Source organism: Mycobacterium bulgaricum (genome assembly GCF_041287165.2).
GTDB lineage: Bacteria > Actinomycetota > Actinomycetes > Mycobacteriales > Mycobacteriaceae > Mycobacterium > Mycobacterium bulgaricum.
Map to the genome: position 1 here is coordinate 1,077,069 of NZ_JBGGKV020000001.1, position 56,417 is coordinate 1,133,485.

Annotated in this window: 54 protein-coding genes (2 of these 54 cut by a window edge); 25 read left to right on the top strand and 29 right to left on the bottom strand. The window is 66.9% G+C overall.

Annotated features, from left to right (window positions below; genetic code table 11):
- Positions 1 to 244: the start of an epoxide hydrolase family protein gene (locus ACAG24_RS05255; protein WP_370471591.1), read on the bottom strand. The gene continues 860 nt to the left of window position 1, outside the view; the window shows 244 of its 1,104 coding nt (coding positions 1–244); the start codon lies at positions 242 to 244; its stop codon lies beyond the left edge, outside the window.
- A gap of 33 nt (positions 245 to 277) precedes the next feature.
- On the opposite strand from ACAG24_RS05255, the gene ACAG24_RS05260 reads away from it, so the two are divergent.
- Positions 278 to 724 carry a hypothetical protein gene (locus ACAG24_RS05260; protein WP_370471592.1) on the top strand — a complete coding sequence of 149 codons (447 nt, stop codon included), beginning with the start codon at positions 278 to 280 and terminating at the stop codon, positions 722 to 724.
- Positions 725 to 784: 60 nt separating this feature from the next.
- On the opposite strand, the gene ACAG24_RS05265 is transcribed toward ACAG24_RS05260, so the two are convergent.
- Positions 785 to 2,257: a carboxyl transferase domain-containing protein gene (locus ACAG24_RS05265; protein WP_370471593.1), complete on the bottom strand. Its 1,473-nt coding sequence runs from the start codon at positions 2,255 to 2,257 to the stop codon at positions 785 to 787.
- Positions 2,258 to 2,283: 26 nt separating this feature from the next.
- Here ACAG24_RS05265 and ACAG24_RS05270 point away from each other — a divergent pair, with 26 nt between their 5' ends.
- The 8 genes from ACAG24_RS05270 (at position 2,284) to ACAG24_RS05305 (ending at position 11,931) form a co-directional block, all read left to right on the top strand.
- Entirely contained in the window at positions 2,284 to 3,018 is a 735-nt protein-coding gene (locus tag ACAG24_RS05270; protein ID WP_370471594.1) for an enoyl-CoA hydratase, read from the top strand.
- Complete coding sequence (locus ACAG24_RS05275; protein WP_370471595.1) at positions 3,018 to 4,136, top strand: MBL fold metallo-hydrolase; 1,119 nt, start codon at positions 3,018 to 3,020, stop codon at positions 4,134 to 4,136. Before ACAG24_RS05270 ends, ACAG24_RS05275 begins: the two co-directional genes overlap by 1 nt.
- A 28-nt stretch (positions 4,137 to 4,164) precedes the next feature.
- On the top strand, positions 4,165 to 5,760 hold the full coding sequence (locus tag ACAG24_RS05280) for a serine hydrolase (protein ID WP_370471596.1): 1,596 nt from the start codon (positions 4,165 to 4,167) through the stop codon (positions 5,758 to 5,760).
- Positions 5,757 to 8,156 (top strand): cation-translocating P-type ATPase, encoded by a 2,400-nt coding sequence (locus ACAG24_RS05285; RefSeq protein ID WP_370471597.1) that lies wholly within the window; start codon positions 5,757 to 5,759, stop codon positions 8,154 to 8,156. The genes ACAG24_RS05280 and ACAG24_RS05285 overlap by 4 nt, the downstream gene beginning before the upstream one ends.
- Positions 8,157 to 8,165: 9 nt before the next feature.
- On the top strand, positions 8,166 to 8,483 hold the full coding sequence (locus ACAG24_RS05290) for an antitoxin (RefSeq protein WP_370471598.1): 318 nt from the start codon (positions 8,166 to 8,168) through the stop codon (positions 8,481 to 8,483).
- A 4-nt stretch (positions 8,484 to 8,487) separates the two neighbouring features.
- Entirely contained in the window at positions 8,488 to 8,919 is a 432-nt protein-coding gene (locus ACAG24_RS05295; RefSeq protein ID WP_370471599.1) for a type II toxin-antitoxin system Rv0910 family toxin, read from the top strand.
- 188 nt (positions 8,920 to 9,107) lie between these two features.
- Positions 9,108 to 10,439, top strand: coding sequence for a PGRS repeat-containing protein (locus ACAG24_RS05300; RefSeq protein ID WP_370471600.1), 1,332 nt, complete (start codon positions 9,108 to 9,110; stop codon positions 10,437 to 10,439).
- 130 nt (positions 10,440 to 10,569) lie between these two features.
- Positions 10,570 to 11,931 carry a hypothetical protein gene (locus ACAG24_RS05305; protein WP_370471601.1) on the top strand — a complete coding sequence of 454 codons (1,362 nt, stop codon included), beginning with the start codon at positions 10,570 to 10,572 and terminating at the stop codon, positions 11,929 to 11,931.
- Between the two features lie 16 nt (positions 11,932 to 11,947).
- Here ACAG24_RS05305 and ACAG24_RS05310 read toward each other — a convergent pair whose 3' ends face one another.
- The 15 genes from ACAG24_RS05310 to ACAG24_RS05380 all read right to left on the bottom strand — a co-directional run bounded on the left by ACAG24_RS05310 (position 11,948) and on the right by ACAG24_RS05380 (position 24,471).
- On the bottom strand, positions 11,948 to 12,610 hold the full coding sequence (locus ACAG24_RS05310) for an NAD(P)H-binding protein (protein WP_370471602.1): 663 nt from the start codon (positions 12,608 to 12,610) through the stop codon (positions 11,948 to 11,950).
- Positions 12,611 to 12,615: 5 nt separating this feature from the next.
- Entirely contained in the window at positions 12,616 to 13,179 is a 564-nt protein-coding gene (locus ACAG24_RS05315; RefSeq protein WP_370471603.1) for an isomerase, read from the bottom strand.
- The gene (locus ACAG24_RS05320) at positions 13,176 to 14,405 is read right to left on the bottom strand and encodes a cytochrome P450 (protein WP_370471604.1); all 1,230 of its coding nucleotides are present in this window, start codon (positions 14,403 to 14,405) and stop codon (positions 13,176 to 13,178) included. The genes ACAG24_RS05315 and ACAG24_RS05320 overlap by 4 nt, the downstream gene beginning before the upstream one ends.
- Positions 14,402 to 15,556, bottom strand: a complete 1,155-nt coding sequence (locus tag ACAG24_RS05325) for a cytochrome P450 (RefSeq protein WP_370471605.1) — start codon at positions 15,554 to 15,556, stop codon at positions 14,402 to 14,404. Before ACAG24_RS05325 ends, ACAG24_RS05320 begins: the two co-directional genes overlap by 4 nt.
- Positions 15,553 to 15,969, bottom strand: a complete 417-nt coding sequence (locus tag ACAG24_RS05330; protein WP_370471606.1) for a VOC family protein — start codon at positions 15,967 to 15,969, stop codon at positions 15,553 to 15,555. Before ACAG24_RS05330 ends, ACAG24_RS05325 begins: the two co-directional genes overlap by 4 nt.
- Positions 15,966 to 17,024 carry an NAD(P)H-dependent amine dehydrogenase family protein gene (locus ACAG24_RS05335; RefSeq protein ID WP_370471607.1) on the bottom strand — a complete coding sequence of 353 codons (1,059 nt, stop codon included), beginning with the start codon at positions 17,022 to 17,024 and terminating at the stop codon, positions 15,966 to 15,968. The genes ACAG24_RS05330 and ACAG24_RS05335 overlap by 4 nt, the downstream gene beginning before the upstream one ends.
- 9 nt (positions 17,025 to 17,033) lie before the next feature.
- Positions 17,034 to 18,086 carry an NAD(P)H-dependent amine dehydrogenase family protein gene (locus ACAG24_RS05340; protein ID WP_370471608.1) on the bottom strand — a complete coding sequence of 351 codons (1,053 nt, stop codon included), beginning with the start codon at positions 18,084 to 18,086 and terminating at the stop codon, positions 17,034 to 17,036.
- The gene (locus ACAG24_RS05345) at positions 18,083 to 19,303 is read right to left on the bottom strand and encodes a cytochrome P450 (protein WP_370471609.1); all 1,221 of its coding nucleotides are present in this window, start codon (positions 19,301 to 19,303) and stop codon (positions 18,083 to 18,085) included. The genes ACAG24_RS05340 and ACAG24_RS05345 overlap by 4 nt, the downstream gene beginning before the upstream one ends.
- A complete protein-coding gene (locus tag ACAG24_RS05350; protein WP_370471610.1) occupies positions 19,300 to 19,713 on the bottom strand; it encodes a hypothetical protein in 414 nt (137 codons plus the stop codon). The genes ACAG24_RS05345 and ACAG24_RS05350 overlap by 4 nt, the downstream gene beginning before the upstream one ends.
- A gap of 21 nt (positions 19,714 to 19,734) precedes the next feature.
- On the bottom strand, positions 19,735 to 20,460 hold the full coding sequence (locus tag ACAG24_RS05355; protein ID WP_370471611.1) for a hypothetical protein: 726 nt from the start codon (positions 20,458 to 20,460) through the stop codon (positions 19,735 to 19,737).
- The gene (locus ACAG24_RS05360; RefSeq protein ID WP_370471612.1) at positions 20,457 to 20,588 is read right to left on the bottom strand and encodes a hypothetical protein; all 132 of its coding nucleotides are present in this window, start codon (positions 20,586 to 20,588) and stop codon (positions 20,457 to 20,459) included. Before ACAG24_RS05360 ends, ACAG24_RS05355 begins: the two co-directional genes overlap by 4 nt.
- A gap of 16 nt (positions 20,589 to 20,604) precedes the next feature.
- A complete protein-coding gene (locus tag ACAG24_RS05365; protein ID WP_370471613.1) occupies positions 20,605 to 21,411 on the bottom strand; it encodes a CbbQ/NirQ/NorQ/GpvN family protein in 807 nt (268 codons plus the stop codon).
- The gene (locus tag ACAG24_RS05370; RefSeq protein WP_370471614.1) at positions 21,408 to 22,940 is read right to left on the bottom strand and encodes a nitric oxide reductase activation protein NorD; all 1,533 of its coding nucleotides are present in this window, start codon (positions 22,938 to 22,940) and stop codon (positions 21,408 to 21,410) included. Before ACAG24_RS05370 ends, ACAG24_RS05365 begins: the two co-directional genes overlap by 4 nt.
- 149 nt (positions 22,941 to 23,089) lie before the next feature.
- Entirely contained in the window at positions 23,090 to 23,692 is a 603-nt protein-coding gene (locus ACAG24_RS05375; RefSeq protein ID WP_370471615.1) for a TetR/AcrR family transcriptional regulator, read from the bottom strand.
- 47 nt (positions 23,693 to 23,739) lie between these two features.
- Complete coding sequence (locus tag ACAG24_RS05380) at positions 23,740 to 24,471, bottom strand: hypothetical protein (protein ID WP_370471616.1); 732 nt, start codon at positions 24,469 to 24,471, stop codon at positions 23,740 to 23,742.
- Between the two features lie 200 nt (positions 24,472 to 24,671).
- On the opposite strand from ACAG24_RS05380, the gene ACAG24_RS05385 reads away from it, so the two are divergent.
- Both ACAG24_RS05385 and ACAG24_RS05390 read left to right on the top strand, forming a co-directional pair.
- Positions 24,672 to 25,460 (top strand): SDR family NAD(P)-dependent oxidoreductase, encoded by a 789-nt coding sequence (locus ACAG24_RS05385; protein ID WP_370471799.1) that lies wholly within the window; start codon positions 24,672 to 24,674, stop codon positions 25,458 to 25,460.
- A gap of 20 nt (positions 25,461 to 25,480) precedes the next feature.
- Positions 25,481 to 26,554, top strand: a complete 1,074-nt coding sequence (locus tag ACAG24_RS05390; protein WP_370471617.1) for an NAD(P)H-dependent amine dehydrogenase family protein — start codon at positions 25,481 to 25,483, stop codon at positions 26,552 to 26,554.
- Between the two features lie 40 nt (positions 26,555 to 26,594).
- Here ACAG24_RS05390 and ACAG24_RS05395 read toward each other — a convergent pair whose 3' ends face one another.
- From ACAG24_RS05395 to ACAG24_RS05410, 4 genes are all read right to left on the bottom strand, one after another.
- On the bottom strand, positions 26,595 to 27,035 hold the full coding sequence (locus ACAG24_RS05395; RefSeq protein ID WP_370471618.1) for a cupin domain-containing protein: 441 nt from the start codon (positions 27,033 to 27,035) through the stop codon (positions 26,595 to 26,597).
- Positions 27,032 to 27,844, bottom strand: coding sequence for an SDR family NAD(P)-dependent oxidoreductase (locus ACAG24_RS05400; RefSeq protein ID WP_370471619.1), 813 nt, complete (start codon positions 27,842 to 27,844; stop codon positions 27,032 to 27,034). The genes ACAG24_RS05395 and ACAG24_RS05400 overlap by 4 nt, the downstream gene beginning before the upstream one ends.
- A gap of 99 nt (positions 27,845 to 27,943) precedes the next feature.
- Positions 27,944 to 28,783 (bottom strand): mycofactocin-coupled SDR family oxidoreductase, encoded by an 840-nt coding sequence (locus ACAG24_RS05405; RefSeq protein WP_370471620.1) that lies wholly within the window; start codon positions 28,781 to 28,783, stop codon positions 27,944 to 27,946.
- A 159-nt stretch (positions 28,784 to 28,942) separates the two neighbouring features.
- Positions 28,943 to 29,302, bottom strand: a complete 360-nt coding sequence (locus tag ACAG24_RS05410) for a hypothetical protein (RefSeq protein WP_370471621.1) — start codon at positions 29,300 to 29,302, stop codon at positions 28,943 to 28,945.
- Positions 29,303 to 29,456: 154 nt separating this feature from the next.
- Here ACAG24_RS05410 and ACAG24_RS05415 point away from each other — a divergent pair, with 154 nt between their 5' ends.
- Both ACAG24_RS05415 and ACAG24_RS05420 read left to right on the top strand, forming a co-directional pair.
- The gene (locus ACAG24_RS05415; protein WP_370471622.1) at positions 29,457 to 31,664 is read left to right on the top strand and encodes a molybdopterin-containing oxidoreductase family protein; all 2,208 of its coding nucleotides are present in this window, start codon (positions 29,457 to 29,459) and stop codon (positions 31,662 to 31,664) included.
- An 87-nt stretch (positions 31,665 to 31,751) separates the two neighbouring features.
- Complete coding sequence (locus ACAG24_RS05420) at positions 31,752 to 32,900, top strand: hypothetical protein (RefSeq protein WP_370471623.1); 1,149 nt, start codon at positions 31,752 to 31,754, stop codon at positions 32,898 to 32,900.
- Positions 32,901 to 32,906: 6 nt separating this feature from the next.
- On the opposite strand, the gene ACAG24_RS05425 is transcribed toward ACAG24_RS05420, so the two are convergent.
- The 6 genes from ACAG24_RS05425 to ACAG24_RS05450 form a co-directional block, all read right to left on the bottom strand.
- Entirely contained in the window at positions 32,907 to 34,676 is a 1,770-nt protein-coding gene (locus tag ACAG24_RS05425) for a putative bifunctional diguanylate cyclase/phosphodiesterase (RefSeq protein ID WP_370471624.1), read from the bottom strand.
- A gap of 66 nt (positions 34,677 to 34,742) precedes the next feature.
- Positions 34,743 to 36,212: an acyl-CoA synthetase gene (locus ACAG24_RS05430; RefSeq protein WP_370471625.1), complete on the bottom strand. Its 1,470-nt coding sequence runs from the start codon at positions 36,210 to 36,212 to the stop codon at positions 34,743 to 34,745.
- Positions 36,209 to 36,973, bottom strand: a complete 765-nt coding sequence (locus ACAG24_RS05435; RefSeq protein ID WP_370471626.1) for an SDR family NAD(P)-dependent oxidoreductase — start codon at positions 36,971 to 36,973, stop codon at positions 36,209 to 36,211. The genes ACAG24_RS05430 and ACAG24_RS05435 overlap by 4 nt, the downstream gene beginning before the upstream one ends.
- Position 36,974: 1 nt before the next feature.
- Positions 36,975 to 38,465, bottom strand: a complete 1,491-nt coding sequence (locus ACAG24_RS05440) for an AMP-binding protein (RefSeq protein WP_370471627.1) — start codon at positions 38,463 to 38,465, stop codon at positions 36,975 to 36,977.
- A complete protein-coding gene (locus ACAG24_RS05445; RefSeq protein WP_370471628.1) occupies positions 38,462 to 39,205 on the bottom strand; it encodes a GntR family transcriptional regulator in 744 nt (247 codons plus the stop codon). Before ACAG24_RS05445 ends, ACAG24_RS05440 begins: the two co-directional genes overlap by 4 nt.
- Positions 39,202 to 40,809 carry an SMP-30/gluconolactonase/LRE family protein gene (locus tag ACAG24_RS05450; protein WP_370471629.1) on the bottom strand — a complete coding sequence of 536 codons (1,608 nt, stop codon included), beginning with the start codon at positions 40,807 to 40,809 and terminating at the stop codon, positions 39,202 to 39,204. The genes ACAG24_RS05445 and ACAG24_RS05450 overlap by 4 nt, the downstream gene beginning before the upstream one ends.
- A gap of 139 nt (positions 40,810 to 40,948) precedes the next feature.
- Between ACAG24_RS05450 and ACAG24_RS05455 the strand changes: the two genes are divergently transcribed.
- From ACAG24_RS05455 to ACAG24_RS05505, 11 genes are all read left to right on the top strand, one after another.
- Entirely contained in the window at positions 40,949 to 41,800 is an 852-nt protein-coding gene (locus tag ACAG24_RS05455) for an SDR family NAD(P)-dependent oxidoreductase (protein ID WP_370471630.1), read from the top strand.
- Entirely contained in the window at positions 41,800 to 43,212 is a 1,413-nt protein-coding gene (locus ACAG24_RS05460; protein ID WP_370471631.1) for an aromatic ring-hydroxylating oxygenase subunit alpha, read from the top strand. Before ACAG24_RS05455 ends, ACAG24_RS05460 begins: the two co-directional genes overlap by 1 nt.
- A gap of 70 nt (positions 43,213 to 43,282) precedes the next feature.
- Entirely contained in the window at positions 43,283 to 45,130 is a 1,848-nt protein-coding gene (locus tag ACAG24_RS05465) for a flavin-containing monooxygenase (protein ID WP_370471632.1), read from the top strand.
- Positions 45,127 to 46,086: an SDR family NAD(P)-dependent oxidoreductase gene (locus ACAG24_RS05470; protein ID WP_370471633.1), complete on the top strand. Its 960-nt coding sequence runs from the start codon at positions 45,127 to 45,129 to the stop codon at positions 46,084 to 46,086. The genes ACAG24_RS05465 and ACAG24_RS05470 overlap by 4 nt, the downstream gene beginning before the upstream one ends.
- The gene (locus ACAG24_RS05475; protein ID WP_370471634.1) at positions 46,079 to 47,236 is read left to right on the top strand and encodes a CaiB/BaiF CoA transferase family protein; all 1,158 of its coding nucleotides are present in this window, start codon (positions 46,079 to 46,081) and stop codon (positions 47,234 to 47,236) included. The genes ACAG24_RS05470 and ACAG24_RS05475 overlap by 8 nt, the downstream gene beginning before the upstream one ends.
- A complete protein-coding gene (locus ACAG24_RS05480) occupies positions 47,236 to 48,396 on the top strand; it encodes an acyl-CoA dehydrogenase family protein (RefSeq protein WP_370471635.1) in 1,161 nt (386 codons plus the stop codon). The genes ACAG24_RS05475 and ACAG24_RS05480 overlap by 1 nt, the downstream gene beginning before the upstream one ends.
- Complete coding sequence (locus tag ACAG24_RS05485) at positions 48,393 to 49,310, top strand: acyl-CoA dehydrogenase family protein (RefSeq protein ID WP_370471636.1); 918 nt, start codon at positions 48,393 to 48,395, stop codon at positions 49,308 to 49,310. The genes ACAG24_RS05480 and ACAG24_RS05485 overlap by 4 nt, the downstream gene beginning before the upstream one ends.
- On the top strand, positions 49,307 to 50,488 hold the full coding sequence (locus tag ACAG24_RS05490; RefSeq protein WP_370471637.1) for an acyl-CoA dehydrogenase family protein: 1,182 nt from the start codon (positions 49,307 to 49,309) through the stop codon (positions 50,486 to 50,488). The genes ACAG24_RS05485 and ACAG24_RS05490 overlap by 4 nt, the downstream gene beginning before the upstream one ends.
- Positions 50,485 to 51,450 (top strand): acyl-CoA dehydrogenase family protein, encoded by a 966-nt coding sequence (locus ACAG24_RS05495; protein ID WP_370471638.1) that lies wholly within the window; start codon positions 50,485 to 50,487, stop codon positions 51,448 to 51,450. The genes ACAG24_RS05490 and ACAG24_RS05495 overlap by 4 nt, the downstream gene beginning before the upstream one ends.
- 11 nt (positions 51,451 to 51,461) lie before the next feature.
- Positions 51,462 to 53,174, top strand: a complete 1,713-nt coding sequence (locus ACAG24_RS05500; protein WP_370471639.1) for a thiamine pyrophosphate-binding protein — start codon at positions 51,462 to 51,464, stop codon at positions 53,172 to 53,174.
- Between the two features lie 28 nt (positions 53,175 to 53,202).
- Positions 53,203 to 54,624 (top strand): aldehyde dehydrogenase family protein, encoded by a 1,422-nt coding sequence (locus ACAG24_RS05505; protein ID WP_370471640.1) that lies wholly within the window; start codon positions 53,203 to 53,205, stop codon positions 54,622 to 54,624.
- Between the two features lie 59 nt (positions 54,625 to 54,683).
- Here ACAG24_RS05505 and ACAG24_RS05510 read toward each other — a convergent pair whose 3' ends face one another.
- Positions 54,684 to 55,016: a DUF3140 domain-containing protein gene (locus ACAG24_RS05510; RefSeq protein ID WP_370471641.1), complete on the bottom strand. Its 333-nt coding sequence runs from the start codon at positions 55,014 to 55,016 to the stop codon at positions 54,684 to 54,686.
- Positions 55,013 to 55,240, bottom strand: coding sequence for a hypervirulence associated TUDOR domain-containing protein (locus tag ACAG24_RS05515; RefSeq protein ID WP_370471642.1), 228 nt, complete (start codon positions 55,238 to 55,240; stop codon positions 55,013 to 55,015). The genes ACAG24_RS05510 and ACAG24_RS05515 overlap by 4 nt, the downstream gene beginning before the upstream one ends.
- 106 nt (positions 55,241 to 55,346) lie before the next feature.
- On the opposite strand from ACAG24_RS05515, the gene ACAG24_RS05520 reads away from it, so the two are divergent.
- Positions 55,347 to 56,417 carry the 5' portion of a KasA/KasB family beta-ketoacyl-ACP synthase gene (locus ACAG24_RS05520; protein WP_370471643.1) on the top strand. The gene runs 165 nt beyond the window's last position, so only the first 1,071 of its 1,236 coding nucleotides appear in the window; its start codon is at positions 55,347 to 55,349; its stop codon lies beyond the right edge, outside the window.

Sequence of the window (56,417 nt, forward strand, 5' to 3'; positions counted from 1 at the left end):
GGATGTCGAGGCCGTCGATGTTCGTGGTGAACTGGTCGAACCGGTTCAGGGCTGACTCCCGCGCACGCCAGTCGTACTCGTCGGCCCAGTACCGGGCGAGTTCACGGGTGTAGGCCAGCGGGATGCCCTGGCTCCAGTCGTCGACGCATTCTGCCTCAGGCCACCGGGTCCGCTTCAGGCGTTCCGTGAGGTCGGTGAGGACGTCGTCGGGGACATCGATGACGAATGGCTGAATCTGGGCCATGACACATCCTGGCATTTCGATAGTCTCCAGACTGTGGGGACCCCGGCGCTCATCCTGATCGCGGCGACGACACTCGCGGCGTGCATCGCCCTCGGCGGGGCCCTCTACGAAGTCGTCGTCGTCGATCCGTTCTGGCCGAAACGCCCCGGAATCATCCAGGCGCAGAACGGCGGCGTCTCACGGGTTCGTTTCTGGCTGCCCGCCCCGGTGATCTTCGAGGTGCTGCTCCTGGTCACCCTCGTGATCACCTGGGGTGACGCCGGCGTCGGCGTCGCTCTGTTGGTCGCTCTGGTCAGCCACGCCGCCATGCGGTTGTGGGCGTTGTTCGACCTGATCCCGAAGGGCGCGGAGTTCGAGCGCAAGGACCCCGCCGCCGTCGACGAGACCGCGGCGCGGAAATGGACGAGGCGCAACATGCTGCGTGTCCCACTGCTGGCGGTGACCTCGTGCGCAATGCTCACCGCCCTCGCGCTGGCCTAGCTGTGGCGATTTCGGCGTGCTAATCGCCGCTCACCGGCGAAAAGCACGCCGAAATCGCGGTCAGGGCAGGCCGATACGGCGGTAGCGTTCGAACCGGGCGGCGAGCCGCTGCTTGTCGGGTGCCGACCGCAGCCGGTGCAACTCGCCCGCGATGGTCGCCGACAGGCGTGCGGTGAACGCCCTCGGCTCGTCGGCCGCATCGGGATACTCGGGGACCACGATGTCGACGATCCCGTTGCGCAGCAGGTCGACCGATCGGATTCCCTGTGCGGCAGCGAGTTGCGGCGCGTGGTCCACGTCGCGGAAGACGATGGCGCTGGCGCCCTCCGGAGGCAGCGGCGCCAACCACCCGTGCAGGGCGGCGAGCACCCGGTCGGCGGGCACCATCGCCAGCGCGGGGCCGCCGCTGCCCTGGCCGAGAAGCACCGAGACGGTCGGGGTGTCCAGCGTCACCAGGTCGGCCAGGCAACGGGCAATCTCACCGGCGAGCCCACCCTCCTCGGCCTCGGCGGACAGCGCAGGGCCCGCGGTGTCGATGACGAGGACCAGCGGAAGCTTCAGGCCGGCCGCCAACGCCATGCCGCGGCGGGCCTCGCGCAGCGACGCCGGACCGGTAAGGCCGCCGGCCACCCGTTGCTGCCCCAGCACCACTGCCGGCTGACCGCCGAATCGCGCCAGCGCCAGCAATGTCGTCGCTTCCTCGCCCAGCCCGGTGCCCGACAGCAGCACCCGCTCGGTCGAACCGTGCCGAAGCAGAGAACTCACCCCGGGACGGTCGGGGCGTCGCGAGATCTCGACCGAGTCCCACGCGGGGATGTCGGGCAGCGGCTCGTTCTCCGGCATCGTCGGCGGCTCGCCGGGGGGATCGGCGACGACCTTGAGCGCCCGGTCGAGGGTGGCACGCAGCATTTCGAGGGGGATCACTGCGTCGACCACGCCGTGGCGTTGCAGGTTCTCGGCGGTCTGGATGCCAGCCGGGAACGGTTCTCCGTACAGATGCTCGTAGACCCGCGGGCCAAGGAATCCGATCAGCGCCCCAGGTTCGGCGACAGTGACGTGCCCCAGCGAGCCCCACGACGCGAACACCCCGCCGGTGGTCGGATGCCGCAGATAGACCAGGTAGGGGAGGTGGGCCTTCTTGTGAAGTTCGACAGCGGCCGCAATCTTGACCATCTGCAGGAATGCGACGGTGCCCTCCTGCATGCGGGTGCCCCCGGAACTCGGGGATGCGAGCAGCGGCAGGCCCTCCGCGGTGGCCCTGCGCACGGCGGCGACGATGCGTTCGGCGGCGGCGACGCCGATCGACCCGGCGAGGAAGTCGAACTCGCAGGCCAACAGCGCGACGCGGCGGCCGAACACCTTTCCCTCGCCGGTCAGGACGGATTCGTCGAAGCCGGTGGCGGCCGCGGCGGCGTCCAACTCGCTGCGGTACTCCTCGGACATCGGGACGTTCAGCGGTGGTTCGTCCCAGCTGATGAAGGACCCTTCGTCGAGCACGGCGTCGCGCAGGGCAAGGGCTCCGATCCGGCTCACAGGGAAAAGGCTAATAGTGTGGTCCCATGATTGGAGTGACCCGCGACGGCCACGTGCTGACCCTGGAGCTGCAGCGCCCCGAACGGCGCAACGCGCTGAACGCCGAGTTGGTGGACGGCCTGCGTGATGCGATCGAGAAGGCGGCCGCCGAAGACGTCCGCGCCATCGTCCTCACCGGAGCCGGACATGTCTTCAGTTCGGGAGCGGATCTGTCGGGCGGTCAGGGCGTCGCCGACGAGCTGCCGGACAAGGCCAGAGCGCTGAACCTGGCCATCGACAGGGCGCCGGTCCCGGTGATCGGCGCGGTCAACGGACCGGCGATCGGGGCCGGGGTGATCCTGTCGATGATCTGCGACCTCCGCGTCGTGGCACCCGAGGCGTACTTTCAGTTCCCTGTCGCCAAATATGGCATCGCGCTTGACAATTGGAGTATCCGCAGGCTGACGTCGCTGGTCGGAGCGGGCCGGGCGCGGGGAATGCTGATGGCAGCCGAACGTCTCGACGCCGCGACGGCGTTCCAGACCGGTATGGCCAACCGGATCGGCACCCTGGCCGACGCGCAGGCGTGGGCGCAGGAGATCGCCGGTTTTGCGCCGCTGGCGCTTCAGCACGCCAAGCGCGTGCTCAACGACGACGGCGCCTACGAGGACCCGTGGCCCGCGCACCAGGAGCTGTTCGACCGGGCCTGGGCCAGCCAGGACATCATCGAGGCTCAGGTGGCGCGCATCGAGAAGCGCGCTCCGAGGTTCCAGGGGGCCTGATGGTGGTGCGCACCGCCCTGCGGTTCGGATTCGGGACGGCGTCATTGCTCGCCGGTGGGTGGGTGCTGCGGGCGCTGCAGGGCACTCCGGCCTCCCTCGGCGCGACCCCGGCCGAGATCGCGCCGGTCGCTCGTCGTTCGCCGCACTACAAGGAAGGCAAGTTCCTCAACCTGGAGGCCTCGTCGTCGGGCCTGCCGATGGACCGCGAACTGCAGCGCAAGCTGCTTCGCGATCTGGCCAACGCCCCCTCGGTCGGCAAGCCGCCGGGCCCGATCCCGCTGAAGGAACCCCCGAAGGTCGACCCGACGCCCGCGGATGCGGCGGCCAACTGGTACGGCCACTCAAGTGTCCTGATCGAGGTCGACGGCTACCGCGTCCTCGCCGACCCGGTGTGGAGCGAGCGGTGCTCCCCGTCACGCACGGTCGGCCCGCAGCGGCTGCACGACGTACCCCTGCTCCTCGAGGCGTTGCCGGCCGTCGACGCCGTGGTGATCAGTCACGACCACTACGACCACCTCGACATCGACACCATCATCGCGCTGGCCCGCACGCAGCGGGCGCCGTTCGTGGTGCCGCTGGGCATCGGCGTGCATCTGCGCAAGTGGGGCATACCGAAGAACCGGATCGTCGAGCTGGACTGGCACGAGTCGCACCGGATCGGCGATCTCACCCTGGTCTGCACGCCTGCCCGGCACTTCTCGGGCCGCCTGTTCTCCCGCGACTCCACGCTGTGGTCGTCCTGGGTGATCAGCGGGCCGCAGCACAAGGCATTCTTCGGCGGCGACACCGGATACACGAAGAGCTTCACCGACATCGGCGCCGAATACGGCCCGTTCGACCTGACGCTGCTCCCGATCGGCGCCTATCACCCGGCCTTCGCCGACATCCACATGAACCCCGAGGAGGCGGTGCGCGCCCACCTCGATCTGGCCGACGTGGACAACAGCCTCATGGTGCCCATCCACTGGGCGACATTCCGGCTGGCGCCGCACCCGTGGGCCGAGCCGGTCGAGCGGCTGCTCAAGGCTGCCGAACTCGACCGGGTGCGCACCGTGGTGCCGATCCCCGGGGAGCGGGTCGTGCCCGACTCGACATACGAGCCGTGGTGGCGGCTGTAGCACGCTGCGGCGCGTTACGGTGCTGGTCATGAACCCACGGCCCCGGGCGGCCGCGCTCGCCGTCGCTGTCGCGATTCTGGCCGGTTGCGGTGCGGACGGTACCGAACCGGCGGCGTCGAGCACCCCGTCGCGCACCGTGAACTCCGACGTGCCGCCGCCGCTGGTTCCGGCCATGCCGTTGCCGGAGAACGCTGTCGCCGACGCGGTGTCCGAGCTCGACGGGCTCGCCGAGGAGCTGATGTCGAAGTCGGGCATCCCCGGGATGGCGGTGGCCGTGGTGCACGGCGGGAAGACGGTCTACGCCAAGGGTTTCGGGGTCAAGAACAACACCGCTTCCGACGACGCGACCAACAGGGTCGACGCCGACACGGTGTTCCAGCTGGCGTCGCTGTCCAAACCGATCAGCGCGACCGTGGCGGCCACGCTGGTCGGTCGGAAACAGGTCAGCTGGGACACCCCGATCGTGTCGAAGCTGCCGTGGTTCGCGCTGTCGGATCCCGCTGTCACGCAGATGCTGACCGTCGGTGACCTGTTCTCGCACCGCTCCGGGCTGCCCGACCACGCGGGAGACGAGCTCGAAGACATCGGCTACGACCGCCGGCAGGTCTTGGACCGCCTCCGGCAGCTTCCGCTCGACCAGTTCCGAACCTCCTACGCCTACACCAACTTCGGGCTCACCGCCGGGGCCGAGGCGGTCGCCGAGGGCACGGGCAAGAGCTGGGAGGACCTCGCCGCCGACACGCTGTTGCGGCCGCTGGGGATGGCCGACACCAGCTATCGGTTCGGTGACTTCGAAGCCCGGCCGGACCGAGCCGTCGGCCACATCCACATCGACGGCCGCTACGAGCCGCGGTATGTGCGCAACGCCCAGGCGCAGTCGCCGGCGGGCGGGGTGAGTTCCTCGGTCAACGACCTGACGCGCTGGATGAACATGGTCCTGGCGAACGGTCAGCACGACGGAACGCCGCTGATCGATCCGCAGGCGCTGCTGCCGGCCCTCACCCCGCAGGTCGTCTCCGCACGTGGCGCCGAACCGGCGATGAGATCGGGGTTCTACGGCTACGGCTTCAACGTGAGCGCGACGTCGGGAGCGCGGATGGAATTCGGTCATTCCGGTGCTTTCGAGCTCGGGGCGGCGAGCAACGTGCTGTTCCTGCCGTCGGCCGACGTCGCGATCGTCGCGCTGACCAACGCCACCCCGGCGGGTGTGCCCGAGGCGCTGACCGCTCAGTTCGCCGACCTCGTGCAGTTCGGGCAGATCCGCGAAGACTGGTATGCGCTGTACAACAAGGCTTTTGCGGACATGGAGAAACCGGTGGGTTCGCTCGTCGGTCGGCAGCGGCCCGCGAACGCGCAGCCGCACGGACCGCTGTCCTCGTACGTCGGGGTGTACAACAACCGCTTCTGGGGGCCCGCAACGGTGACCGAACGCGACGGGCAGCTGCAGCTGGCACTCGGGCCCAAGGGTTTGTTCACGTTGCGACCCTGGGAGGGAGATGTCTTCGTCTTCCCGATGACGTCCGAAAATGCTCCTCCCGGAACGGTTTCCACGGCCAGCTTCGATGGCGGCAGTCTTACGCTGGAGTATTTCGACGAGGGTGGCCGAGGAGTGTTCGTCAAGTGAGTGCATCAGCGGTCGCCGGGCTGTCGGACGCCGAGGTCGCCGCGCGCGTCGCCGAGGGCAAGACCAACGACGTCCCGACCCGTGCGGCGCGCAGTGTGTCGGACATCGTCCGCGGCAACGTCTTCACCCGGATCAATGCCATTCTCGGCGTGCTCTTCATCATCGTGCTGTCCACCGGTTCGGTGATCAACGGCGCGTTCGGTCTGCTGATCATCGCCAACAGCGCCATCGGCATCATCCAGGAACTGCGCGCGAAGCAGACGCTGGACAAGCTGGCCATCGTGGGGCAGGCGAAGCCGTTGGTGCGCAGGCAGTCCGGCACCGGTTCTGTCTCGCTACCGCTGGCTCCCAACGAGGTCGTCCTCGATGACATCATCGAGCTCGGGCCCGGCGACCAGATTGTCGTCGATGGCGAGATTCTCGAAGAGTCCAATCTGGAAGTCGACGAATCACTGTTGACCGGTGAGGCGGATCCGATAGCCAAAGACGCGGGCGATCAGGTGATGTCGGGCAGTTTCGTCGTCGCGGGCAGCGGCGCCTACCGCGCCACGAAGGTGGGCCGCGAAGCCTACGCCGCGAAGCTGGCGGAGGAGGCCAGCAAGTTCACTCTGGTGAAATCCGAACTGCGCAACGGGATCAACAAAATCCTGCAGTTCATCACCTACCTGCTGGTGCCCGCGGGCGCGCTGATCATCTACACCCAGCTGTTCACCACCGACGCGGGGTGGCGGGAATCGGTGCTGCGCATGGTCGGGGCGCTCGTGCCGATGGTTCCCGAGGGGCTGGTGCTGATGACGTCGATCGCGTTCGCGGTCGGTGTCGTCCGACTGGGCCGCAAACAGTGCCTCGTCAACGAGCTGCCCGCAATCGAGGGCCTGGCCCGCGTCGACGTGGTGTGTGCCGACAAGACCGGCACCCTGACCGAGAACGGTATGCGGGTCAGCGATCTGAAGAGGCTCGACGAACAAGGCGTCGCCGATGTGCTGGCGCAACTGGCCTCCGACGACGCCCGCCCCAACGCCAGCATGGCCGCGATCGCCGAGGCCTACACGATGCCGCCCGGCTGGAGCGCCACCGCCACCGCCCCGTTCAAGTCGGCCACCAAGTGGAGCGGCACCTCCTACGCTGAGCACGGCAACTGGGTCATCGGCGCACCCGACGTGCTGCTGGACCCGGCATCTCCGGTGGCCGAGGAGGCTGAACAGATCGGCGCGAAGGGGCTTCGGGTGCTGCTCCTCGGTTCCTCCGATCGCGCCGTCGACGACCCCGATGCACCAGGAACCGTCACACCGGCGGCGTTGGTGGTGCTCGAGCAGCGCGTCCGCCCGGACGCCCGCGACACCCTGGATTACTTTGCCTCGCAGAAAGTTTCCATCAAGGTGATCTCCGGCGACAACGCGGTGTCGGTGGGCGCCGTCGCCGGTTCGCTCGGCCTCGAGGGTGAGACGATGGACGCGCGTAAGCTCCCGGACCAGCCGGACGAGCTCGCGAGCACCCTGGAGGAGTACACGACGTTCGGCCGGGTCCGACCCGACCAGAAGCGGGCGATGGTGCACGCGCTGCAATCCCGCGGACACACGGTGGCGATGACCGGCGACGGCGTGAACGACGTCCTCGCGCTCAAGGATGCCGACATCGGCGTCGCGATGGGCTCGGGAAGTTCGGCTTCCCGTGCGGTGGCGCAGATCGTGTTGCTGGACAACAGGTTCGCCACCCTGCCCTACGTCGTGGGGGAGGGGCGGCGTGTCATCGGCAACATCGAACGTGTCTCGAACCTGTTCCTCACCAAGACCGTGTATTCCGTCCTGTTGGCCGTCCTCGTCGGGCTGGCGGGCCTGTCGGCGAAGCTGTTCGGCTCCGACCCGTTGCTGTTCCCGTTCCAGCCGATCCACGTCACGATCGCGGCCTGGTTCACCATCGGCATCCCGGCGTTCGTCCTGTCCCTGGCCCCGAACAACGAGCGCGCGCGTCCCGGGTTCGTGCGACGGGTCATGACGTCGGCGCTGCCGTCAGGACTCGTCGTGGGCGCCGCGACCTTCACGTCGTACCTGCTGGCGTATCAGGGTCGCGCGGCGACGGAGACGGAGCAGACACAGGCGTCGACGGCGGCGCTGATCACGCTGCTGGTGGCCGCGGTGTGGGTGCTGGCGGTGGTTGCCCGGCCCTACGAGTGGTGGCGCGTCGCGCTCGTCGCGGTATCGGGGGCGGCCTACGTCGTCATCTTCAGCATTCCGTTCGCGCGCGAGCTGTTCATCCTCGACCCGTCGAACGCCGCGATCACGTCCATGGCACTCGGTGTCGGGCTGGCCGGCGCCGCCGCGGTCGAGGTGATCTGGTGGGTGCAGGGCCGTGTACTGGGCGAACAACGCAGATTGTGGCGGCTCCGCGATGGGTAAGTTGAGTCCATGGGATTTCTGGACAAGGCCAAAGATCTTCTCGCCAAGAACTCCGACAAGGTTGACACCGTGATCGACAAGGCCGGTGACCTCGTCGACAAACGGACCAAGGGCAAGTACACCTCACACGTGGACAAGGTGCAGGAGGCCGCGAAAAAGGCTGTCGCCGACCAGAGGAACACCGGCCACGTGCCGCCGACGCAGCAGTCGGGTCAGGTTCCGCCCGCCTCGGCGCCTCCGACGACGCCTCCGACGACGCCTCCGACGTCGACACCTCCGCCGCCCCCGCCGCCGCAGTCCCCGCCGACGGCGCCGCCCACCTCGTAAAAGCATGGCGAAGCTCTCGGTCTCCGTCGACGTTCCTCTCGCGCCCGACAAGGCGTGGGAAGCCGCATCCGATCTTTCCCGGTACAAGGAGTGGCTCTCCATTCACCGGGTGTGGCGCTCCAAGTTGCCCGACGTCATCGAGAAGGGAACCCAGATCGATTCGATCGTCGAGGTGAAGGGGATGCCCAACCGGGTGCACTGGACCGTCGTGCACTACAAGCCGCCGGAGTCGATGACCCTCAACGGCGACGGCAAGGGCGGCGTGAAGGTCAAGCTGATGGGCAAGATCAAGCCCAGCGGCGACGGGTCAACCGTCACCTTCGACGTGCACCTCGGCGGCCCTGCGCTGTTCGGACCGATCGGAATGGTCGTCGCATCCGCTCTCAAGGGCGACATCCAGGAGTCGTTGAACCGCTTCAAGGCGGTCTTCTCCTAGTACGCGCCCGTCCTCCGCGGTGCCGCGTCAAGGTGCCTCCGAAAAACAGGTAGTCGACTACCTCAGCTGCTGCCCCGTCGGCAGCCCACGCTGGTTACTGCCGATTCATAGGTATCCAGCCAGACGGGGGCTTCACCATGGCATCCAGCCGACACACCCATTCCGCTTCACCAGCGCAACGATTCCCGGTGCGCCGTTTCCTCGCGACCGGGATCGGCGGTGCCGCGGTCGTCGGCGCCGGACTCTTCATGGGGGCCGGCGTTGCGTCCGCGGCTCCGGACACGGAGCCGTCGTCGGACGCTCAGCTGTGGTGGTACCTCCAGGACGGCGGCCCCGCGGAGAGGCAAGATGCGGCGATCCAGGCGGAGGTGGACTACCGGCGTGCCTGTGGGCTGATCTGCAACGGCGCAGACGGCACCGCGCTGAATCCGAACGGCCAAGCCGGCGGCATCCTGTTCGGTAACGGTGGCAACGGCTTCAGCGGAGCGGTCGCGGGAACAGGCGGCAACGGCGGGCTCTTCGGCGGCAACGGCGGCGCCGGCGGCAGCGGCACCGCGTTCGGAACCAGGGGTGGCGACGGCGGCCACGCCGGCTTGTTCGGTAACGGGGGTGCCGGTGGTGCGGGCGGCGCCACGGCCGCAGGCGGTGCCGGTGGCGACGGAGGTTTCATCTTCGGCAATGGTGGTGCCGGCGGACGCGGCGGCGACGGTGCGGCAGGCAGCGACGGGATCAATCCGCAGGACAGTGGGACACGAGCCGAGGACGGCGGTGAGCAGACCGGTGAGGCCGGCGAGAACGGCGGCGTCACCGTCGAAGGCGAGGGTATCGGTGGCGGCAACGGCGCAGAAGGAGCGCCGATCGATTTCTGCGAGGCGAGCTGCACGGCGAGCGACGGTGGCCGCGGCGGTGACGGCGGGCCCGGCGCACCCGGCGGTGACGGCGGAGGCGGCGCAGGTGCCATAGCGCCCGTCGACGGCGCCGTTGCCAAGGGCGGTGACGGCGGCCGAGGCGGCAACGGAGGAACCGGAGCCGACGGTGGCGACGGCGGCAAGGGTGGGTTTGGAGCAAGCCCCACCAACGGCGTCGGCGGCACCGGGGGCGACGGCGGCGATGGCGGCGCGGGCGCCTCAGGTGAAGCTGGCGGTGCGGGCGGTCACGGTGGAAAGGGCGGTAACGGCGGCCTTTTCGGCGGTAACAGCGGTAATGGAGGCAATGGAGGAAACGGCGGTCGCGGCGGTGACGGTGATGACGGCGGTGACGGCGGCAACGGCGGCGACGGTGCTGACTATGTCGGCACAGACGGTAAAGCCGGTGCCGGAGGTGCAGGGGGTGCGGCAGGCGCTGCCGGTAAGGGTGGTGCCGGCGGCGCGGGTGGTAAGGGCGGCGAATCCGGTGACCGCGGTGTGCGCCGCGGTAACCGGGGCAACGACGGCAGCACCGGCATAGGCGGCGCCGCGGGTTCGGCAGGTAAGGCAGGCCAGGCGGGCACGCCCGGGCGCGACGTCTCCGACGAGGTCTGAACACCCCGCCCGCGGGGCGATTCGCCTCGAGACAGGTAGTCCACTACCCCAGCTGAAGCGTGTGCGTTACCCCAGGCTGGTCTCGAGATCTTTCGAATGACCAGATCACCGAAACAGGGGGCCTGTAACCATGCCATCAACACGTAACGCTGCGACTCGTCGCATCCCAGTCCGCCGCTTCCTGGCGGCGGGTATCGGAAGTGCCGCGCTCGCGGGCACGGGGCTGTTACTGGGGGCCGGCTCCGCGTCCGCCGACACGGATGCCGAGGTGCTGTGGGGTTACCTCGACAACGGACGCGCCGAGACCAAGGCGCCAACCGCGGCAATCGTCGACTACCGCAGTCCGTGCGGCCTGATCTGCAACGGCGCCGACGGCACCGCCCTGAATCCGAACGGCCAGGCAGGCGGCATCCTGTTCGGCAACGGCGGCAACGGGTTCAGCGGTGGTGGTCTGGTTGCCGGGACGGGCGGCAACGGCGGACTCTTCGGAGGTAACGGAGGTGCCGGCGGTGCCGGCACGGCGACCGGCACCAGGGGTGGCGACGGCGGCCATGCGGGGATGTTCGGCAACGGTGGCGTCGGCGGCGCGGGTGGTGCCGGCGGCGCGGGCGGAGCCGGTGGCAACGGCGGCTTCGTCGTCGGCAATGGCGGCGCGGGCGGCCGCGGCGGCGACGGCGTTGCCGGGGCGAACGGAGTCAACCCCACTGCCAATGGAACTCGTGCCGAAGACGGCGGGTCGGACACGAATTTCGGTAAGCGAGGGGCCGATGGCGAGGCCCTCGGCGTCGGCGGCGGTAACGGCGGAGTCGGCCCGGGTTACATCTGCAACAGCAGTCCGTGCAGTGGCAGAAACGGCGGCAACGGCGGAGATGGTGGTCCCGGAGGAGCGGGCGGCCACGGCGGCAGAGGAGGCAACGGCACGATCCCCCAGGACGGTGACGGCGGCGCTTCCGGCGGTGACGGTGGCGACGGCGGTGACGGTGGCACCGGTGCCCGGGGTGGCGACGGCGGTCAGGGCGGTGACGGCCGGGCCTACGGCACCAACGCGGTCTCTTCCGGTGGCGACGGTGGCAACGGCGGCAAGGGCGGCGACGGAGCCGCAGGTGAGGACGGCGGCGCCGGCGGCGCAGGCGGCAAGGGCGGAAAGAGCGGTCTGTTCGGCGGTACCAGCGGCAACGGTGGCAACGGGGGCAATGGCGGAAGCGGCGGTGACGGTGACCGCGGCGGCAACGGTGGCAACGGCGGCAACAGCGGCAACTTCGGACCGGGCTCCGGCTCGTCCGGTTTCAGCGGGAAAGCGGGTGCCGGTGGTGCCGGCGGCTCCGGTGGTGCTGGGGGCTCGGCCGGAGCGGGTGGCAAAGCGGGAGACCGCGGCGTACTCGGCAGCCGCGGCAACGCAGGCAACAGCGGCGTCAAGGGTTCCGGCGGCACTGACGGTGCCGACGGCTCCGACGGCAGGCCCGGTCGCCAGCGCACCAGCGGCGAAGCGTAGAGCTCCCGCCGACTGACTACAGCACGAAAGAGGCCAAGGCGGCGTCGATCTCGGTGTCGCCGGAGATGACGTCGAACGTCGTGCCCGCGGTCTGGGGCGCATCGAGCACCGCGACCAGCACGGCGGCGACGTCGGCCCGGGGGATGCTGCCGCGGCCGGTGTGTTCGGCGATCGTGACCTTGCCGGTGGCGTCGTCGTCGGTCAGCTGACCGGGCCGCACAATCGTCGCGAGAAGCTCTGCGCGTGAACGGATTACGTTGTCAGCGGAGCCTTTGGCGCGCAGGTAGGTGGTGAAGACGTCCTCGTCGGGTTCGACGGGAAGGTCGGCATCGGCGCCCATGGCCGAGACCATGACGTACCGGGAGACCCCGGCGGCCTCCGCGGCGTCGGCCAGCAGGATCGCGGCGTCGCGGTCGACGGTCTCTTTGCGGGCGGCCCCGCTGCCCGGCCCGGCTCCCGCGGCGAAGATGACCGCGTCGGCTCCCCGCAGGTGGGTCGAGACGACGCCGTTGGTGGTGTTCTCCAGGTCGACGACGATCGGCTCCGCGCCCGCGACACGAACCTCGTCGGCGTGGTCGGGGTTGCGGATCAGACCCGCCACCGAGTCGCCGCGGGCAGAGAGCAGCCGTTCGGTGATCAGTGCGATCTTGCCGTGCCCTCCGGCGATGACGACGCGCATGCGGCCTACTTTCTTCGGCGCCGCATCAGCTTTGTGAACTCCACTGTCGAACGGCGCACCGATTCGAATTCGAGCGACACCAACAATGTATCCACCATCGCGAACGGGAGCGTGGTGGCGACCGCACCGCGTCCGTATTCGAGGTGCCACGACCCGGGGTGGATGGTCAACCCGCGGGCGTGACCGCGCTCCAGGCAGGTGCGCTCGCCGGGCAGCAGCGGCGGGAGCGCCACCGTGTCGTCGGACTCCAGGTCGTAGGAGTCGATCTGCCCGGCAAGGAGAAACTTGTGGATGTCGACATGCTTGTATCGGCCGGAGAAACCCTGTGTGCCGGTGGGCGATCCGAAGATCACGACATACTCGCGAGGGCTGAAGTACAGGAAGCGAACCTTGCCGAGGACGCCGCCGGCCTTACTGCCGACCCAGCGCCCGGGTGCGTTGTCGACGAGGCCGGGATACTCAGCGGCGAGCAGTTCGACGGTGCGGGGGATGAGCTCGCTGTCCACCGGCAAGCCGACGACCTGCTTGGCCACGCCGTGCAGAACGTCAGGATCGATCTTGTACTTCATCGGTCGAACTCCAGGGGAAGACTGGTCGGTCCGCTGAGCCCGAGCAGAGGTTTCCACGGCACGGGGCCCGCGGTGCGCGGGTTGGGCAAGCGTACCGAGAGGATCTTCAGCGCCTCGGCGAGCTCCAGGCGTGCCAGGCTGGCGCCGAGGCAGTAGTGCACACCGCCGCCGAAGGTCAGGATGGGTGGCGGGTCGTCCCTGGAGATGTCGAAGCGGGTTGGGTCGGCGTACACCGTGGCGTCCCGGTTGGCCGCATACGTGTTGACAACGATGAAGGTTTGTGCGGGAAAAAGGTATTCGCCGATCTCGACGTCGGCGGTGGCGCTGCGCACGGTGCTGCACATCGACGGCGAGTGCCGCATCGTCTCCTCCACCGCGCGCATCGCGAGCTCTGGGTGCGCCCGCAGGACGGCCCACTGCTCGGGATGCTCGCACAGCACCTGCATGGAGGCGGCGAGCTGGCTGCGGGTGGTGTCGGTGCCTGCGACCAGGACCGAGAAGGCCAGCATGCGCAACTCGGCGGCATCGAGACGGTCGCCACCGTCCTCGAGTCGGATCAGGTCGGACAGCAGATCGTCGGTCAGGTCACGGCGTCGGTCTTCGATCATCCCGTCGATGTAGTCGTCGAATTCGCCCCACGCCTTCAGGACGACGGGCTGTTCCACGGCGAGATCGCAGTCGAAGCTGACGATCTTGAAGATGTCCTCGGCCCATCGCGAGAACTGCTGCCAGTCCTCGCGTGGCGCGCCGAGCAGCGCGCAGATGATCGGGATCGGATAGGGTCGCGCGACATCGTTGACGAACTCGCAACGGCCCGCGTCCGCGACGGCGTCGAGCAGCTCGTTGACGACGGTGTGGATCGCACCGTGCATGCGTGCCGTCGCCCGCGGGGTGAACGCCCGCGACACCAGGCCGCGCAGGCGACGGTGCTCCTCGCCCTCCATGTTCAAGATGCTGTGAGTCACCCTGTCCCACAACGGTCCTGACGTGATGCCGTGTGCCGACAGGTGGATGCCGGGCGGTATGACGAACCGTGGATCGCGCAGCACGGTGCGGGCCATCTCGTAGGACAGCACCTCCGGTCCGATCGGACCGAGCGCTACGGGCGCGATCTGCTGGGCCGCGCGGAACTGCGGGTAGATCTGCTGCGGGCTGTCGGTGAAACCGTAGTCCAGCGCTGGCAGTCCGGCGTCGAACACGCTGGGTTTTGCCGTCGGCGCGGTCATGACAGGATCAGCGGCAGTGTCGGTAGCGTGCACGTCGCCGATGGCCAGGTGATCTCGGGAACGTAGCCGGGCGCGAGCTGGAACTCGGGGATGCGGGCCAGCCATTCGGAGACGACGAGCTTGAGTTCCATCCGGGCCAGGTGGGAGCCGAGGCAGCGGTGGGGGCCACCACCGAAACCCCAGTGTTTGTGCAGCTTTCCGTCGAGCACGAAGTCATCACCGGAATGGTCGTCGGAGCCGTCGCGGTTGATCGCGCCGAGACACAGCCGCACCTCCGCACCCGCGGGCAGCTCGACACCGGCGACGGTGACGGGACGCGTCGTGACTCTGCCGACGATCGGCGCCGCGGGTTCGAGCCGGATCATCTCCTCGACGAAACCCGCAACACCGTCGGGGTTGTCGATGAGCGAGGCGCGCAGTCGGGGTCGACGGGCAAGCTCCAGCAGGGTCGCGCCGATGGTGGAGGTGACGGTGTCGAGTCCGGCGAGGACGAAGACGAGGGACAGCCCGACGGCCTCGTTGTCGGTGAGTGGATCGTCACCGCGGAGCACCTGCGACAGCACACCCTCCCGAGGCTCTTCACGCTGGCGGGCAACAGCTTCGGTGAGATAGGTGTACAGCTCGACCGCGGGTGTGAGGTCGACGCTGGACGGGTCGGTGGTCAGGCTGAAGGCGATGATCGCGTCTTTCCACGCGATCAACCGTTCGCGGTCCTCCAGGGGAAGCCCGAACAGCGTCAGGAACACCTGCGACGGGTATGGGGTGGCCAACTCCGCCATCACCTCGCACGTGTCGTGCGCAGCGATCTTTTCGATGATGTCGATGGCCTGGGCCTGCAGCGACGGCAGCAGCGCGCCGAGCGTCTGAGGACTGAAGAACGGGTGCAGGATGTGGCGGTAGCGGGTGTGCTCGGGAGGATCGAACCCCAACGGCACCAACGGCACTGGGCTGATCATGTCGTCGTACGTGATCTGCGAGGAGAACACCTCCGGATTGCGCAACGCGGCGAGGACGTCCTCGCGGCGGGTGACGTAGTACCAGCCGTCGCCGTAGAGGACGGGACCGAGGTCGCGCAGTGTCGCCCACCCGGCTCCGCGGTCGGCGGCCATGGGCAGGTCGCTGTACAGCACATGGGGCAGCGTGCTGGTCATGAGATGTTGGTCGAGAGCAGGGTCAAGGGGAGACCGAGCACGGACAGGTCGATCTCGTCGAGATAGGAGTCGTCGCCGGAGAAGCTCTGCCGAAACCTGGTGGACGACCCGTATCGGTCGGCCACCGCTTCGGCTGCCGCGGCGTCGGGCACCCGCACCACCACGGTATAGATGCCATCGCCGTGCCGGTCGAGGAATTCGGTCACCGACGCCGCGACCGATGCGGTCGAGCCCGGCACCGGGCTGATCAGTTCGATCCCGCGGTGCCAGTCGAGTTGGACCTGCACCCCGAGCTCGGTGAGTTCGGCTGCATTGAAAGAGAATCCGAGATCGGTGAACATCTGCGTCATCGCGGCCTGCCGTTCGTGCGCGACCGCGAACACGACGTGGTGCAGCGCGGCTTCGTCACTCATGGGCGTACCAGCCCCCGCGGCCGGATCAGGCCCAGGTCGAGATGGTTGAGCCAGCCCGGGGATGCATCACACACGTCCGGGATCGCGTTGATCGCCCCCATCGCAGTCCAGTCGTAGCCGGGGTGAGCCATGGTCCCGTCGGGTTGCCGGACGCCCTTGAGCGTGAGCTCGGTCGGCGGATCGCCGTCGATGACGATCTCGTAGCGCGTCTCGCCCCAGTCCCACGGCGGCTCGAGTCGATCGGGCGTTGCGGTGAGGTAGATCGCGTGGAAGATGATCAACGGTTTGCCGCCCACCCATGCGGTCCACTCGTGGCGCTGGGCGGCGACAGTGCCTTTCGGGATGGCGCCCTCGTCGTGCGCGATGTCCTCGACGGCGGTCGCGACGCCGACCTCCGCGGCGGTCACCTCGTCGATCGTGACCCCGAGGCCGTCGGCGATCATGTGCATGGATTGGGCGAAGAACGGCAACCCGAGCCCGAGAATCGTCGGCTCGGAGAGGAATGTGTCCTTGTCTTTGCCGAAGCCCATCCAGTCGATGTGATCCAGCGGTGCATCCTTGAGGACGTCCACCACCTCGTACACGTGGATGGTGTCGACTCGGCTCATCACGCGCGCCAGTGTGAGCGGCAGGATGTCACCGGCGTATCCGGGATGGATGCCACCGCCGTGGAACGACGTCCCGCCCTCGACGCAGGCGGTCCGGATCAGTTCGGCCGGGTCACGGAAATCCGGTGACGGATGGAAGAACCCGGCTGTGGTCACAACGTTCTTGCCCGACCGCAGCAGCCGGCACACGGTGTCGACGTCCATGATGATCGGCGTGTAGAAGACGCAGTCGGCCTCCAGGGCGACCATGGCGTCGACGTCGTCGGTCGCGATGACACCGACCGGAGCAATACCGGCGATCTCGCCGGCATCCTTGCCTGCTTTCTCCTTACTGTGCACGAGCACCCCGACGAGGTCGTACACCGGGTTGTCGGCGAAATGCCGCACTCCGACCTGCCCGACGTCGCCCGTCATCCACTGGATCACTCGATATTGTTTGTCTGCCATGACATTCCTTCAGCTTGTGGCCAGAACTCCGCGGGGGAGAAGCAGCGGCAGGTCGATGTAGGTGGCGATGCCCGCGGGTGCGGCGATCACGGCGGGGATCGCGGTGATGGCGGGCATGGCCGTGATCGTAAGCCCGAGCATGATGAAGTCATCGAGTGTTTCGCCGACGAAATCCGGCGGCGGCTCGAAGCTCAGGGTGCTGCGTATCGTGGGTCTGCCCTCGACGGTGATGGTGTATCCGAACGTCGTCGACCACGCGGGTTGCAGCGTTTGGCCTTTCGTCCAGATGCCACGGATCTCGACGACGTCGCGCCCGTTGACGATGCCCGTCCAGCGCACGTCGATACCCGCGACGCAGCCCGCGGCGATGATCCAGTCGCCGGGCAGGTGCAGATCTTCGGTGGTCGCCGCGTAGGCCGTCTCGCACCGGATCTCATCGAGGGGTGTCCCGAGGGCGTCGGCGACGAGTTGGACCGCCTCCCGGAAGATGCCGGACCCCTTCTCGGTGACCGCCTGCAGGTCCGGATGGTCGATGGGATAGCCGAAGCCCATGGGTATTTCGGTGGCCGGGGAATTGTAGATGGTCGTGTCGAACGACTCGACGATGGAGATGCGGTCGACGCGGTCGGAGATGCCCGCCGTGACGACGGCGAACAGCTGAATGAAGCCGGGGTTGATGCCGCTGCCGAAGATGGTCGCCCCGCCCTGCTCGCAGGCCTCGACGATCCGCTGCTTACCGTCACCGAGGGTGTCGCCGGTGATGAACTCCGACGTGGTGACGACATTGATGCCGCCTCCGAGGATGCGGACCAGCATGTCCACGTCGGCGAACATCGGGTTGTAGACGATGCAATCCGGCTTCAGCGCGAGTAACGCGTCGACGTCGTCGGTGGCGTGGACTCCCATCGGGTCGATGCCGCAGATCTCGCCGACATCCCGGCCGACCTTGTCGGGTGACCACGCGAAGCAACCGACGAGTTCCAGGTCGGTGTTGGCGGCGACGGCGTGGACCGACTTGCGGCCCACGTTTCCCGTCGTCCATTGCACGACGCGGTAGGTCATGCAAGTGCCTTCGAGCCGGGCGTGAATACCACTGGCACCGAACGGAAGCCGCGGGTGACCGAATTGCCGTGGAAGATTGCCTGTCCGCCCGGTGCGAGGGTGAAGTCCGGCATCCGGGCCAGCACCCGCTCGAGGCCCACCTGGAATTCCAGCCGCGCCAGGTTCGATCCGAGGCAGCGGTGCACACCGGCGCCGAAGCCCAGGTGCCGGTTCTCCCGGCGATCCAGGATGCACCGCCCGGCCTCGGGAAACTGCTGCTCGTCTCGGTTGGCCGCAGCGTAGTTGACGATCACCGACTCACCGGGCGAGAACGTGCAGCCGCTGAGTTCGACCTCCTTGGCGACGGTGCGCGGGATTCCATGAATCGACCCGGCGAACCGGATGAACTCCTCGACGGCACGCGCGAGAAGATCAGGATCCTCGATGAGACGGTCCCGCTCGTCCGGGTTGGTGGCGAGATAGTGATAGGCGAACGACATTGCACTCGCGGTGGTCTCGAGACCAGCCTGAACGAGGAGCATGGCGTTGGAGACGACGTCGCCGAACGACAACTTCTCTCCGTCGATCTCGGCGGAGAGCAGGACGTCGATCATGTCGTCGCGGGGTGGCTGATCCTTACGGAGGGTGACCGCGTCGTGCAGGTGTTGGTACAGCCCTCCCCACGCGCCCATCCGCGCTTCCTCGGTCGCGCCGTTGAGTGCGGTGTCGGTCAGTTCGACGCACAGCGGAACGTCGTCGACGGGCATGCCGAGGAGATATTTGAAGAACACGATTCCAGGTTGGCGCCAGGCGATCTGGGCGAGGTCTCCTGACCCGTTCTCGATGAAATCGTCGATGAGTCTGTCGGTTTCGTCGGCGATCTCCGGGCGCAGGGCCTTCATCCTGGCCGGGGAGAAGTACGGGTTGAGCACCTTGCGGAACTTCTGCTGCCGCGGCGGGTCGAGGGTGATCACCAGGTCGCCGGCGAGTTGCTCTGCGCCCTCAGGCGTCGGATTGCTGGAGAAGTGCTCCCAGTCCTGCAGGATCTTCACGCACTCGTCGTAACGGACCGCGACCCAGGCGCCCGCCGGCGTCGCGCTCAGGAACGGGTGGTCGGTGTGTGCGAAGGGCGACTTCTCGCGCATCACCGAATACACGTCGTAGAGGAAATCGTTGTCGTTGAAATCCGCGTGGCGCAGATCCCAGTTCTCGGCGTGCCGTTGCGGTGTCTGCGTCACGGTGAGTTCCCCTGCTGCTGGGCAGCTTCCCGCGCCTCGTGGATACGCACCAGCTCGCGGAATCCGATCCGGTTGTACTGAGGCACCGGCTGAATGCCCCACTGATCCTGAGCGGTGTCCTTGCCCTCGGCGCCCTCCGGCGGTCCCAGCGCCGGGTACGGCACCTGGCATTCCAGCTTGTCGTCCGAATACCGAACCTTGAGCAGTTCGCTGCAGATCTCGGTCAGGCTCAGGGTGGGGTAGCCGTAGTAGACCGCCATGAAGGGCAGCGTGAACGCGCCTTCGATGACGAGGGCGACCAGGCACACGAGCACCGCACGCTTGATCCATTTGTGCATGCGGGCGTAGTACGGCGTGGTGCCGGGGGGAAGGTCCTCGGACTTCTCTTGCGTGGTCTCTGGCGCAGTCATGGCGTGCTCCTTCAGGCTCGGTCAGTCGGTGAAGATCTCGCGATTCACGGTGTGCAGGTAGGGAATTGCAAGGAAGGGGGTGATGTAGAAGATGTCGTAGAGCCACCAGCCGATGACGGGGAACACGGTGCCCGCGTAGCGCACATCGGCGTACATCGTCATGTTGAACACGTACAGGCACCAGATGAGAACCCCCATCCAGCAGGTGATGATCATCCACTGGTGGCCCCAGCGCTTCATCTGCAGGAAGCCGATCGCGGCGGCACACCGCATCGCGAAGACGGTGAGGATCATGCCGAACACCATCGACTTCTCGCCGGGCCCGGCGGCCCCGCCGATCCACGCCTCGTTGTAATGCCAGAAGTAGCCGGCGTCGAACATCGCGCCCCAGCCGACCATCAGTACACGGTTGATGAGCGTGTGATTGGCGACCAGGTCGAGCGCCCAGCCGAGGCTGTTGAGCATGCCGTCGATCAGCGTCAGGTAGCCGATCAGCGTAACGATCATCGGCCGAACCGACAGACCGGCCCGAAGTGCCTGGCGCTGCAGCGCCACACCGCGCAGGAAGATCGGCAGACCGATCAGGCCGGGCGCCCACATCCCCATCAGCGCTGCGCCCACGATCATCCACTTGTCCGCGCGGCGCTGAGCCGTGGAGGACTCGTCGTGGTGCTCTTCGAGATTGACAGAGCCGGACGGGACGCTGGCCTTGAGGCCTGACTTCTGCTTCAGCAGAGGGAAATTCACAACTCCCACCAGCCCCGTGCGAACGACATATAGAGCTGGATCAGGAACATTGTCAGTAGGTATCCATAGATGACGATCTGCAGGATGATGAGCGCCTTCTTGCGCTTGCGTTCCTTCTGGTCGACCATGTCGTCGAATTCCTTTCTAGCGGTGTGGGCTCTGGCTGTCGGCGTCGGCGAGGCCGGCCGCGGCCACCTCGCGCAGTCCTTCGGAGATCGCGCCGTCACTGGACAGCGGGGCGAGGACGCACGCCTCGGCCGCTTCAAGTTCGGTGGCGCCCGCGGCGATCAGTTGTGCCGCGGTGACCAGGACGCGTGTCGACGGCGGTTCGAAATGGAAGGCCTCGTCGGCGGTGCGGATCGCGCAGGCGCACTGGACCAGTCGCTGCGCCGTAGGCAGCGCGACGCCTGCCTCGGCGACGATCACCTCGGCCTCGCGGTCGGGTGGGAGGTAGTGCATAGGCAGGGTGACGAACCGCTGCCGGAACGACGGTTTGAGCTCCTTGAGCGAGCTGCGATACGCCGGGTTGTAGGAGCAGACGAGCATGAACGTCTCCGGCGCTTCGACGACCTCGCCGGCGCGATCGAGGTAGAGGGTGCGCCGGTGATCGGTGAGGGAGTGCAGCACCGCCAGCGAGTCGTGTCTCGCCTCGACCACCTCGTCGAGGTAGCAGATGGCGCCCGCCTTGACGGCACGGGTCAGGGGCCCGTCGGTCCAGGTGACGTCACCGCCGGTCACCATGAACCGTCCGACCAGGTCGGAGCTGGTCAGATCGTCGTGGCAGCTGATCGTGACGACGGGCCGGCTCAGCAGGAGGCCCATGTGCTCGACCAGTCGGGTCTTGCCGCATCCCGTGGGACCGGTGAGCATCACGGGCAGCCGTTGCCGGTAGGCCCGCTCGAACAGCTGCACCTCACTGCCGTTCGCGAGGTAGATGTCAGAGGTACTCACGCTGCTACCAGCTCCTTGTGCACATGGGCGAGAACCCGGGGAAGATCTTCGATGCGGCGTATCCGTCGAGAACGTTTGGGCCCGAACACTTCCGGCAGCGGATCGACGCGCACCGGACCGATGCCCACGTAGTACATCGAGACGCCGGCATCGTTGGCCTCCTCGACGGCGTGTGCGGCGTCGGCCCAGGCATACCGTCCTTCGTATCCTTCGTCGGAGATCAGTCCGTCACCGATGACGATGAGCAGCCGGCGTTCTGAGGGCTGGGCGAGCAGTCTGCTCGTCAGGTGGCGCAACGGCGCACCGAGGCGGGTGTACCCGGCTGTCGAGAGGCCGAGGCTGCCCGGCGGGACGAAGCGCCGCTCGGAAAAGTCCTTGAGGCAGTTGACTTCGACGCGGTGGCGCGTGTTTCCGGTGAAGACGAAGATGCCGTGACGTTCGCGGGCCGACGTCATCGCCCGCGAGAGGGCATCGGCACAGGCGAGTTCGAGCTTGAAGATCGATCCGCCGTGCACGCCCAGCGAGGAGCTGCCGTCGAGCAGCAGCGCGGTGGTGACGTCGCGGCTGGTGGGCAGCAGTTCCCGGAAGATGCGCGGCTCGACGGCTTCTCCGGTGGTGACGTCGATGTAATGGCCCACGTATTGGTCGACGTCGATGTCGGAGCCGTCCTCCAACCGGTTCTTCATCGCGCGGTGGGTGTTCTTCTCGAACCACTTCCGGACGTCGACGGCGATCGCACCGGGCTGCCCGCCGGTGCCCTGGTGCGCACGTTCCAGTACGGCGACGTGATTGGGCATGAAGCGCTCGGTCCACGCGTTCCACTCCGGGTAGGGGATGCCGGGGCGGTGGTCGGGAGTGATGTCGAGATCGTTGTCCTGGGGCCGGCTCGGCGGCGGCAGGTTCGGGTTCTTGATCCCGCCCTCACCGCCGGCGGGGACCGAATGCGGTGCCGGTACCCGCTTCTGGTTGATCGTCCACGGCAGCCGTCCCAACGTGCGACGAAGCTTGTCGGTCAGGCTCTGCGGTGCTGTGTAGCCGCGCGGCAACGTTCCGATGATCGGGTGCACCGACAGGGTCTGGCGGCTGCGGGCCAGTTCGACGGCGCGGTTGAGCATCTCTTTGCCGTCCATGTCGGCATCGGAGACGTCGAGGTCGGGTAGGAGGCGTCGCAGTTCGGGGAGCAGCCCGGGCCAGGTCGCCGAGACCCATCCGAGGGCGACTCCGGCTTCGACGAGCGAGAGCGCGCTCAGCTCGCGTCCGGACAGTTCATGGATGCGGTACTCGGTGATCCGGTCCTTCGACGGCGAACATTGCAGCGCGACACCGCATGTCAGAGTGCGACGCGTCCAATTGCCGACCGGCGTCGGATACGGCACGTGCACGACGTCGAGCAGAGAGCTCAGGCCGAAGCCGCGGTGCTGCCCGCTCACGAGGTGGGCACCGGTTCGGCGCTGCCCACTCAACGCCACCGCGGTGAGCGCGCAGCTGCGCTCGACCGCCATGGCGTGCGTATCGGAGAGTTCGGACATCGAGGTATCGGTCTTCAGAAGGTACCGATGTTGGAGAACATCCAATACCAGAACCAGATGATGAGTCCTGTACCGCCCCAGGCGGCCACGTAGCGAAGTATTTCCCAGATCCAGCCGGTCACATCAGTTCCTCTCGTGCGGACGGGTAGTCATCGGGCTTCCAAACCCCTTCGGGCAGTGACGATCAGGTTGGTCAACATGGCGTCACGGCCATCGCTGTTGGCGACCGTGGTCAGCACCCCGTAGATGCCGAGCAGGAAGAACGCGGCACTGTAGAACGCGTCGACCTCGGGATGGACTTCGCCGTCCCCGCGGGCGCGTTCGATCTCCCGGACGAGCGAGACGATGACGGGGTGGTCGGACCACTCGTCCTTGCTGGGCCTGGTCGGTGAAAAGTGCAGTGCGAGCAGCTCCGGGAACAGCAGCGGACCGAGCCGCTGTTCAAGCCCGGCAATCAGCGCGACGACCTTCGTCAGCGCTGCGGTGAGGTCGTGTCGGCAGTCCAGGAACCGCGCGAATTCCGCTGCCATGCGGGCCTCTTCGCGCCGCTCCAGCTCAAGGAGGACGTGCTCCTTGCTGGGGAAGTGGAAGAAGAACGTGCCGTGGGCGACACCGGCGGCGGAGACTATCGCGCCCACATCTGCTCCGGCCATACCCGACGCCCGGAACTCTGCGATGGCGGCGCCCAGTATTCGTTCGCGTGTCTGCAGCCGACGCAGCTCGCGCACCGATTGTCTGACCTGTGGCGCCATGGATCCTCCTTTCTCAGTGGCGAACTTCGGTGATTGCAGTCATCGGATCAGTCCGAGAAGATCTCCCGGTTGACCGAATGCAGGTAGGGGATCGCCAGGAACGGCGTGATGTAGAAGATGTCGTAGAGCCACCAACCGACGACAGGAAGAACGACCCCGGCGAACCGGACATCGGCGTACATCGTCATGTTGAACACATAGAGACACCAGATCACGATGCCCATCCAGCAGGTGATGATCATCCACTGATGCCCCCAGCGTTTCATCTGCAGGAATCCGATGGCGGCCGCGATGCGCATCGTGAAGACGGTGAGAATCATGCCCACTTCCATGGCTTTCTCGCCGGGGCCTGCGGCGCCACCGAGCCAGAGTTCGTTGTAATGCCAGAAGTAGCCCGCGTCGAACATCGCGCCCCAGCCGTTCAACAGGATTCGCGCGAGGATGGTGTGGTTGGCCACCAGGTCGAGCGCCCAACCCACGGTGTTGATCGCGGCGTCGATGATGACGAGGTAGCCGATCAGGGTGACCAGCATCGGACGCACCGAGAGCCCGTCGCGCTGCGCCTTGCGCAGCAACCACACCCCGCGCAGGAACAGGGGGAGGCCGAAGATTCCGAGGGCTGCGGTGCCGATCAGAAGACTTCCCGAGATCAGCCATTTGTCAGCCTGCCGTTGCGCCCGCTGGGAAGCCTCCATGTGCTCGTCGAGGTTGCCTGCGGGCGGCCGCGGGCCGGATTCCGGTTTGCGTCCACGGCCCCGATTCAGCGTGGGCAGGTTCATGCAAGCTGACTATAGTCAGTGATTGGCTGCAGTCAACGGCCAATGTTGGGCGCGTCGTGGCCGTCAGCGCGCGCGAAATCGCGTATTTGGCGCGGACATCGTGCAATTCCACGTCTGCGCGCGTTGAGGAGTTTGCGCATATTGTTGACTTAAGTCAGATGGGGTCGTTAGATGGGCACGACCTCATCGAGGAGGAACCCATGGCAATGGAACAGTTTTCGCTCGACGGCCAGGTGGCGATCGTCACCGGCGCGGGCAAGGGCGTCGGGCAGGGGATTGCTCGTGTTCTGGCCGAGGCGGGGGCGACCGTCGTCGGCACCGCACGCACCGAATCCGACATCGTTGCGACCATCGGGGGCATCGAGGCGGCGGGCGGGAAGGGGCTGGCGCTCGTCGCCGACGCGATGAGCCGGGCTGACGGCGAACGTGTGGTGAGCACGGCGATGGACCGCTTCGGCCGGATCGACATTCTGGTCAACAATGTCGGCGGGTCGACCTATGCGCGGTTTCTCGACATCACCGACGAGGACTTCCGGCACACCTTCGACTGGTGTGTCACCTCGGCGTTCATCATGAGCCAGCTCGTTGCCACCCACATGATCGAGGCCGGGCACGGCTCGATCGTCAACATCTCCTCAGGGTCTGCCCGGTTCGGTATCCGGGCCCTGACCGCCTACTGCGTTGCCAAGGGCGGACTGGAGGCGCTGACCCGCGCCATGGCCCAGGAACTGGCCCCTAAGATCCGCGTGAACGCGATCGCCCTGGGCTCTTTCGCGACAGACGGGTTACAGGGAAGCCTTGACTTGTTACCCGGGTCGCTGGACAAGATGAAGGAGGCGACGCCCTTGCATCGCCTGGGTGATGTCGAGGACCTCGGGAGGTTGTGCGTGTATCTGTCCACGCGCGACTGCTATGCCACCAACGCGATCTTCCACGTGGACGGCGGCATAGATTCGAACAACTCGCCGCTGCCCATTCCCGACTACTGAGCAGGAACGGGTCTCACGCGATGCGCAGAGTGGTGCAGTTCTCGACCGGCAATGTCGGCAAGCATTCGTTGAAGGCGATCATCGGCCGGCCGGATCTCGAGCTGGTGGGCGTCCACGCCGCCAGTCCGGCGAAGATCGGCTGCGACGCCGCGGAGTTGTGCGGGCTGACCGAACCCACCGGTGTCGTCGCGACGGACGACGTCGATGCGCTGATCGCGCTGAAACCGGACTGCGTGGTGTACACGGCGCTGGGCGAGACCAGGCCGATGGAGGCCATCGAGCAGATGTCGAAGCTCCTCGCAGCAGGCATCAACGTGGTCGGGACGTCGATGGTGTGGCTGGTCACGCCGCGCCAGGCCGACGACTGGCTGCGTGGGCCGCTCGAACAGGCCTGTGCCGCAGGCAATTCATCGCTGTATGTGAACGGCATCGACCCCGGCTACTCGGGCGACACCGCCGTGCATGCCGCACTCAGCCTCGTCACCCGCGCCGAGTCGGTCACGGTCAAAGAGGTCTTCGACTACGGCAACTACGACGACTACGAATACACCGGCACTGCCATGGGTTTCGGCACCACGCCCGACGACGACCTGCCCATGGCGTTCCAGCCGGGCGTGATCACGTCGATGTTCGGCGGCCTGGTGCGCAACCTCGCGAGCCACCTGGATGTCGAGCTCGACGACGTCCGGCAGCGTTACGAGCCCTGGTACACCCCTGAACGCATCGAGTGCACGATGATGACGGTCGAGCCAGGACAGTTGGCCGGGGTTCGCTTCGCCGTCGAAGGGGTGCGGGGCGACGTCCCCGTCATCACCGTCGAGCACACCACGCGGCTCACGCCCGCCGCCGCGCCCGAGTGGGAGTACCCGCCGGAGGGGCAGGACGGTGTGCACATGGTCATCGTCGAAGGTGAACCGCGGATCGAGATGACCACCCACCTGTCTCACCCCGTTCTCGACGTGACCGAGGCCGGTTGTGTCTCGACCGCAGCCCGGGCGGTCAACGCGATCGACTGGGTCTGCGGCGCGCCGGTGGGAATCACCGCAGTCGAGGACATTCCACCCGTGGCGATGATCCGCGGCCTGATGTGGTGAACAGCGGTGCGGCGAGCCCGGCGATGAATTCCGAATCCGCTCAGGAGAAGCCGCAGCCCGGGTCGGGTGCGCTGTCGGAGGGCGGCGTGCCGACGGGATCCACGTACGTGACACTGAGCACAGCCGGAACCGTCCCCAGATTGCGCCCGATATGGACCCGGTCAGGTCCCGTCGGATCCGTGATCGGTTCGCCCGCATCGTAGATGCCGTCCTGGTGGCATGTCCCGTCGAAATGCGTGAGCACGCCCGCAGTGACGATCCCGTACACCGCGCCCCGGTGGGTGTGCCAGCCGGTGCTGCCGCCCGGGTCGATCGTGATCCGGGTGACGATGTACTCGGTGCCGTTGACGGTCTGCTGTGAGAGCGTGACGACCTCGGTTCCGGTCGGCGGCGTTGCATTCGACCCCGCCGGTGACGTCGCAGCGCCGGCGAGGGCGGCAGCACAGCAGGCAACGAGCTTCAGAGGAAGCCCACGAGTCATGCGACCACGCCTTCGCTCCATGTCGTCCACTGCGCGATGCGGTCTTCATAGACGCCGGTGAGCCAGGTGAGCATGCCTGCACCGATCAGCAGTCGCAGGGGCGGGTCGTCGGCGTCGACGGCGCGCAGGAGCGCAGCTACCGTGTCAGCTGGATCACCCGCGGCACCTGTGATTTCGGCGATCGCCTTCTCGGCATCGGTGTGGATGTCCGCATAGTCCGCGATACCGTCAGCGCGGACGAGAGCCGAGCCGAAGCCGGTGGCAAAGAGGCCTGGTTCGACAATGGTGACGTTGATGCCCAGCGGTTTCACCTCTTGTGCAAGAGCTTCCGACAGCGCTTCCACAGCGAACTTGGTCGCACAGTAGAGCCCCATGTCGGCGGCTGTGGCAACGCCTCCGACGGAAGACACCTGAACGATGTGTCCCCGGCGCCGTCGGCGCAGATACGGCAGCACGGCTTGAGTCACCCAGAGGACGCCGAAGAAGTTGGTCTCCATCTGTGCGCGGACCTGTTGTTCGCTCACCTCCTCGACGAATCCGTGAAGACCGTAACCGGCATTGTTGACAACGACATCCAACGCGCCGAAGTGGCTGTGTGCCAAAGCGACTGCCCCGCTGACGGCGGAACGGTCGGTGACGTCGAGTCGTATCGGTAACAGCGCCTTCCCGAAATCCTCGCGCAGCTTCTCCAGTCCATCGATGTTGCGAGCGCACGCTGCCACGCGGTCTCCGCGACGCAGCGCGCCCAGCGCCCAGTGGTGGCCGAAGCCACGCGACGCTCCGGTGATGAACCAGGTTTTCGACTCCATGTGCTCTCCTGACGTCGGTTTCACGGCGAATGCCTACCGAGGACGAACGCCGAAATCGACCGGTTCTTTGCGGTTCGGCGTGTGGCCCAGAGAAGTGACTCAGAGAAGCAGACTTCCGGCGTCGAGGATCAGTTCCAGACCTGTGATGTACCTCCCCGATTCGGCACACAGGTAGACCGCCGCCTCGGTCACGTCGACCGTATCGATGAAATCCACTCCGGGAAGCAGGTTCTGCGCACCGGCTGCCACCTCGGGGAGCTCGGTGAAGAATGCAGGCACCGTATCGTTGATCACCATGGGGGTGGAGACGGACGAGGGATGGAGGGAGTTGACGCGGATGCGCCTCTCGCCCAGAGCTCGCGCGAAATGGTGCATGAGGCCTATCAGCCCGCTCTTGGCGATGGTGTAGCCGGCGATACCGTGATTCATGGCCCGCACCGACGGGCTCAGCGAGGGCTTCTGTGCCAAGCCCGAACTCGTGATGACGACGGCGCCGCCCGTGCCCTGCCGCAGCAGTGCGGGCAGCGCGGCTTCGATCGTGTAGTAGGTGCCCTTGACCATCACGTCGACGGCATCGTCGAACTCGGCCACCCGGGTGGATCTCGGGTCGAGCCCCGGCAGTATTCCGGCGTTCGCCAGCACGAAGTCGAGCCGCCCCAGCCGTTCGACCCCCGCGTCGACGACGCGTCGCATGGCAGGCAGGTCGCGGATGTCGACCCGTCCGGCCACGATCGTGGCGCCCGCGCTCTCGACCAGTCGCACCGTTTCTTCGAGGTCCCGTGGACCCGGCATCGGGTATCGGACGCTGTCGATCTGCTCGCAGATGTCGACGGCGATCACGTCGGCGCCTTCTTCCGCGAAGCGCACCGCATGCGAGCGCCCCTGTCCTCGGGCGGCTCCGGTGATGAGAACAACCTTTCCTGCAAAGCGCTTCGTCATGGGCTCCGCTCCCGATGTCGTGGTGGGCGTCCCGCGGTCGCGGGGTCCGTCTACCCCATCAACGCCTCCAGCCACCGAGTTTTCGCGCCCGCGCGCAGCCGACGCGAGGAACCCCGCGGATGCGGCCTCTCGCATCCGCGGGGTGGCCCTCGTCGGTCCCTAGCGGGGGCAGGGTCCCGCAAGGAAGAGGCTCCAGCACCAGCCCGGGGGCAGCGGGGGCGTGAAGTAGGGCCCGCCCATGTCCGGAGGACCGGGAGGGTTGGGCCCGTCCCAGATGTTCTGGGCGACGTTGCCCTGGCCGTGGTAGACGAAGTAGTAGCTGTGGCAGATGTTGTTGTCCCAGATCACGGGGTTGACCCGCTTGTTGCCGGTTTCCACCGGCGGATCGCCGGGGCACCAGGTCAGCGGGCCGGTGGGAGGGGTGCCGGCCTGAGCGACGCCGGTGGACATTCCGAGGCTGCCTAGTGCGATGCCCGCCGAGAGCAATGCTCCTGCGATCGCCCGCTTCGTCGTGTGCATGTCTGATCCTTCTGTCTGTGCGCCGCTCGTGCGGCGTCGATGGCATGAGTACAGACGGGGCGGCGAGCTACCGATCCCAAACTTTCTGAGCCCGGCGGTGACGTTTCGCGCGATCACCCCCGAGCTGCTGTGCAGTCGCTTAGCATCACGGACCATGCCTCAGACCAGCACCCATCCCGGCATCTGCCGAATCTGCTCGGCGCACTGCGGTGTCCTCGCCACGGTGACCGACGGCCGGCTGACGAAGGTGGCCGGTGACCCGGACAATCCGATGTTCAAGGGCTACACCTGCATCAAGGGCCGGGCGCTTCCCGAGATCCACAACAACCCTGACCGGCTCCTGCACAGCCGGAAGCGACAGCCCGACGGCAGCTACGCGCGAATCGCGTCGGAGCAAGCGATGGACGAGATCGCCGCCAGGTTGCAGGAGTTGATCGCCGAACACGGACCACGGTCGGTGGCGATGTACCTCGGCACCAACGGCCTGCCGTATCCGGCGTCGGCGTTGATGGGCAACGCCTTCATGCGGGGCATCGAATCGCCGATGTTCTTCACCGCGAACACCATTGATCAGCCCGGAAAACAGATCGCCCTCGCGGCGCACGGACACTGGCTCGGCGGCGATGTCGACTTCAACGAGGCCGACAGCTGGATGCTCATCGGGACGAACCCGTTGGTATCCAAAGCGATCGGCATCCCTGGGCAGAATCCGTCGCAGAACCTCAAGGCGGCAACCGATCGCGGAATGAAGCTGATCGTCATCGACCCGCGACGGTCTCAGACGGCGGCCCGGGCCGCCATCCACCTGCAGCCGCGACCGGGTGAGGACGTGACGATCCTGGCCGGCATCATCAACATCGTCATCGGTGAGCAGTGGCACGACCGCGCCTTCATCGACGAGAACGTCGCGGGCTTCGACGACCTCGCCCGGGCAGTGGCCGGATTCACGCCGGACTACGTGGCGCGGCGGGCTGAGGTCCCGGAAGACCAACTGCGGGAAGCGGCAAAGGTTTTCGCGACATATGGCGCCAAGCGCGGAATGGTCAACGCCGGCACCGGTGCCAACTTCGCGATGCACGGGAACCTGCTCGAATACCTGTGCCTGTGTCTGACGACGATCTGCGGGCGGTGGCAGCGCGCCGGTCAGCGGGTGACGCGTCCGAACACTTTGATGCCGGCGTTCACCGCAAAAGCTCAGGCGCACCCGCCCTACGAGGGGTGGGGTTTCGGCGAGAAGCTGCGGGTTCGGGATCTGACCGACACGGTCAGCGGCATGCCGACTGCCGCGCTCGCCGACGAGATCCTGATGGACGGTGAAGGTCAGGTGAAGGCACTGATCTGCATCGGCGGAAACCCGATGGCCGCTTGGCCCGATCAACGCAAGACGCACCGGGCCCTGCAAAGCCTGGACCTTCTGGTGACGCTCGACACCGAAATGTCGTTGACATCGCAATTGGCCGACTACGTGATCGCCCCGATGATGCAGATGGAGACCCCGGCGATGACGATGGGCAGCGAGCTCATCAAGTACTACACCAGCGGCACCGGTATCCCCGCGGCCTACGGACAGTACGTTCCGAGAATCGTTGCACCACCTCGGGGTTCCGACCTGATCGAAGAGTGGAAGTTCTTCCTCGGTCTCGCCAAGCGGATGGAGCTCGAGTTGTGGTTCGTGAACTTCTTCGGTGGAGGCGGAGGCAGGTTCATGGAATCGCCTCCGATCGTGTTGCAGATGAACGGTGAAACAGAACTCACGACCGAAGAGCTGTTCGCGCAGATGTGCGCCACGTCGCGCATTCCTTTGGATGAGGTGCGCAGGCATCCGCATGGCAAGATCTTCGACGTCGACGCCGTCGTCGCCGAACGGGACCCGGACTGTGCCGACAGGCTCGACGTCGGGAACGTCCACATGTTGGACGAACTGGCCACTGTCATCGCCGAGGATTTCGCTGCCGAGCGGTCCGACCCGGGGTTTCCGTTCCGGCTGATTCCGCGGCGTCACCAGAATTTCATGAACTCGTCTGGTACCGCGCTCCCCGCATTGAACCGGGGCAAACCCTACAACCCGGTCTACATGCATCCGGAGACCGTGGCCGCGCTGGGACTCGAATCCGGCGGGCCGGTGCGCGTCACGTCGAGGCACGACTCGGTTCCCGCGGTGCTGGAAGCCGATGACACGCTTCGCCCCGACGTCGTGGCCATGCATCACGCCTTCGGCGGGATGCCCACCGACGACGCCAACTTTCGTGAGCACGGGACGAACGTCGGCCGGCTCGTGCCCACCGACATCGACTACGACGCCATCACCGGTTTGCCACGGCAGGGCAACATCGCCGTCACCGTTACCCCGCTGCCCGCGTGAAACGCCCGTGATCGAGGCCCCTGCTGGCGTATTCAGCTAGGCTGCGCTGACAGCCCGCGTCGGGCGCGAGATCTCGGGGGGTTGCAGGTGAGTTCAGCCGGCCCGGTCCATGGACCGGATTCGGAACGCTGGTTTCTCGAGCGTGGCCTCCCGTCGGTGATCGGGCGACGGGGACGCTGGCGCCACGTGCTCAGCCGTTCGGCTCCGGTGCTCGCCGGGTGGGCCGTCCTGATGGTGACGAGCTTCTTCGTCATGTGGGCCTCGGGAGACACCGACGTCGACACCGACGACGACGACCTGACCACCCTGCAACTGCTGGCCGCGGTCGTGTTGTTCCTGATCGTTCCCGCCGTCATCGCGGTCATCTGGGCCGTCGCGCAGATGAGGAGTATCGCTGGGCGGCGGACTGTGGCAGTCGTGTCGATCATCGCGGGCACGTTCTCGGATTTCTACGAGGACGACCCGTTGGATGCGTTGTCCGACTTCGCGATCGACGCGTCGGTGATCGTCGCCATCATCCTCGGGACGGGACTGGGGCTGGGCGCGATCGCGGGCTGGGCCCTTCGCACCACGGCGCGGCATTTCAAGTCCGCGGCCCGCCTGCTGTTCCGCGCGCTGCCCGTGGTCCTGCTGACCATCCTGGTGTTCTTCAACTCGCCCCTGTGGACGATCTCGTCCAACCTCGACGGCCTGCGAGTCGGGCTGATGGTGCTCTTCCTGGGCGGGGTGGCCACCTCCTACCTGATCGCGGGCCTCCTCGATTCCGTCGGACCACTCATGTGGGATGCCGACTCCGACACGGGCATTCGGCGGCGTCCGCTCACACTGACCGAGAGAGCGAACGTCATTGTCGTGGCCACTGTTTCGCAGATCATCCAGGCGCTGTCCATCGCCGTCGTCATCGGCCTGCTCTACCTTGTGCTCGGTCTCATCGTCATGAACGCGGCGAACGTCAACCATCTGACGGGCGGCGGTCCCACCCAAGGGGTCTGGCTCGGGGTGACCATTCCGGCGCCACCGGCGCTCATCCGGGTGGTGGTCTTCCTGATGGCGCTGACCTACATGTACGTCTGCGCCCGGGCAGTCGGCGACGGCGAGTACCGATCCGGTTTCCTGGATCCGCTGCTGGCGGACCTCCGTGCGGCGCTCGACGCGCGCGATCGGTTGTTCGAGGAACGGTCGGGCCGAGCGAGCGCCCAGGCGCCCGCCGCCGACGCGGACCCTGCCCCCGCGTGAACCTGTTCACCAGCTGTCTCGCGCGACGACGCCGACGACGTCCTCGCGAGACTGCGCCCTGCCGAAGTAGAAGCCCTGCGCCATCGTGAATCCCATGCCGCGCAGCACGTTCGCCTCGTGGGCCGTCTCGACCCCTTCCGCGACGATCGGCAGGCCGAGTGCATCGGCGAGGCCCGCGACGGCATGCAGCAGCGGTGGCGTGACCGACGATGCCGAACTGATCGACGCGATGAACGACGCATCGAGCTTGAGAAGGTCGGTCGGCAGTTTCTGGAGCCTGCTGAGTGACGAGTACCCGGTACCGAAATCGTCGATGGCGATCCGGATCCCGTGCGTCCGGAGCTCATGCAGTGCCAGGATCGACGACGGCCTGTCCACGTCGATGACCGTCTCGGTGACTTCGAGGACGAGCTGCGTGGCGGGCCAGCCGGTGGACGCAAGGGTTTCCAACACCCGGTCGACGTAACCCTTTTCGACCAGTTCGAGCCCGGAGACGTTGACGCTCAGCGACAGCCGCAGATGCGGGGTGTGCTGTTGCATCCAGAGGGCGTCCAGACACGCGCGCCGCAACACGTACTGGTCGAGGGCCGCGATCAGATCGTTGTCCTCGGCGACCCGGATCACCTCGCCCGCCTGCAGGTCAGCACCTTCGGCCGGCTGCCACCGCAACAACGCTTCGACACCCACCACGGCGTCACCCTCGGAAAGCCGGACGATGGGTTGGTATCGGACACCGATGGTGTCTGCCGCGAGCGCGTCGCGCAGTTGCACCGCCAGCGTCGGCAGGTGCGACGACTCCAGCATCGTCCGGTTGCGACCGATCGATTTCGCCCGGCGCAGTGCGACGTCGGCGCGCTTGAGGACGGGGGCGACGGGTTCATCGACGTCCCATGCACTGACGCCGGCCGAGAATTCCTGGGACGTCGCATTGCGAAGCCGTTGTGTGAACGCCAGTGCCTGCTTCTCGGTCGCCGCGGGGAGCAAGATGATGAACTCGTCGTTGCTGCGCCGCGCAAGCACCTGCTCGGGTTCGAGCAAGGACCGCCACGACGCGACGAGTTGCTGCATCAACTCGTCGCCCGCGTGGTCTCCGAATTCCTCGTAGATCGAGGCGTAACTGTCGACGCAGATGAGGATGACAGCCGGGCCCGACTCCGCGGAGTGGGCCCGGTCGATCTCCGCGGCGATCACACGGTCGAAACCGCGCCGGTTGGGCACCCCGGTGGCGTCGTCGAGCTCGGCCTTGGAAACGCTGCGGCCCAGAATGATGATCAGGGTCCCGATCGCGGCCGTACAGGCGGAGGTGATGAGGCCCGTCCACCACGGCACCGCGGGGGTCAGCGAGATGGCCGTCAGACAGCACACGATCGCGATGGCCAGATAGAGAGCGGCAGTGGGCCACGCGACGAAGAAGGCACCGCAGGCGACGAAGACGTACAACGTTGTGATCGACACGGCGGCGGTGGCGGTGGACGCCATGACCGACACGGTGATCATCGCCGTGGCCGCGATGACGAGGACATGGAATTGCCAGAGCGTGACACGCCGGCCCCGCCACAGGACGAAGACGCCGATCGCGGTGGCGATCGCCGCATTGGCGTACTGGACGGCGGCGTACGGAAAATAGTTGGGGGCCAACGTGGTGACCACCGCGATCAGGATTCCACCGAACACGAAGCACGAACCAGCGGTCCGGGCCCACATCACCGATGTTGCGATTCCCGGCCACATCTGCGCGCGCTTGACTGCGGCCCAGCCGGCCCGCACCCCACCCACGCGGCCATCGTAGCCTTGCCTGAGGCCTCGACGCAGGAAGTATTGCGCGTTTGAGTTCAGGCCGGATCAGCCCAGACGTGCCCGCAACTCCCGTTTGAGCACTTTGCCGTAGCTGTTCTTCGGCAGCTCGTCGACGAACTCATAGCGCTTCGGCCGCTTGAATCTCGCGATCCGCTCCAGCAGATGCGCGTCGAGCTCGGCGGCGGAAACCTGTCCGACGACGAAGGCGACGACGATCTCGCCCCATTCCTCGTCGGGGGCGCCCACCACCCCTGCCTCCACCACCGCGGCGTGTTCGAGGAGTACCTCTTCCACTTCGCGGGGATAGATGTTGCTGCCGCCGCTGATCACCACGTCCTTGGACCGGTCCCGCAGCGTCAGGTATCCGCTCGCGTCGAACGACCCCATGTCGCCGGTGCGCAACCAGCCGTTCTGCAGCGTCTTCTCGGTCGCCGACGGGTTCTGCCAGTACCCCGACATGACGACGTCTCCGCGACAGACGATCTCGCCGATCTCGTCGATGCCCGCCGGTGCGCCGCCGGACCCGAGCACCGCGACGTCGACACCCGAGCGCGCATACCCGACGGAGCCGAGCACGGCGTCGGATGCGTCGACGTGGTCCCGGCGCCGCAGCCCGGTGATCGTCATGGGTGATTCGCCCTGGCCGTACAACTGCACGAAGATCGGCCCAAACGCCGCCATCGCCTTCTTCAGGCTCTCGACGTACATCGGACCACCGCCGTAGACGATCGTGTGCAGGTTGGCCGGGCAGGCCCGACCGGTCTGCACGAGCCGCGCGACCATCGTCGGGGCGAGGAACGTGCTGCAGCGGGGGTGGCGCTCGCACAGGTCGAGGAACTCGTCAGGTTCGAAGGCGCCCGACGCGGGGATCACCTGGCGCGCGCCGCGTGAAACGTAGGGAGGTACGTACAGCCCCGAGCCGTGCGACATCGGAGCACCGTGGATGAGACTGGAACTCTCGTCGGGGGAGTCGAAGTCGGCGAGGTGCGCGACGGTCATCGCCATCAGGTTGCGGTGCGACAGCATCGCCCCCTTGGACTTACCGGTGGTGCCGCTGGTGTAGAACAGCCACGCCAGCAGCGCGGGCTCGGTGTTCCGTGGCACCGCCAGAGCGTCTGTACGGCAACGGCTTTCGTACTGCGCGGACGCGATGACCTCGATGGGCACTGACATCACCGGGGTCAGTTGCGCGGCGATCTTCGGCGACGCGAACACCCTGCTCGCGCCGGAGTCCTCCAGGATCTGCTCCATCTCCCGGGGATGCAGCTTGAAGTTCAGCGGTACGTACACGCACTCCGCTGCCCAGATCGCGAACATCAGCTCGACGATCTCGGGGCTGTTCTCGCTGGCCACCGCGATCCGGGCGCCGGGGCCGAATTCGTGGAACGAACCCGCCAGCCGCAGCGCCCGCTCGCGCAGCGAGGACCACGTGTGTACCTGGTGCTCACCGTGATAGACCGCGCCGCGGTCGCCGTGCCGGGCCGCGGCCTGGTCGAGTAGCGCGAACAGGTTCACCTGGCAACCCATTCGGAGTTCAGCGCGAAGTCCGAGAGGTACTTGGTCGAGCTCCAGCCGCCGTCGACCACGATCGTCTGCCCGTTGATGAAACTGCCACCGTCGGAGCACAGGAACGCGACGGTGGACGCAATGTCCTCGACGCGGCCGAGCCGCTGGTGGGGAGTCATCTCGGTGTTGATCTTGCGGAAGCGCTCGTCCTCGAGGCGGGTCGCCACCATCGGCGTCAACGTGACGCCGGGAGCTACTGCGTTGCAACGGATTCCGAGCGGACCGTACTGGCACGCGATGTGCATCGTCAGGGACGTCAGCCCACCCTTGGCCGCCGAATAGGCGCCGCCGCGCAGGCCTCCGACGACCGCGAACGTCGACGTGACGTTGATGATCGCCGAACCGGGCTGCATATGACCGATCACGTCGCGGGCCAGGCGGAACGGGGCCCGCAGCATGATGCCGAGGAAGTGGTCGAGCATCTCGTCGTCGGTCTCGTGCAGGGGTTTCGGGCTGCCGATGCCCGCGTTGTTGACCAGGAAGTCGATGCGACCCCACCGTTCGAGCGCCGCGTCGACGATGCGCTTCGGTGCGTCATCCTCGGTCAGGTCCACCGCCAGCGTCGCGATCCGGTCGGACGCGTTCTCCAGTTCCGCGAGCCGGTCGGCGTCGCGGCCGGTGCCCAACACCGCGATGCCCTGCTCGGCGAGCATTGTGGCGCAGCCGAATCCGATGCCACTGCTGGCACCGGTGACGATCGCTACCTGCATGTCACGACTCCTTCGTCAGCTCAGCTCTGACAGCATGCTTGAGCACCTTGCCCGCATCGTTCTTCGGTAGCGCGTCGACGGACACCACCTGCTCCGGGGCTTTGAACTTCGCGACGCCCCGCTGGAGCAGGAAATCGCGCAGTTCCGCGACGTCCGGGGCCGGTGACCCGTCGGCGACGATCGCGGCGACGGCCCGTTCACCCGTCCGCGCATCCGGAATGCCGACAACGGCGACCTCGGCGATCCCGGGGTGCGTGACCAGAATGTCCTCCACCTCTTTGGGGGAGATGTTCTCGCCGTTGCGGATGATGATGTCCTTGGCGCGGCCCGTCACCACCAGATGGCCGTCCTCGGTCCAGCGGCCGAGGTCCCCCGTGCGGAAATAGCCGGCGTCGTCGAAGGCATCGTCGTTGTCCTCGGCATGCAGGTACCCGGCCAGCATCTGCGGCCCGCGGGCGCGGATCTCGCCGTCGACGAGGGTGACGTCGGCAATCCCCGGGCGGCCGTCGGTCTCGGCCGCGCGGTCGACGTCGTCGGGGGACCCGACGGTGGTGACCGGCACCTCCGTCGACCCGTACACCCGTGTGACGAGGGCATGCTCGAAATAGTCTGCGGCGCGGCGGATCAGGGACGGCGGCACCGAAGCGCCACCGCAGATGAACACCTTGAGATCGGGCAGGTGCGTGCCCTGTTGCTCCGCGGCTGTCAACAGTCCGGTGAGAAACGGGGTGGCGCCGGCCATGTGCGTGCAGCGATGCTCGAGCATCAGCGATACTGCCGCCTCGGCATCCCAGCGCTGCATCAGAACGGCCTTCGTGCCCAGCAGCAGCGGACACTCGAACGCGTAGATCGACCCGCCGATGTGCGCGATCGGGGAGGGCACCAGGAAGGTGTCGCCCGGGTCGATCTGCCAGTACTTTCCGAGCTGAGCAATCAGCGCATTCAACGAGTTGTGCGAGTGCAGCACACCTTTGGGCCGACCCGTGGTTCCCGAGGTGTACATGATCATGCGTGTCGCGGCGGGGTCGAGCGTCGGCAGCGGACCGTCGCCCTGTTCGTCGAGCAGAGCCTCAAATGTGGTGGAGTCGCCGCGCAGCGCGACGACCTCGGGTGGAGTGGGCAGACCTGCGACGACCCTGTCCAGCATGGCGGCGTAGTCGTGACCACCGAACGCCTCCGGGATGAAGATCGCCCGGCTGTCCGAATCGGCGAGGATGAAGCTCAACTCATGGTCGCGCAGCGAAGGCAGGATCGGGTTGACGACCATGCCGGCCAGTGTCGCGCCGAGGTAGATGATCGCGGCCTCATGCCAATTCGGAACCATGAACGAGACCACGCTGCCCACCGGCATGCGCCGAATCAGCCCGCGCGCCAGGCCCGTCGCCTGCTCCGACAGGCGCGCGCAGGTCAGTGCGACATCGCCGTCGCGCACCAGGATGCGGTCCGGCGTCGTCGCCGCGGCATCCCGCAACGCATCGGCCAAGGTCGTCACGGGGAATCCCTGACCCTGCGCATCGTCATCGCGTGCCGGAATCTCGACGACGGGTGGGTATTGACGGTCACCTGAGCGACGTCACCGTCGGACGTGGTGTAGGTGCGCTGCAACTGCAGCGCGGCGGCGCCCGGTGTGCTGTCGAGGCGCCGCGCCAAATCGGCCGTCAGAATCACCGCCGAGATCTCCTGGTGCACCTCGGTGACACTGACGCCGAACAGATCCTCGATCAGCGGGAAGATCGGCCCGCTGTGGCGCTGCAGCAGGCGGCCCACCGCGGCGAAGCTGCGGTTGATGAAGTACTCCGTGCGGCACGTCGGCGCGGTGGCGTCGTCGACTCGTCGAAATCCGCTCACAGCAAGCCATTCGGTGCCCAGTGTGAGTCCGGTGCGCTCAGCGAGCGCATCGTCGACGGTGATCATTGCGTTCGCCTCGATTGCGAACCGCGCTCCTTGTGCGAACGCCAGCAGGTCGTCGATCGACATGACGTCCTGGGCGTAGGAATTGGCGCTGGGACGGGGGACCACCAGGGTTCCCGCCCGCGGCTTCGAGGCGATGAGGTTGTCGTCGCGCAGCCGTCGCAGTGCCTCACGGACCGTGTAGCGGCTGACCGCGAATCGTTCGCAGAGCTCGTGTTCGGTGGGCAGTTGGGAGCCCACCGGGTACACGCCGTCGACGATCTCCTTGCGCAGGGCGCGCGCCACCTGCAGATAGCGGTGATCACCGGCCGTGGTCGTCATGTCCGGCGGACCGCCACCACGCTGCCTTCGCCGTCGGCAGAGACGTACAGCGTCCCGTCGGGTCCCGACGTGATCCCGGCGAACGGCCCCTGCGGGCCCGAGAAGGGCTGTATCCCTTTGAGGGGCTTGGGGGTGACGCCCGGCGGGGCTCCGATCGCGAGACCCGATGCGATGGCGGTGCGTTCGCCCGTTGGCAGGTCGACGGCGAGCACCTCTTTGGCTCCGGCATCGACGACGTAGAGCGTGCCGTCGTCGACGGTGATGCCCTGTGGCGTGTCGAGTCCGTCGACGACGGTCTCGGTGCCGGAGGAGGTGAGTCGCACCACCCTGCCCGCGGCCGACTCGGCGACCAGCGGCGCGCCGTCGGGGCCGAACGCGACCCCCGACGGCTCGGCGAGTCCGTCGGCGAGTACCTCGGCGGACGCGCCCCGCAGTCCGTGCACGCGCCCGGCGCCCAGTTCGGCGAACACGATCGCGCCGTCCGGACCGACCGCGACGCCATACAGTTGGTCGTAACCCGTTGCAAGGTAGTCGGTGTCGCCACCGGGGCGGTACTTGCCGACCTGGCCGAGCGAGATCGTGCAGACGAACTGCCCGTCGACGGTCGCGGCGAGGCCGCGCATGTAACCCGGGTAGCCGGGGGTGAACAGCATCGCGACCGCTTCGCGTGTGCCGTCGGAGTCGAGCGCATAGAAGTACGTGCCGTCGGCGATGTAGAGCCTGCCGTCCCGGCCCATCGCGAGGCCGTGCGGCCAGTTGAATCCGCCCGGCAGCAGCGTGCGGGTCTCGCCCTCTTCGAGGACCTCGGTGATCTCGCCGGTGAAGTTGGACGCAAACAGCCTGCCGTCGACGATCGTCAAATTGTCCAGTCCCGGATTGAGTTGCGCCAAAACAGTTTTCGCACCGGTGCGGGGGTCGATGCGCAGCACCTGGCCGCTGGCGACCTGGGTCGAGACGATGAAGCCTTCGGCGTCGAACTTCACCGAGTCGGGAACTCCGAGCCCGGTGGCGACACGTTCGGGCTCCCCGCCGTCGAGACCGACCCGCCAGATCTCGTTCGCGGTCATCACCGGGAAGTAGAGAAGACCGTCGGGACCGACCTCCATCGCATTCGGCGACGGCAGGTTCTCCAGGATCACGCGGGGCGGGCCGCCACCGAGATCGAACTCCATCAAGCGGCCGCCTTCACGGCACTCGTTGACGAACAACCTGCCCTGATGGGTCGTGATGCCGTTGGCCGCAGGGATGTCGTCGCGCAGCACGCGCGTCTGTCCCGCGGTGTCGCGGACGCTGACCCGGCCCTCCATGTATTCGGTCGCGTAGAGGTTCCCGGCGAGGTCGAACGCGAGATCGTCAGGGGTGACGATGTCGCCGCCCTTCGGGCTGATCGTCTCGATCGTTCCGCTCGTGATGTCGAGCGCGCTGATCTGGCTGCCCGTCACCTGAGCGATGTACATCCGCCCGTCGGGCCCCGTCCGCAGCCCGTTGGCCCCGAACAACCGGCTCGGCGGGGTGAGGCGTTCGACGCGCCAGCCCTCGGCGGTGGCCGGATCGGCCGCGGTGTACCTGGCTGACGGCAGCTGCGCCGTCGTGCGCGGTGTCATGAACCCGGACGTTAGCAAGACCTCCTAGTCCAGACAATAGCGGCGCAGCTGCGGCCCGACCGGCCTTGACGGCCACATAAGCGCTGCGGAATAGTGTTCTGCAGTATGCAGAGTAACGTTATTTGTCCGGACAAGTGAGATGACGGCCGGAGTATCGCTCAGCCTCGACGGCCGGATCGTCGTCGTCTCGGGGGCGGGTGGCGGCGGCATCGGAACGACGATCACCCGCCTCGCCGCCGAGGCGGGTGCCACCGTCGTGGCGGTCAGTCGGTCGCAGGAGAACCTCGACGAGCACGTAGCCCCGCTCGCGCAACAGGGGCTGTCGGTGGTTCCGGTGTCGGCTGACGCCTCCACCGACGACGGCATCGCCACCGTCATCGATAAGGTCCGCGCCGTCGAGGGCGACCTGTACGGGCTCGTCAACATCGCGGGCGGCGCAGCGCCCGCCACCTGGATGCCGTCCACCCGCGTCACTCGCGAGGACTGGCGCGCGCTGTTCGCCGCGAACCTCGAGACCGCCTTCTTCATGAGCCAGGCGGTCGCCGCGCAGATCCGGGCCGACGGCAACAAGGGCTCGATCGTGTCGGTGTCGTCGATCAGCGGCATGAATACCGCGCCCTTCCACATCGCCTACGGCACAGCCAAAGCCGCCGTGGTGGCCATGACGCGCACGATGGCCGTCGAACTCGCCCTCGACGGCATCCGGGTCAATGCCGTCGCCCCCGGCGTCACGGAGACCGCCGCGTCGCGCATGTACGTCGACGAGGATCCCGAACGGGACCGCACCGCGATCGCGATGGGACGCAGGGGAACTCCGGAGGAACAGGCCGGCGCCATCCTGTTCCTGCTGTCGGACCTCTCGAGCTACATCACCGGGCAGACACTGCTGGTCGACGGCGGCCTGAACCTGAAGTGGACCCATCTCGGCGCCGACAACACGTCGCTGTTCCTGAAAGACCAGTCCTTCCGCGAAGCCATAAGGAGGATCTAGTGACCCATACCGAATCCGACCTCGAGGCCGCCATCGAGGTCGAGGCCGACGAGGACGACTCGACGGGTGAGATCGCCGAGGACCTCTCGGACCCGAGGACCATCTCGGTCGACGCGTACATCTCCGAGACATACGCACGTGCCGAGCGCGACAAGCTGTGGCGAAAGGTCTGGCAGCAGGTCGGGCGTGTCGAGGAGATTCCCGAAGTCGGCAGCTACCTGACCTACGACATCCTCGACGACTCGATCATCGTCGTCCGTACCGGGCCCGATTCCTTTGCCGCCCACCACAACGTGTGCATGCACCGCGGTCGCAAGCTCGTCGACAACCCCGAGGGCGCGAAGAACGCCGTCGGCCGCGCCCGCAAATCGTTCGTCTGCGGATTCCACGGCTGGACCTACGGTCTCGACGGAACATGCACCCACATCCGCGAGCAGGACGACTGGAAAGGCAAGCTCACCCCCAAGAACACGCACCTGGCCCCCGTCCAGGTCGACACGTGGGGCGGCTGGCTGTTCATCAACATGGACCCCGACTGCGAATCCCTGGCCGACTTCCTGTTCCCGGCATCGAAGATCCTCGACCCGTTCGGTCTGGAGAACATGCGCTACAAGTGGCGCAAATGGCTGTACTTCGACTGCAACTGGAAAGTCGCGATGGAGGCTTTCAACGAGACCTACCACGTGTTCACCACGCATCCGGAGTTCAACAAGTTCGGCGAGTTCAAGGGCTGGGCCAAGGCCCAGGGCCGGCACAGCAACATCGGCTACGACGCGCCCAAGGGCATGGACGAGACGAAGTCCAAGATCCGCCTCGGCACAGGAGACCCCCGCATCTCGACGGCCGAGATGCAGGTCTACACAATGGAAGAGACGAATGCGACCACTACGCAGACGCTGGTCAACGCGGCCAAGCGTCTCGTCGACGAACTGCCCGAGGGCACGCCCGCGGATCAGGTGCTGCAGCATTGGCTGGCGTCGGCCCGGCGCGATGACGAAGCCCGTGGCGTCATCTGGCCGACGATCCCGCCCGACATCCTCGGGCAGAGCGGAACGGCGTGGCAGATCTTCCCGAACTTCCAGGTCGGTCAGGGTCTGACGAGCGCACTGTGCTATTCCGCACGCCCGGATCCAAGCTACAACCCGGACAAGTGCATCTTCGAGGTCGCCGTGTACGAGCTGTATCCCAAAGGTGAGGAGCCCGAGACGGAATGGGCCTACACGCCCAAGGATTCGCCGAACTGGCTCTCGGTGCTACCGCAGGACTTCTCGAACATGGCCGCGGTGCAGCAGGGCATGAAGTCGGCCGGCTTCCCCGGCACGCTGCCCAACCCGTATCGCGAACGCAGCACCGTGAACCTGCACCACCAGCTGTCCAAGTACATGGGTACCGGCGACCCGCAAGCCCTGTAGCGCGATTTCGGCGTGCTTTTCGTCGCCCAGCGACGATTTTCACGCCGAAGTCCCGAAGAGGAGACCACACATGACGACGACCGAGACCTCGTGCGGGCCCACCGACACGCCCACCGACATCGACATCCCTGCGATCCGGGAGAAGTACGCCGCCGAGCGGGCCAAGCGGCTGCGACCGGAGGGTGCCGACCAATACCTCGAACTCGAAGGGGAATTCGCGGAGTTCTACGAGGTCGACCCGTACACCACGGTGACCGAGCGCGACCCGATCGTCGAGGACGCCGACGTCGTGATCCTCGGTGGCGGCTTCGCCGGACTGCTGGCCGGGGCCTACCTCAAGAAGGCAGGCGTGGACGGTATTCGGGTCATCGAGATGGCCGGCGACTTCGGCGGCGTCTGGTACTGGAACCGCTTCCCCGGGATTCAATGCGACAACGACGCGTACTGCTACATCCCGCTGCTCGAAGAACTCGACTTCATGCCGTCGAAGAAGTTCGCCGACGGCGCCGAGATCTTCCAGCACTGCCGCAACATCGGCAAGCACTTCGGTCTCTACGACGGTGCGCTGTTCTCCACTCAGGTTCGCGAACTCCGTTGGGAGGACGGGACGCAACGCTGGCAGATCACCACCGACCGCAGTGACGACATCCGGGCCCGCTTCGTCGTGATGGCCCAAGGCTCCTACAACCGGCCGAAACTTCCCGGCATCCCTGGGATCAAAGACTTTGCGGGCCATGTGTTCCACTCCGCGCGCTGGGACTACGACTACACCGGCGGCAGCGCCGACGGCGGGCTCGACAAGCTGGCCGACAAGCGGGTCGCCCTGGTGGGCACCGGGGCGACCGGCATCCAGGTCGTGCCGCACCTCGGCCGCGATGCCCAGCAGCTCTTCGTCTTCCAGCGCACCCCGTCGTCGGTCGACCAGCGCGCGAATCCGTCGACCGACCCGTCGTGGGCTGCGTCCCTGCAGCCGGGGTGGCAGGAGGAGCGCAAACGCAACTTCCACAACTGGTCACCGTTCGTCGGCGTCGTGTTCGGCGAACCGGATCTGGTTTGCGACTTCTGGACCGAGCTGGGACGCAACCTCACCGCCCGGATCGCGGGCAGCGAAGACCCCACGGCCGTGACCATCGAGCAGATCATGGCTTTCCGGGAAGAAGAGGACTACAAGATCATGGAGCGGCTGCGCCGCCGCGTGGCCGAGATCGTCGAAGACCCCGAGACCGCCGAGGCGCTCAAGCCGTACTACCGGTTCATGTGCAAGCGGCCCACCTCCAGCGAGAAGTACCTGGAGACGTTCAACCGCCCCAACGTGACGCTCGTCGACGTCTCGGCGACCAAAGGCGTGGAACGGTTGACCGGAAAGGGCATCGTCGCCGACGGCGTCGAATACGAGGTCGACTGCGTGATCTTCGCCAGCGGCTTCGAGATCTCCACCGAGATCAGCCGCCGCTTCGCCATCGACAGCATCGAGGGCCGCGACGGGCTCTCGCTGTTCGATTACTGGCAGAACGACTACAAGACGCTGCACGGGATGACGAGCCGCGGTTTCCCGAATCAGTTCTTCATGGGCTTCATCCAGGGCGGCGTGTCGGCGAACACCACGGCGATGTTCGAACAGCAGGCCAAGCACATCGCCTACATCATCGCCGAGGCCCAGAACCGGGGCGCCACCACCGTCGAGCCCAGTCAGGAGGGCCAGGACGCCTGGGTGGCGACGGTCCGCGAGCTCGCCATCGACAACTCGGCCTTCGAATTGTCCTGCACGCCCGGTTATTACAACAACGAGGGCCGTGGCGGCGCCGAGCGCAACGGCTCCTTCCTCGGTGACTTCTACTCACCCGGCTTCTACGCGTTCGACGAGCTGATCGCCGAATGGCGGAACAAGGGCGACCTCGACGGGCTGGAACTGAGTTGACCGATGCGAGGTTCGACGGTCGCGTCGCCGTCGTCACCGGCGGCGGACGGGGGCTGGGTCGCGCGTACGCGCTGCTGCTGGCCGCTCAGGGCGCGAAGGTCGTCGTCAACGACCCGGGCGGCGCGCTCGACGGGGACGGCGCCGACACTGGACCAGCACACGACGTCGTCCGCGAGATCGCCGATGCCGGCGGGCACGCGGTCGCCAGTACCGCGTCGGTGGCCACTCCCGAAGGCGGTCAGGCCATCATCGACACCGCGCGTGAGCATTTCGGCTCGATCGATGTCCTCGTGCACAACGCGGGCATCGTGCGGCGTGGCTCGCTCAAGGACATGAGCTATCAGGACTTCGAGGCGGTCCTCGACGTGCACCTGCGGGGCGCATTCCACGTCGTGCGGCCCGCGTTCCCGGTGATGTGCGAGGCCGGTTACGGGCGGATCGTGCTGACGTCGTCGATCGGCGGGCTCTACGGCAACCACGACGTCGCCAACTACGCCGTCGCCAAGGCCGGGGTCATCGGCCTGTCCAACGTCGCAGCCATGGAGGGCGCGGCGCACAACGTAAAGAGCAACGTGATCGTCCCTGCCGCCGTGACGCGGATGGCGGAGGGGATCGACACGTCCGCCTATCCTCCGATGGGACCTGAACTCGTCGCGCCCGTCGTCGGCTACCTGTCGCACGAAAGCTGTTCGGCCACCGGGGAGATGTTCATCGCCCTCGCCGGCCGTGTCGCGACGGCCGCCGTCATCGAGTCGCCCGGCGTGTACCGACCCTCGTGGACCATCGCCGACGTCGGCACGCATCTGGACGCGATCCGCGACCGCACCGAACCCGTGACCTTCCCCGTCGTCCCGGACGGCCACAACGACCACATCAGGTACAGCTTCGCGATGGCCGGGGCGATGAGCCGCTCGCGCGAAGAGCAGACAGCAGGGCAGGGGGCCATCCATGCCTGACACAGGCCCGCTCGCCGGGATCCGCGTCGTCGACCTCACCGCGATGGTGATGGGTCCCTACTGCACCCAGATCATGGCCGACATGGGCGCCGACGTCGTCAAAGTCGAACCGCCGCAGGGTGACAACACCCGCTTCATCTCCGTGGGCCCCGTGCCGGGCATGAGCGGCGTGTTCGTCAACGTCAACCGCGGCAAGCGCAGCGTCGTGCTCGACCTGCGCTCCGACGAGGGCCGGGCGGCGATGCGCGTGCTCATCGAACGTGCCGACGTCTTCATCCACTCGATGCGCTCCAAGGCGATCGCCAAGCTGGGTTTCGGCTACGACGATGTCGCCGCCATCAACCCGCGGATCGTCTACACCAACTGCTACGGCTACGGGCGGCGCGGTCCGGAACGGGACCGTCCCGCATACGACGACACCATCCAGGCCGAGTGTGGAATCCCCGCTGTGCAACGACAACTCACCGGCGAGGCGGACTACGTCGGCACCATCATGGCGGATAAGGTGGCCGGGCTGACCGCCTTGTACGCGACCATGATGGCGTTGTTCCATCGGGAGCGCACCGGGGAAGGCCAAGAGGTCGAAGTCGCGATGTTCGAGACGATGGCGTCCTTCATGCTGGTCGAACATGCCAACGGCGCCATGTTCGACCCCCCGCTCGGCCCGGCTGTCTACCCGCGTACCGTCGCACCCAACCGGAGGCCGTACCGCACCAAGGACGGCTACATCGCCGCCCTCATCTACAACGACAAGCACTGGAACGCCTTCATCGAGGCCGTGGCCCCCGTGTGGGCGTCGGACCTCTACGCGACATTGGAGTCGCGGGCGCACCAGATCGACACGGTGTACGGCCTGGTGGCGCAGACCTTGGAGGAGCGCACGACCGACGAATGGCTGGATCTGTTCCGCGAGTTGGAGATTCCCGCCGCGCCGCTGAACACCCCGGATGCCCTCTTCGACAGTCCGCACCTCAACGCGGTGGGGTTGTTCGAAACCGTCGATACCCCACACGGTCCCGTCAAGTTCCCCGGCGTGCCGACGTGGTTCTCCCGTACACCGGGCAAGGTACGCGGGCCGGCGCCGGAGCTGGGCGCTGACACGGCCGCCGTCCTCGACGAGCTGGGCCTGGGTTCGGAGCGGGTGAGCTGATGGACTTTGACATGGGCAAGCGTGCCGGAGACCTGCGCGCCGAGCTGCGCGCACTGGTCGACGAGCATGTGCCCGAACACTTCCTGGGTGCGTTCACCGACGACCCCGCCGACCTGGAGACCGCGCAGCAGTTCTGCCGCACCCTGGCCGAGCGCAATCTCCTGTGCCTGGCATGGCCCGAAGAGTTTGGTGGCGGCGGCGCGTCGGTGTGGGAGCAGACCGTCGTGCGTGAGGAGATGTGGGCACACCACGAGCCGCGCGGCGCCCAGTACATGGGCGTCAACTGGGTTGGGCCGATCATCATGAGGCACGGAACCGAAGCGCAGCAGCGAAAGCACCTGCCGCCCATCGCCGCCGGGGACGTGATCTGGTGTCAGGGATTCTCCGAGCCGGAGGCGGGTTCGGACCTGGCGTCCCTGCGCACCACGGCACGCCCCGCCGAGGATGGGTCAGGCGGGTGGCTGGTCAGCGGGCAGAAGATCTGGACGTCCTACGCGACGATGGCGCAGTGGTGCTTCCTGCTGGCCCGCACGTCGCGTGGTGAGAAGAAACAGCAGGGCCTCACGATCTTCCTGGTGCCGATGGACGATCCGGCGATCACGGTGCGCCCGATCCGCGCCATGTTGGGGCCGCATCATCTCAACGAGGTGTTCTTCGACGACCTGCGCGTGACGGAGGCGGACGTGCTCGGCACCGTCGACCAGGGGTGGTCGATCGTGCAGGACGTGATGTCGTTCGAGCGGGTCGGCATCGCGCGCTATGCCCGCTGTGAGCGGCTGCTCGCAGCCGCACCGACCGTGTTGGGGCAGCGCTGGGAGTCGCTGCCCGCCGAGCTGCGAGGCCGCTGGATCCGCATGCTCATGCACTGCCGCCGGGCGCGGCTGCTGGCCTACCGGGTGGTGGCCCTGCAGAGCAGCGGGCGGATCACGCCGGGAGACGCCTCGGCCTATCGCATCGCGGTCACCACGCTCGACCAGGACAGTGCCGAGGTGTTGATGGACATCGCCGCCGAAGTGGCGCACACCGACGACCGCGCGGCATGGTTCCTCGGCGAGGTGGAAGACCACTGGAAGTATTCGCAGGCCTCCACGGTGTCCTCGGGAAGCATTGAGATGCAACGTATTCTGCTCTCTCGGGCGATGTTGAGCGGTGCCAAATGATCCTGGACCTCTCCGACGACGCGCTCGAATACGGGCGCCAGGCGCTGCAGGCGTTCGAGTCCGCGGGTGGTGACCGGCTGGTCGAACAGGCCGAGGCGGCCCCGCAGACCCGCGCGTCGCTCGTCGGTCCGGTCCTCGACGGGCTCGGTGCGTGGGAACTCGATCCGCGTTCTGACAGCGACGGACTCGAAGCCGCGGCCGCGCTGTGCCGCAGCGCCGGATACTGGGCGCTGCCGTACCCGATCGCCGAGCGGCTCGCCGCGCCCACCGACCTCGGCGCCGAGGGGCTCGTCGTGGTCGGTGGTGCCCGGCCCTCGGCCGCCATCGCCGGGCTCGACCTCCGTTGGGCCGCAGTCGACCTCGACGGTCACCGGTCGACGGTTACCGGTCTCGGCGCCACCGAGGCCGGCTTCGTCGCCGAGCTCGACCTCGAGCCCGTCGACGACGCCGGCGCCCGCGACGTGGCGCTGGCGCTGGTGCTGCCGTGCTGGACTCTGCTCGGCATGCTCGACCGCGCCCTCGCACTGACGGTCGCGCACGTGAGCCTACGCAAGCAGTTCGGCCAGACGCTGTCGTCGTTCCAGGGGGTGCAATTCCAGCTCACCGACGCCGAGGTCGAACGCAGCGGCACCGACATCCTGGCCAAGCACGCGCTGTGGGCGGTGGCCACCGACCAGCCGCACGCGCTCGACGACGCCCTGGCGTTGCGGATGGCGGCGATCGAAGCCGCCGACGTGGTGTTCCGGGTGTGCCACCAGCTGCACGGCGCGGTCGGCTTCTGCGACGAGACCCAGCTGTCCTGGCTGTCGCGCTACAGTCAGCCGTTGCGCCGCCTGCCATTCGGGCTCTCCGCGACGCGGGATCATCTGACCCGCACCGCGGGCCGCCGCGGGCTGACGGGGCTCTACGCATGAGCGGCCTCGATGACTTCCGCGCCGAAGTCCGCGCCTGGTGTCGCGACCACATCCCCCAGGACTGGCGAGCCTCCCAGACCGGGGTGAGCGACGACGAGTTCGTGCGCTTCCAGAAGGAGTGGTTCGCCGAATTGCACAGCGCCGGATACGCCGTGCCGCACTGGCCGGCGGAGTGGGGTGGCGGATTGCGGACGCGGGGAGCAAAAGGGCCGATGAGCGTCGAGCACCAGGTGGTGCTCTATCAGGAGCTGGCGGCCCACGACGCGCCCCGGCTCGTGCTCGCGTTCGTCGGGATCCACCACGCCGCATCGACCCTGCTCGTCGCCGGCACAGACGAGCAGCGCCGACGCCACCTGCCTGCAATCCTCGACGGCGAGATCTGGGTGCAGGGCTTCTCAGAACCCGAGGCAGGATCCGACCTCGCCGCGTTGCGCACCACGGCCCGCAGGGAGGGTGAGGAGTTCGTCGTCAGCGGCCAGAAGCTGTGGGCCAGCGGCGGACTTCATGCCGACTGGTGCCTACTGCTGGCCCGAACAGACCCGGAAGCACCCAAACGCAAGGGCATTTCCTACTTTCTGCTCGACATGACTTCGCCCGGCATCGACGTCCGCCCCATCCGCAACGCCGTCGGGGACTCACATTTCTGTGAGATCTTCCTCGACGACGTCAGAATCCCGGCGGCCAACCTGATCGGACCCGAGAACGAAGGCTGGCAGGTCGCGCAGGCCACGCTGGGCGCCGAGCGCGGCATGACGATGCTGGAATTGGCGGAGCGGTTGGGCAATGCCGGATTCCAGTGGCTCGTCCAGTGCGCGGACGTCGACGACCCGATCGTGGCCGATCGGCTCGCACAGTTCGAGGCCGAGCTCACCGGCCTACGGGGGATGTGCCGCCGAATTGTCGAAGACGGTCCGTCCGGGCCTGCCGATCCGTCGGTCGTCAAGCTGTACTACAGCGAACTGCTGCAGCGGCTCACCGACTTCGGCGCCGAGATCGGCGGACCCGAGGCGCACACCGTCGTGGCGAAGCCGATGTCGAGCGGGTGGGAATCCGGCTCGTGGGTACTGGATTTCGTCGGCTCCTGGGAGTGGACCATTCCCGGCGGCGCCAGTGAGATCCAGCGCACGATCATCGCAGAACGCGGGCTGGGGCTGCCCCGGGAACCGAGCGTGGCATGAGCGACTTCGCCGAGTTCCACGAAGAGCTGTGTTCGGTCGCGAGCGACCTGCTGGCCAAGGACCGTGAGGTCGAATGGGCGGTGCTCGTCGATGCCGGATGGACAGGGCTGGAGGTGCCGGAGAACGTCGGCGGCGCCGGTGCCACCTTCACCGAGACCGCCCTGATCCTGCGGCAGATGGGCCGGGCCGCGAGCGCGAACCACTACCTGGGCAGCGCGGCGCTGACGGTGGCTGCGTTGCAGCACGCACCCGGTGAATTGCTGGCCGCCGTCGCGGACGGCAGCAGCCGGTTCGCCGTCGTCACCGACGAATTCGCTATCGAATCCGGAAAACTCTGCGGGAGAGCCGGATTCGTCCCCGATGCCGTGGGTGCCGACCGGTTGCTCATCCCCGTCGGCGACGGCGTCGCCGTCGTCCCCGCTTCCGCCCTGACGGTCAGCGCCCAACCCGTCGTCGACGAAACCCGCACGCTGGCGACCGTCACCGCCGACGGGGCGATCCCCGAGAAGATCGTCGAATTCGAGGGCGCTTCGGCGCTGCTCGACCGGGCCGCGGTCGCCATCGCCGTCGACAGCCTCGGCATCGCCGAGCAGATGCTCTCGGCCACCGTCGATTACGTGAAGGTACGCCATCAGTTCGGCCGGCCGATCGGATCGTTCCAGGCGGTCAAGCATGCGTGCGCGGACATGTTGGTTGCCATCGAGGTTTCCCGCCAATTGGTGGCAGACGCGGTCGCAGCCATCGCCGATGGAGCAGACGCGGCGATCCCCGCGGCGATGGCCAAGTCCTACACCTGTTCGGCCACGGTCGATGTCGCGGGCAAGGCCATGCAGCTGCACGGCGGCATCGGCTACACGTGGGAGAGCGGCATCCACACCTACCTCAAACGCGCCGCCCTGAACCGATCTTGGTTCGGTTCGCCTGCAACACAACGTAAAAGACTCTCACAGCGCTACCACTAGAAGGAGTACTCATGGGCGTACCCGTGTACAAACGCATTCTCGACCTTTTCGAGGCCGAGGGTGTCAACACCTTGTTCGGCATCCCCGACCCCAACTTCGTGCACATGTTCACCGAGGCAGAGGCCCGCGGCTGGTCGGTCGTGGCACCGCACCACGAGCTCAGCGCGGGCTTCATGGCCGAAGCGGCATCGCGGATGACCGGCAAGCCGGGGCTGTGCATCGGCACCCTCGGGCCGGGGATGGCCAACATCGCCGGGGCGATCCAGTGCGCGCTCGTCGAGAACTCGCCGGTGATCTTCCTCGGCGGCCAGCGGGCACGCGTCACCGAGCGTCGGGTGCGTCGCGGCCGCATCCAATTCGTGCAGCAGGAACCACTTTTCGAGGCGTCGGTCAAGTTCAGCAGCTCGATCGAGTACGCGGACCAGACCGACGAGATCATCCGTGAGGCCATCCGGCAGGCGATGTCCGGAACCCCCGGCCCCACCTACGTCGAATACCCGTCGCATGTCATCCTCGAAGAGCTCGACGTGCCGGATCCGTTGCCGCCGCACCGGTATCGGCTCGTCAACCAGGGCGCGGGCGCATCAGAGGTCACCGAGGCCGTCAGGCTGATCCGTGAGGCCGAAAGCCCTATCCTGCTCGTCGGCCATGGCGTGCACACCTCGCGCACCCAGCAGGAGGTCAAACAGCTCGCCGACCTGATGAACTGCCCCGTCATCCAGACCTCGGGCGGCACCTCCTACATCCCGGGGCTGCAGGACCGCACGTTCCCGTACCTGTTCTCGCCGGCGGCGAACCAGGCGGTCGAGGAATCCGACCTGTGTGTGGCGCTGGGCACCGAACTCGGTGAGCCGATGCACTACGGTCGGACCCAGCACTGGGCGGGCAACGACGTGAACCGCAAATGGGTTTACGTCGAACAGGATCCGACCGCCATCGGCGTCAACCGCCAATTCGACGTGCCGCTCGTCGGTGACCTGCGCGGTGTCGTCCCCCAGCTCGTGCAGGCGCTCAAGGAGACCCCTCGCGAACCGTCGCCGAACCTCGACACGCTGATCAAGGCCGATGCCGAGGAACTGGCGCAGCTCGCCGAGAACGCGCCGTCGGGGCGTTCCCCGATCCACCCGGCCCGCTACGTCGTCGAGGCGACGAAGGCGTTCAACGAGCTCGAGGACGGCATCCTGGTCCGCGACGGCGGCGCGACGGTCATCTTCCAGTGGACGTATTCGCAATCCAAGCCGCGCGACGTGATCTGGAACCAGAACTTCGGCCACCTCGGGACCGGCCTGCCGTACGCCGTCGGCGCGTCGGTCGCCGAGGGCGGCAAGCGCCCGGTCATGCTGCTGACAAGTGACTCGGCGTTCCTGTTCCACATCGCCGAACTGGAGACCGCCGCCCGGCTGAACCTGCCGCTGGTGTGCGTCGTCGGAGTCGACCACCAGTGGGGTCTCGAAGTCGGCGTGTACAAGCGCACGTTCGAGCAGCCGTCGCCGCAGCCCGGCGTGCACTGGAGCAAGGACGTCCGGATGGACAAGATCGCCGAGGGCTTCGGCTGCCACGGCGAATACGTCGAGAAGGAAGACGAGATCGGTCCCGCCATCGCGCGCGCCTACGCCAGCGGAAAGGTCGGCGTCGTCCATGTCTGCATCGACCCGAAGGCCAACTCCGAGGAGATGCCGAAGTACGACCGATTCCGGACCTGGTATGCAGAAGGCACCCAGTAACTGCCCTGACTAAGGAAGAGTGCAAGTTATGCGCGAATACCTGAAGTTCTACATCAACGGACAGTGGGTCGACCCGGTCGAGAAACGTTCGCTCGACGTCGACAATCCGACCACCGAGCAGGTCTCCGGACAGATCGCGATAGGCAGCGCCGCCGACGTCGACAAAGCGGTCGAAGCGGCCCGCAAGGCGTTTGCCACCTGGTCCCAGACCACGCGCGAGGAGCGTCTCGAAGTCCTCGGCAACATCCTCGCCGAGTACCAGAAGCGTGCCGGGGACCTCGCCGACGCCGTCACCGAGGAGATGGGCGCACCGGCCTCACTGGCGGCCGGCCCCCAGGTCGGCCTCGGCATGGGCCACCTGGCCACCGCGATCGACGTGCTGAAGAACTTCCAGTTCGAGGAGCAGCACGGTTCCACGCTTGTGGTGAAGGAGCCGATCGGTGTCTGCGGGCTCATCACGCCATGGAACTGGCCGATCAACCAGATCGCGGTCAAGGTGTATCCGGCCCTGGCCACCGGCTGCACGATGGTGCTCAAGCCGTCCGAGGTCGCGCCGTACTCGGCGCAGATCTTCACCGAGATCATCGACGCCGCAGGCGTTCCCGCGGGCGTCTACAACCTGATCTACGGTGACGGTCCCGGTGTCGGCGCAGCGCTGTCCAGCCATCCCGACATCGAGATGGTGTCGTTCACCGGTTCCACCAGGGCCGGGATCGAGGTCGCCAGGAACGCGGCACCGACGGTCAAGCGAGTGTCGCAGGAGCTCGGCGGCAAGAGCCCCAACATCGTGCTCGACGACGAGGACTTCGCCAAGAGCGTCACCGCGGGCACGTCGGTGATGATGATGAACAGCGGGCAGAGCTGTAATGCGCCGTCGCGCATGCTCGTTCCGAACTCGCGGATGGACGAGGCCATCGCCGTCGCCCGCGAGGTTGCCGGTGCGGTGAAGGTCGGCGATCCCGAGGACAAGAACGCGATCGGGCCGGTCGCGTCCAAGGCGCAGTTCGACAAGATCCAGGGCCTGATCCAGAAGGGCATCGACGAAGGCGCCACGCTCGTCGTCGGCGGTGTCGGCCGTCCCGACGGACTGGACGCCGGCTACTACGTCAAGCCCACGGTGTTCGCGAACGTCACCAACGACATGACCATCGCGCGCGAGGAGATCTTCGGCCCCGTGCTGTGCATCCTCGGCTACGACGACATCGACCAGGCCGTCGAGATCGGCAACGACACCGAATACGGGCTCGCCGGTTACGTGTCCGGCGCCGACCTGGACAAGGCCCGCGCCGTGGCCAGACGCATCCGTGCCGGCTCGGTCGCGATCAACCACGGCTTCGACATGGCCGCGCCGTTCGGCGGCTACAAGCGCAGCGGTAACGGCCGCGAGTGGGGTCAGTTCGCGTTCGATGAGTACCTGGAGACCAAGGCCGCCCTCGGCTACTCGCCGTAGTAGCGATTTCGGTGTAGTTGGTCACGCTACGGTTGACCAACTACACCGAAATCGCAAGGTCACTTCTTGGTGGGGTCGTGCCCCCAGTTCATCAGCGAGTACCGCCAGTCGGAATGCTCGACATCTTTCGACGGACCCTGCGCGCGGTGCCGATGGACGTAGCCGACGACTTTGCGCATGTGCGCGTAATCATCGTCGGAGAGGTCGGCCTTCTTGGTTCCGAGGATGTCGATGATGCGGCGTCCACTGCGGTGGCCGGTGGACTCCCCGCCACCCGACGACTTCTGCCCGACCGCCTTGGATTCGTCGGTGTCCAACCACTTCTCGAGCTCGGAGGCGGTCATGTTCACCGCGTCCTTGAAGTCGTCGTACGTGCTCCGATCGTCACTCATGACTTCTTCTTCAGCGCCTCGGGTTTGTGGACCGCGTCGTTGCCGCTCTTGTCGCTGCGCACTCGGTACTGCGGCTCGTCCTCGGACGCCCGCACGGTCCGGCCTGCCGCCTCGGTGTCGGAGGTGATCTTCTCCTCCACCTTCCCTTCAGCGGTGCTGCCGTGGCTTTGCCAGGTGACTTTGTCGCCCTTGTTGAAATCATCCTTGCTCACGAAGCGGTTCATACCCGTAGTGGCAACGGCTACTCCTGAAGTAACTCTCGAGTGAGCCGGGCGGACGCGGGTAGATATCGTGGCCGTAGCGACGGAACGGAGTGTACGAGGGGGTCCCATGACCAAATTTCCAGACGTGGTGGTCACCGGTATGGCCATGACGACGGCGCTCGCGACCGACGCCGAGTCAACGTGGCAGGCCCTGCTGGACGGGCGCAGCGGGATCCGCACGCTCGAAGATTCGTTCATCGACGAGTTCGACCTGCCCGTCCGCATCGGCGGTCACCTGCTTGAGACGTTCGACGACGAGTTGACGGCCGAGGAGAACTACAACCTCTCCTATGTACAGCGGATGGCGGTCGTGCTCGGCCGTCGCGTATGGGAGCATGCCGGTTCCCCCGACGTCGATCCGAACCGCCTCGCGGTGTCGATCGGCACCGGCATGGGTGGCATCGAAGAGCTCGCCTTCGCCTACGACCACCTCCGAGAGGGCAGGCTCGAAGAGGTCAACCCGACCGTGGTGCAGCAATACGCACCCAGCGGACCCTCTGCGGCCGTCGCCATGGAACGTCACGCGCGCGCCGGGGTGCTGTCACCGGTGTCCGCGTGCGCGTCCGGATCCGAGGGTGTGGCCCAGGCCTGGCGGCAGATTGTCTTCGGTGAGGCCGACATCGCCATCTGTGGTGGCGTGGAGGCCCGCATCGAAGCCGTCCCGATCGCCGGATTCGCGCAGATGCGCATCGTGATGTCGACCAACAACGATGATCCCGAGGGCGCGTGCCGCCCGTTCGACAAGGACCGCGACGGGTTCGTGTTCGGCGAGGGCGGCGCACTGCTGGTCATCGAGACCGAGGAGCACGCCAAGGCCCGCGGCGCGAAGATCCTCGGACGGCTGATGGGCGCCAGCATCACCTCCGACGGCTTCCACATGGTCGCGCCGGACCCGAACGGGAAACGGGCCGGGTACGCGATGTCCCACGCGGTCGAGCTGGCCGGGCTCTCGGCGACCGACATCGGCCACGTCAACGCCCACGCCACCGGCACCTCCGTCGGCGACGTCGCCGAGGGTATGGCGATCAACAACGCACTCGGCGGGCACAAGCCCGCCGTTTACGCCCCCAAGGGCGCGCTGGGCCACTCCGTGGGTGCCGTGGGTGCTGTCGAGTCGATCTTGACGCTGCTGGCGCTT

What these genes read in the sequence shown, in the direction of transcription:
- ACAG24_RS05515 (WP_370471642.1), bottom strand. Translation starts at nt 55,240, where the DNA reads ATGAACCGCTTCGTGAGCAAGGATGATTTCAACAAGGGCGACAAAGTC.
- ACAG24_RS05505 (WP_370471640.1), top strand. Translation starts at nt 53,203, where the DNA reads ATGCGCGAATACCTGAAGTTCTACATCAACGGACAGTGGGTCGACCCG.
- ACAG24_RS05290 (WP_370471598.1), top strand. Translation starts at nt 8,166, where the DNA reads ATGGGATTTCTGGACAAGGCCAAAGATCTTCTCGCCAAGAACTCCGAC.
- ACAG24_RS05305 (WP_370471601.1), top strand. Translation starts at nt 10,570, where the DNA reads ATGCCATCAACACGTAACGCTGCGACTCGTCGCATCCCAGTCCGCCGC.
- ACAG24_RS05495 (WP_370471638.1), top strand. Translation starts at nt 50,485, where the DNA reads ATGAGCGACTTCGCCGAGTTCCACGAAGAGCTGTGTTCGGTCGCGAGC.
- ACAG24_RS05510 (WP_370471641.1), bottom strand. Translation starts at nt 55,016, where the DNA reads ATGAGTGACGATCGGAGCACGTACGACGACTTCAAGGACGCGGTGAAC.
- ACAG24_RS05445 (WP_370471628.1), bottom strand. Translation starts at nt 39,205, where the DNA reads ATGACGACCACGGCCGGTGATCACCGCTATCTGCAGGTGGCGCGCGCC.
- ACAG24_RS05370 (WP_370471614.1), bottom strand. Translation starts at nt 22,940, where the DNA reads ATGTCCGAACTCTCCGATACGCACGCCATGGCGGTCGAGCGCAGCTGC.
- ACAG24_RS05325 (WP_370471605.1), bottom strand. Translation starts at nt 15,556, where the DNA reads ATGACCAGCACGCTGCCCCATGTGCTGTACAGCGACCTGCCCATGGCC.
- ACAG24_RS05275 (WP_370471595.1), top strand. Translation starts at nt 3,018, where the DNA reads ATGGTGGTGCGCACCGCCCTGCGGTTCGGATTCGGGACGGCGTCATTG.
- ACAG24_RS05310 (WP_370471602.1), bottom strand. Translation starts at nt 12,610, where the DNA reads ATGCGCGTCGTCATCGCCGGAGGGCACGGCAAGATCGCACTGATCACC.
- ACAG24_RS05390 (WP_370471617.1), top strand. Translation starts at nt 25,481, where the DNA reads ATGCGCAGAGTGGTGCAGTTCTCGACCGGCAATGTCGGCAAGCATTCG.
- ACAG24_RS05375 (WP_370471615.1), bottom strand. Translation starts at nt 23,692, where the DNA reads ATGGCGCCACAGGTCAGACAATCGGTGCGCGAGCTGCGTCGGCTGCAG.
- ACAG24_RS05360 (WP_370471612.1), bottom strand. Translation starts at nt 20,588, where the DNA reads ATGGTCGACCAGAAGGAACGCAAGCGCAAGAAGGCGCTCATCATCCTG.
- ACAG24_RS05315 (WP_370471603.1), bottom strand. Translation starts at nt 13,179, where the DNA reads ATGAAGTACAAGATCGATCCTGACGTTCTGCACGGCGTGGCCAAGCAG.
- ACAG24_RS05485 (WP_370471636.1), top strand. Translation starts at nt 48,393, where the DNA reads ATGATCCTGGACCTCTCCGACGACGCGCTCGAATACGGGCGCCAGGCG.
- ACAG24_RS05280 (WP_370471596.1), top strand. Translation starts at nt 4,165, where the DNA reads ATGAACCCACGGCCCCGGGCGGCCGCGCTCGCCGTCGCTGTCGCGATT.
- ACAG24_RS05410 (WP_370471621.1), bottom strand. Translation starts at nt 29,302, where the DNA reads ATGCACACGACGAAGCGGGCGATCGCAGGAGCATTGCTCTCGGCGGGC.
- ACAG24_RS05500 (WP_370471639.1), top strand. Translation starts at nt 51,462, where the DNA reads ATGGGCGTACCCGTGTACAAACGCATTCTCGACCTTTTCGAGGCCGAG.
- ACAG24_RS05330 (WP_370471606.1), bottom strand. Translation starts at nt 15,969, where the DNA reads ATGAGTGACGAAGCCGCGCTGCACCACGTCGTGTTCGCGGTCGCGCAC.
- ACAG24_RS05395 (WP_370471618.1), bottom strand. Translation starts at nt 27,035, where the DNA reads ATGACTCGTGGGCTTCCTCTGAAGCTCGTTGCCTGCTGTGCTGCCGCC.
- ACAG24_RS05335 (WP_370471607.1), bottom strand. Translation starts at nt 17,024, where the DNA reads ATGGCAGACAAACAATATCGAGTGATCCAGTGGATGACGGGCGACGTC.
- ACAG24_RS05350 (WP_370471610.1), bottom strand. Translation starts at nt 19,713, where the DNA reads ATGACTGCGCCAGAGACCACGCAAGAGAAGTCCGAGGACCTTCCCCCC.
- ACAG24_RS05465 (WP_370471632.1), top strand. Translation starts at nt 43,283, where the DNA reads ATGACGACGACCGAGACCTCGTGCGGGCCCACCGACACGCCCACCGAC.
- ACAG24_RS05475 (WP_370471634.1), top strand. Translation starts at nt 46,079, where the DNA reads ATGCCTGACACAGGCCCGCTCGCCGGGATCCGCGTCGTCGACCTCACC.
- ACAG24_RS05270 (WP_370471594.1), top strand. Translation starts at nt 2,284, where the DNA reads ATGATTGGAGTGACCCGCGACGGCCACGTGCTGACCCTGGAGCTGCAG.
- ACAG24_RS05415 (WP_370471622.1), top strand. Translation starts at nt 29,457, where the DNA reads ATGCCTCAGACCAGCACCCATCCCGGCATCTGCCGAATCTGCTCGGCG.
- ACAG24_RS05295 (WP_370471599.1), top strand. Translation starts at nt 8,488, where the DNA reads ATGGCGAAGCTCTCGGTCTCCGTCGACGTTCCTCTCGCGCCCGACAAG.
- ACAG24_RS05490 (WP_370471637.1), top strand. Translation starts at nt 49,307, where the DNA reads ATGAGCGGCCTCGATGACTTCCGCGCCGAAGTCCGCGCCTGGTGTCGC.
- ACAG24_RS05455 (WP_370471630.1), top strand. Translation starts at nt 40,949, where the DNA reads ATGACGGCCGGAGTATCGCTCAGCCTCGACGGCCGGATCGTCGTCGTC.
- ACAG24_RS05405 (WP_370471620.1), bottom strand. Translation starts at nt 28,783, where the DNA reads ATGACGAAGCGCTTTGCAGGAAAGGTTGTTCTCATCACCGGAGCCGCC.
- ACAG24_RS05380 (WP_370471616.1), bottom strand. Translation starts at nt 24,471, where the DNA reads ATGAACCTGCCCACGCTGAATCGGGGCCGTGGACGCAAACCGGAATCC.
- ACAG24_RS05400 (WP_370471619.1), bottom strand. Translation starts at nt 27,844, where the DNA reads ATGGAGTCGAAAACCTGGTTCATCACCGGAGCGTCGCGTGGCTTCGGC.
- ACAG24_RS05320 (WP_370471604.1), bottom strand. Translation starts at nt 14,405, where the DNA reads ATGACCGCGCCGACGGCAAAACCCAGCGTGTTCGACGCCGGACTGCCA.
- ACAG24_RS05385 (WP_370471799.1), top strand. Translation starts at nt 24,672, where the DNA reads ATGGCAATGGAACAGTTTTCGCTCGACGGCCAGGTGGCGATCGTCACC.
- ACAG24_RS05435 (WP_370471626.1), bottom strand. Translation starts at nt 36,973, where the DNA reads ATGCAGGTAGCGATCGTCACCGGTGCCAGCAGTGGCATCGGATTCGGC.
- ACAG24_RS05340 (WP_370471608.1), bottom strand. Translation starts at nt 18,086, where the DNA reads ATGACCTACCGCGTCGTGCAATGGACGACGGGAAACGTGGGCCGCAAG.
- ACAG24_RS05450 (WP_370471629.1), bottom strand. Translation starts at nt 40,809, where the DNA reads ATGACACCGCGCACGACGGCGCAGCTGCCGTCAGCCAGGTACACCGCG.
- ACAG24_RS05480 (WP_370471635.1), top strand. Translation starts at nt 47,236, where the DNA reads ATGGACTTTGACATGGGCAAGCGTGCCGGAGACCTGCGCGCCGAGCTG.